This window comes from uncultured Azohydromonas sp., from assembly GCF_937926365.1.
Taxonomy (GTDB): Bacteria; Pseudomonadota; Gammaproteobacteria; order Burkholderiales; family Burkholderiaceae_C; genus Azohydromonas.
Map to the genome: position 1 here is coordinate 1 of NZ_CALAOH010000138.1, position 54,833 is coordinate 54,833.

Annotated in this window: 46 protein-coding genes and 1 pseudogene; 25 read left to right on the top strand and 22 right to left on the bottom strand. The window is 71.5% G+C overall.

Annotation, left to right across the window (positions count from 1 at the left end):
* The 3 genes from Q0741_RS14760 to Q0741_RS14770 form a co-directional block, all read left to right on the top strand.
* A partial coding sequence (locus tag Q0741_RS14760) for a helix-turn-helix domain-containing protein (RefSeq protein ID WP_298233971.1) occupies window positions 1-446 on the top strand: 446 nt, incomplete at its 5' end.
* Window positions 447-643: 197 nt separating this feature from the next.
* On the top strand, window positions 644-2,086 hold the full coding sequence (locus Q0741_RS14765) for a lyase family protein (RefSeq protein WP_298233972.1): 1,443 nt from the start codon (window positions 644-646) through the stop codon (window positions 2,084-2,086).
* The gene (locus tag Q0741_RS14770; protein ID WP_298233973.1) at window positions 2,083-2,553 is read left to right on the top strand and encodes a GNAT family N-acetyltransferase; all 471 of its coding nucleotides are present in this window, start codon (window positions 2,083-2,085) and stop codon (window positions 2,551-2,553) included. The genes Q0741_RS14765 and Q0741_RS14770 overlap by 4 nt, the downstream gene beginning before the upstream one ends.
* Window positions 2,554-2,679: 126 nt before the next feature.
* Here the strand turns inward: Q0741_RS14770 and Q0741_RS14775 are convergent, their stop codons facing one another.
* The 3 genes from Q0741_RS14775 to Q0741_RS14785 form a co-directional block, all read right to left on the bottom strand.
* Entirely contained in the window at window positions 2,680-3,429 is a 750-nt protein-coding gene (locus Q0741_RS14775) for an SDR family oxidoreductase (protein WP_298233974.1), read from the bottom strand.
* Between the two features lie 87 nt (window positions 3,430-3,516).
* Window positions 3,517-4,023 carry a hypothetical protein gene (locus Q0741_RS14780; RefSeq protein ID WP_298233975.1) on the bottom strand — a complete coding sequence of 169 codons (507 nt, stop codon included), beginning with the start codon at window positions 4,021-4,023 and terminating at the stop codon, window positions 3,517-3,519.
* 37 nt (window positions 4,024-4,060) lie between these two features.
* Entirely contained in the window at window positions 4,061-6,889 is a 2,829-nt protein-coding gene (locus tag Q0741_RS14785; RefSeq protein WP_298233976.1) for an ATP-binding cassette domain-containing protein, read from the bottom strand.
* A gap of 88 nt (window positions 6,890-6,977) precedes the next feature.
* On the opposite strand from Q0741_RS14785, the gene Q0741_RS14790 reads away from it, so the two are divergent.
* On the top strand, window positions 6,978-7,139 hold the full coding sequence (locus tag Q0741_RS14790; protein WP_298233977.1) for a hypothetical protein: 162 nt from the start codon (window positions 6,978-6,980) through the stop codon (window positions 7,137-7,139).
* 131 nt (window positions 7,140-7,270) lie between these two features.
* On the opposite strand, the gene Q0741_RS14795 is transcribed toward Q0741_RS14790, so the two are convergent.
* Complete coding sequence (locus Q0741_RS14795; RefSeq protein WP_298233978.1) at window positions 7,271-7,756, bottom strand: hemerythrin domain-containing protein; 486 nt, start codon at window positions 7,754-7,756, stop codon at window positions 7,271-7,273.
* 162 nt (window positions 7,757-7,918) lie between these two features.
* Between Q0741_RS14795 and Q0741_RS14800 the strand changes: the two genes are divergently transcribed.
* From Q0741_RS14800 to Q0741_RS14815, 4 genes are all read left to right on the top strand, one after another.
* Entirely contained in the window at window positions 7,919-8,353 is a 435-nt protein-coding gene (locus Q0741_RS14800) for a DoxX family protein (protein ID WP_298233979.1), read from the top strand.
* 92 nt (window positions 8,354-8,445) lie between these two features.
* Window positions 8,446-8,853, top strand: coding sequence for a SirB2 family protein (locus Q0741_RS14805; RefSeq protein WP_298233980.1), 408 nt, complete (start codon window positions 8,446-8,448; stop codon window positions 8,851-8,853).
* 93 nt (window positions 8,854-8,946) lie between these two features.
* Window positions 8,947-9,537 (top strand): hemerythrin domain-containing protein, encoded by a 591-nt coding sequence (locus tag Q0741_RS14810; RefSeq protein ID WP_298233981.1) that lies wholly within the window; start codon window positions 8,947-8,949, stop codon window positions 9,535-9,537.
* A 281-nt stretch (window positions 9,538-9,818) separates the two neighbouring features.
* Window positions 9,819-10,139, top strand: coding sequence for a hypothetical protein (locus Q0741_RS14815; protein ID WP_298233982.1), 321 nt, complete (start codon window positions 9,819-9,821; stop codon window positions 10,137-10,139).
* 24 nt (window positions 10,140-10,163) lie between these two features.
* Here the strand turns inward: Q0741_RS14815 and Q0741_RS14820 are convergent, their stop codons facing one another.
* The gene (locus tag Q0741_RS14820) at window positions 10,164-10,655 is read right to left on the bottom strand and encodes a DUF1854 domain-containing protein (RefSeq protein ID WP_298233983.1); all 492 of its coding nucleotides are present in this window, start codon (window positions 10,653-10,655) and stop codon (window positions 10,164-10,166) included.
* 3 nt (window positions 10,656-10,658) lie between these two features.
* Window positions 10,659-12,923, bottom strand: coding sequence for an ABC transporter ATP-binding protein (locus tag Q0741_RS14825; protein ID WP_298233984.1), 2,265 nt, complete (start codon window positions 12,921-12,923; stop codon window positions 10,659-10,661).
* Between the two features lie 145 nt (window positions 12,924-13,068).
* Between Q0741_RS14825 and cphA (Q0741_RS14830) the strand changes: the two genes are divergently transcribed.
* From cphA (Q0741_RS14830) to Q0741_RS14840, 3 genes are read left to right on the top strand one after another with little or no spacing between them, the layout of a single operon-like run.
* Window positions 13,069-15,243 carry a cyanophycin synthetase gene (cphA, locus tag Q0741_RS14830; protein WP_298233985.1) on the top strand — a complete coding sequence of 725 codons (2,175 nt, stop codon included), beginning with the start codon at window positions 13,069-13,071 and terminating at the stop codon, window positions 15,241-15,243.
* Window positions 15,243-17,798, top strand: a complete 2,556-nt coding sequence (gene cphA / locus Q0741_RS14835; RefSeq protein WP_298233986.1) for a cyanophycin synthetase — start codon at window positions 15,243-15,245, stop codon at window positions 17,796-17,798. Before cphA (Q0741_RS14830) ends, cphA (Q0741_RS14835) begins: the two co-directional genes overlap by 1 nt.
* 43 nt (window positions 17,799-17,841) lie before the next feature.
* The gene (locus Q0741_RS14840; protein WP_298233987.1) at window positions 17,842-18,459 is read left to right on the top strand and encodes a DUF4126 domain-containing protein; all 618 of its coding nucleotides are present in this window, start codon (window positions 17,842-17,844) and stop codon (window positions 18,457-18,459) included.
* 43 nt (window positions 18,460-18,502) lie between these two features.
* Here the strand turns inward: Q0741_RS14840 and Q0741_RS14845 are convergent, their stop codons facing one another.
* From Q0741_RS14845 to Q0741_RS14855, 3 genes are read right to left on the bottom strand one after another with little or no spacing between them, the layout of a single operon-like run.
* Window positions 18,503-19,219, bottom strand: coding sequence for an LrgB family protein (locus tag Q0741_RS14845; protein WP_298233988.1), 717 nt, complete (start codon window positions 19,217-19,219; stop codon window positions 18,503-18,505).
* Window positions 19,212-19,601: a CidA/LrgA family protein gene (locus Q0741_RS14850; RefSeq protein ID WP_298233989.1), complete on the bottom strand. Its 390-nt coding sequence runs from the start codon at window positions 19,599-19,601 to the stop codon at window positions 19,212-19,214. Before Q0741_RS14850 ends, Q0741_RS14845 begins: the two co-directional genes overlap by 8 nt.
* A gap of 3 nt (window positions 19,602-19,604) precedes the next feature.
* Window positions 19,605-20,642 carry a glycerophosphodiester phosphodiesterase gene (locus Q0741_RS14855; protein WP_298233990.1) on the bottom strand — a complete coding sequence of 346 codons (1,038 nt, stop codon included), beginning with the start codon at window positions 20,640-20,642 and terminating at the stop codon, window positions 19,605-19,607.
* A gap of 256 nt (window positions 20,643-20,898) precedes the next feature.
* Here Q0741_RS14855 and Q0741_RS14860 point away from each other — a divergent pair, with 256 nt between their 5' ends.
* Window positions 20,899-24,018 (top strand): transglycosylase domain-containing protein, encoded by a 3,120-nt coding sequence (locus Q0741_RS14860; protein WP_298233991.1) that lies wholly within the window; start codon window positions 20,899-20,901, stop codon window positions 24,016-24,018.
* On the opposite strand, the gene Q0741_RS14865 is transcribed toward Q0741_RS14860, so the two are convergent.
* A complete protein-coding gene (locus Q0741_RS14865) occupies window positions 23,997-25,109 on the bottom strand; it encodes a PEPxxWA-CTERM sorting domain-containing protein (RefSeq protein ID WP_298233992.1) in 1,113 nt (370 codons plus the stop codon). The genes Q0741_RS14860 and Q0741_RS14865 overlap by 22 nt on opposite strands.
* 302 nt (window positions 25,110-25,411) lie before the next feature.
* Window positions 25,412-26,683: a bifunctional O-acetylhomoserine aminocarboxypropyltransferase/cysteine synthase gene (locus Q0741_RS14870; RefSeq protein WP_298233993.1), complete on the bottom strand. Its 1,272-nt coding sequence runs from the start codon at window positions 26,681-26,683 to the stop codon at window positions 25,412-25,414.
* 174 nt (window positions 26,684-26,857) lie between these two features.
* Between Q0741_RS14870 and Q0741_RS14875 the strand changes: the two genes are divergently transcribed.
* From Q0741_RS14875 to Q0741_RS14885, 3 genes and pseudogenes are all read left to right on the top strand, one after another.
* On the top strand, window positions 26,858-27,007 hold the full coding sequence (locus Q0741_RS14875; protein WP_298233994.1) for a DUF3149 domain-containing protein: 150 nt from the start codon (window positions 26,858-26,860) through the stop codon (window positions 27,005-27,007).
* Window positions 27,008-27,398: 391 nt separating this feature from the next.
* A pseudogene (locus Q0741_RS14880) lies at window positions 27,399-27,503 on the top strand (LysR family transcriptional regulator); the annotation flags it as partial.
* 207 nt (window positions 27,504-27,710) lie between these two features.
* Window positions 27,711-28,154 (top strand): hypothetical protein, encoded by a 444-nt coding sequence (locus tag Q0741_RS14885; RefSeq protein WP_298234016.1) that lies wholly within the window; start codon window positions 27,711-27,713, stop codon window positions 28,152-28,154.
* A 214-nt stretch (window positions 28,155-28,368) separates the two neighbouring features.
* Here the strand turns inward: Q0741_RS14885 and Q0741_RS14890 are convergent, their stop codons facing one another.
* Window positions 28,369-29,607, bottom strand: coding sequence for an acyltransferase (locus tag Q0741_RS14890; protein ID WP_298233995.1), 1,239 nt, complete (start codon window positions 29,605-29,607; stop codon window positions 28,369-28,371).
* A gap of 104 nt (window positions 29,608-29,711) precedes the next feature.
* Window positions 29,712-31,541 carry a glutamine--fructose-6-phosphate transaminase (isomerizing) gene (gene glmS, locus Q0741_RS14895; RefSeq protein ID WP_298233996.1) on the bottom strand — a complete coding sequence of 610 codons (1,830 nt, stop codon included), beginning with the start codon at window positions 31,539-31,541 and terminating at the stop codon, window positions 29,712-29,714.
* A gap of 156 nt (window positions 31,542-31,697) precedes the next feature.
* Between glmS and Q0741_RS14900 the strand changes: the two genes are divergently transcribed.
* The gene (locus Q0741_RS14900; RefSeq protein ID WP_298233997.1) at window positions 31,698-32,183 is read left to right on the top strand and encodes an Lrp/AsnC family transcriptional regulator; all 486 of its coding nucleotides are present in this window, start codon (window positions 31,698-31,700) and stop codon (window positions 32,181-32,183) included.
* Here Q0741_RS14900 and Q0741_RS14905 read toward each other — a convergent pair.
* The 7 genes from Q0741_RS14905 to Q0741_RS14935 all read right to left on the bottom strand — a co-directional run bounded on the left by Q0741_RS14905 (window position 32,155) and on the right by Q0741_RS14935 (window position 38,233).
* Window positions 32,155-33,336, bottom strand: a complete 1,182-nt coding sequence (locus tag Q0741_RS14905) for a class I SAM-dependent methyltransferase (RefSeq protein ID WP_298233998.1) — start codon at window positions 33,334-33,336, stop codon at window positions 32,155-32,157. The two genes, Q0741_RS14900 and Q0741_RS14905, sit on opposite strands and share 29 nt — an antisense overlap.
* Window positions 33,337-33,441: 105 nt before the next feature.
* Entirely contained in the window at window positions 33,442-34,425 is a 984-nt protein-coding gene (locus tag Q0741_RS14910) for a tyrosine recombinase XerC (protein WP_298233999.1), read from the bottom strand.
* A gap of 3 nt (window positions 34,426-34,428) precedes the next feature.
* Window positions 34,429-35,112, bottom strand: coding sequence for a DUF484 family protein (locus Q0741_RS14915; RefSeq protein WP_298234000.1), 684 nt, complete (start codon window positions 35,110-35,112; stop codon window positions 34,429-34,431).
* The gene (gene dapF / locus Q0741_RS14920; RefSeq protein WP_298234001.1) at window positions 35,109-35,966 is read right to left on the bottom strand and encodes a diaminopimelate epimerase; all 858 of its coding nucleotides are present in this window, start codon (window positions 35,964-35,966) and stop codon (window positions 35,109-35,111) included. The genes Q0741_RS14915 and dapF overlap by 4 nt, the downstream gene beginning before the upstream one ends.
* A gap of 95 nt (window positions 35,967-36,061) precedes the next feature.
* The gene (locus tag Q0741_RS14925) at window positions 36,062-36,373 is read right to left on the bottom strand and encodes a hypothetical protein (RefSeq protein ID WP_298234002.1); all 312 of its coding nucleotides are present in this window, start codon (window positions 36,371-36,373) and stop codon (window positions 36,062-36,064) included.
* A gap of 85 nt (window positions 36,374-36,458) precedes the next feature.
* The gene (locus Q0741_RS14930) at window positions 36,459-37,343 is read right to left on the bottom strand and encodes a lipid A biosynthesis acyltransferase (RefSeq protein ID WP_298234003.1); all 885 of its coding nucleotides are present in this window, start codon (window positions 37,341-37,343) and stop codon (window positions 36,459-36,461) included.
* The gene (locus Q0741_RS14935; RefSeq protein ID WP_298234004.1) at window positions 37,340-38,233 is read right to left on the bottom strand and encodes a lysophospholipid acyltransferase family protein; all 894 of its coding nucleotides are present in this window, start codon (window positions 38,231-38,233) and stop codon (window positions 37,340-37,342) included. Before Q0741_RS14935 ends, Q0741_RS14930 begins: the two co-directional genes overlap by 4 nt.
* A 162-nt stretch (window positions 38,234-38,395) precedes the next feature.
* Here Q0741_RS14935 and metK point away from each other — a divergent pair, with 162 nt between their 5' ends.
* The 8 genes from metK (at window position 38,396) to Q0741_RS14975 (ending at window position 51,885) form a co-directional block, all read left to right on the top strand.
* Window positions 38,396-39,574: a methionine adenosyltransferase gene (gene metK / locus Q0741_RS14940; RefSeq protein WP_298234005.1), complete on the top strand. Its 1,179-nt coding sequence runs from the start codon at window positions 38,396-38,398 to the stop codon at window positions 39,572-39,574.
* 442 nt (window positions 39,575-40,016) lie between these two features.
* Window positions 40,017-40,628 (top strand): DUF2760 domain-containing protein, encoded by a 612-nt coding sequence (locus tag Q0741_RS14945; protein ID WP_298234006.1) that lies wholly within the window; start codon window positions 40,017-40,019, stop codon window positions 40,626-40,628.
* A 71-nt stretch (window positions 40,629-40,699) separates the two neighbouring features.
* Entirely contained in the window at window positions 40,700-42,538 is a 1,839-nt protein-coding gene (locus Q0741_RS14950; RefSeq protein WP_298234015.1) for an Hsp70 family protein, read from the top strand.
* Complete coding sequence (locus tag Q0741_RS14955; RefSeq protein WP_298234007.1) at window positions 42,535-45,303, top strand: Hsp70 family protein; 2,769 nt, start codon at window positions 42,535-42,537, stop codon at window positions 45,301-45,303. The genes Q0741_RS14950 and Q0741_RS14955 overlap by 4 nt, the downstream gene beginning before the upstream one ends.
* Window positions 45,304-45,497: 194 nt before the next feature.
* Window positions 45,498-46,835 carry a dicarboxylate/amino acid:cation symporter gene (locus Q0741_RS14960; protein ID WP_298234008.1) on the top strand — a complete coding sequence of 446 codons (1,338 nt, stop codon included), beginning with the start codon at window positions 45,498-45,500 and terminating at the stop codon, window positions 46,833-46,835.
* Window positions 46,836-46,915: 80 nt separating this feature from the next.
* The gene (locus Q0741_RS14965; protein WP_298234009.1) at window positions 46,916-48,769 is read left to right on the top strand and encodes an ATP-binding protein; all 1,854 of its coding nucleotides are present in this window, start codon (window positions 46,916-46,918) and stop codon (window positions 48,767-48,769) included.
* Entirely contained in the window at window positions 48,766-50,205 is a 1,440-nt protein-coding gene (locus Q0741_RS14970) for a sigma-54 dependent transcriptional regulator (protein ID WP_298234010.1), read from the top strand. The genes Q0741_RS14965 and Q0741_RS14970 overlap by 4 nt, the downstream gene beginning before the upstream one ends.
* 705 nt (window positions 50,206-50,910) lie before the next feature.
* Window positions 50,911-51,885 carry a transglycosylase SLT domain-containing protein gene (locus Q0741_RS14975; protein ID WP_298234011.1) on the top strand — a complete coding sequence of 325 codons (975 nt, stop codon included), beginning with the start codon at window positions 50,911-50,913 and terminating at the stop codon, window positions 51,883-51,885.
* A 56-nt stretch (window positions 51,886-51,941) separates the two neighbouring features.
* Here the strand turns inward: Q0741_RS14975 and Q0741_RS14980 are convergent, their stop codons facing one another.
* Complete coding sequence (locus Q0741_RS14980; protein ID WP_298234012.1) at window positions 51,942-53,021, bottom strand: metallophosphoesterase family protein; 1,080 nt, start codon at window positions 53,019-53,021, stop codon at window positions 51,942-51,944.
* A gap of 178 nt (window positions 53,022-53,199) precedes the next feature.
* Between Q0741_RS14980 and Q0741_RS14985 the strand changes: the two genes are divergently transcribed.
* Window positions 53,200-54,213 carry a Tat pathway signal protein gene (locus Q0741_RS14985; RefSeq protein ID WP_298234013.1) on the top strand — a complete coding sequence of 338 codons (1,014 nt, stop codon included), beginning with the start codon at window positions 53,200-53,202 and terminating at the stop codon, window positions 54,211-54,213.
* Between the two features lie 17 nt (window positions 54,214-54,230).
* Here Q0741_RS14985 and Q0741_RS14990 read toward each other — a convergent pair.
* A partial coding sequence (locus Q0741_RS14990) for a YbfB/YjiJ family MFS transporter (protein WP_298234014.1) occupies window positions 54,231-54,833 on the bottom strand: 603 nt, incomplete at its 5' end.

Sequence of the window (54,833 nt, forward strand, 5' to 3'; positions counted from 1 at the left end):
TGTGCGAGCGCGAGAACGTGCGCAAGCGCTTCACGCCCGCGGCGCTGGAGAAGCTTGCCGCCTACCGTTGGCCGGGCAACGTGCGCGAACTGCGCAACGTGGTGCAGCGCGCCTTCGTGATGGCCGAGGGCGAGCAAATCACCGACGAGTGGCTGCCCAGCGACCCACCTTCGGCCGAGGCCGCCGCCGGCACGGGTACTGCCGCTGCCACACCCGCCGGGCGCGGCGAGGCCAGCATCTCCATCCGGCTGGGCACCTCGATGGCCGAGGCCGAACGCCAGCTCATCCTGGCCACGCTGCGCCACTTCAACCAGCATAAGGAACGCACCGCCGCCGTGCTGGGCGTGAGCCTCAAGACGCTCTACAACCGGCTCAAGGAGTACGCCGCCGAGGACAAGGGTGACGGTGAGCCCGGCGAGCCCGGTGGCGATGGCGGCACCGCCTGACCCAGACCCTGCCCTGACTCTCCGGCCACGGCCGCCCACGGGCGGCCGTGGCCTTTTTGCGTGCACTCTTTCCACGCCTTCCGGGCCTCGCCGCGGGCCGGCGCCGTCACCTCGGGGGGCTGGTCACCGCGGCCCGGCGCACGTCGCTTGCTGCGCCAGCGCCGAGGGTGCCCTTTACCGGTACCCAGGGAGAAGCCATGAGCACGGAATCGTCCGCCAGCGGCGCCAGCACGTCACTATCCGCCGCAAGCGTGGCGCCCGAAGGAGACTGGCGCCTGGAGAAGGACAGCATGGGGGAGGTGCGCGTGCCCGCGCATGCGCTGTGGGGCGCGCAGACGCAGCGCGCGGTGGAGAACTTCAATTTCGGCAGCGGCCCCATGCCGGCCGCCTTCGTCGAGGCCCTGCTGCACCTCAAGGCCGCGGCGGCGCGGGCCAACGAGCAGCTCGGCCTGCTGGAGCCGGCGCTGGCACAGGCCATCGCCGACAGTGCCGACGCGCTGCTGGCCGACCCGCGGCACCCGGCGCATTTCCCGGTCGAGGTGTTCCAGACCGGCTCGGGCACCAGCTCGAACATGAACGCCAACGAGGTGCTGGCGACGCTGGCCGCCCAGCGCCTCGGCAAGCCGGTCAGCCCCAACGACCACGTCAACTTCGGCCAGAGCAGCAACGACACCGTCCCTTCGGCCATCCACGTCGCCGCGGCGCTGCAGTTGGAGCGCGCGCTGCTGCCGGCGCTGGCACACCTGGCCTTGGCGCTGGAGAACAAGGCGCCCACGCTGCGCCAGTACGTCAAGACCGGCCGCACGCACCTGATGGACGCCATGCCGGTGCGCTTCGACCAGGTGCTCGGCGGCTGGCGCGCGCAGGTGCAGCAGGCCATCAACGGGCTGTGCGCGCTGCAGCCGGCCGTCGCCACGCTGGCGCAGGGCGGCACCGCCGTGGGCACGGGCGTCAACACCCATCCCGAGTTCGCCGCCACCCTGTGCGCGCTGCTGCAGAAACGCACCGGCATCCACTTCCAGCCCGCGGCGGAGCGTTTTTCGCTCATGGGCGCGCAGGACACGGCCGTGCAGCTCTCCGGGCAACTCAAGGCCACGGCGGTGTGCCTGATCAAGATCGCCAACGACCTGCGCTGGATGAACTCCGGCCCGCTGGCCGGGCTGGCGGAAATCGAGCTGCCGGCGCTGCAGCCGGGCAGCTCGATCATGCCGGGCAAGGTCAACCCGGTGATCCCGGAAGCCGTGGCGATGGCCGGCGCGCAGGTCATCGGCAACGACGCCGCGATCACCCTGGCCGGCCAGTCCGGCAACTTCGAGCTCAACGTGATGCTCCCGCTGGTGGCGCGCAACCTGCTGGAGAGCCAGCAGCTGCTGGCGGCCGCGGCCCGCGCGCTGGCCGACCGCGCCATCGCAGGATTTACCGTCAACGAGGCCAGCCTGCGCGCGGCGCTGTCGCGCAACCCGGTGCTGGTGACGGCGCTCAATCCGCTGGTGGGCTACCTGAAGGCCGCCGAGATCGCCAAGGCGGCCTACAAGCAGGGCCGGCCCATCATCGACGTGGCCGAAGAGATGACGGACCTGGGCCGGGAAAAACTGCAGGAACTGCTGGACCCGGCCCGACTGACGGAGGGAGGACTTTGATCGCCATTCGCCCCTATGCGCCCGCGGACCTCAAGACGCTGGTGGCGCTGTTCACCGCCGCCGTCCACACCCTGGGCGCGCCGCACTACGGCCGGCAGCAGCTCGACGCCTGGGCGCCGCGCCCGCCCGACCTGGACACCTGGCGCCAGCGCTTCGAGGCGCAGCACACGCTCGTGGCCGAGGACGCGCTGGGCCCCTGCGGCTTCGTCTCCTGGCGCGACGACGGCTACATCGACACGCTCTATACCGCCCCGCGCTGCGCTCGCCGCGGCGTGGCCACGCGGCTGGTGCAAGCCGCCGAGGACGCGCTGAGCGCCGCCGGCGTGACCGAGCTCAGCACCGAGGCCAGTCTCGCCGCCTGGCCCTTCTTCGAGACCCGCGGCTTCGAAGTGGTGGAGCCGCAGACCGTCACGCGCCGCGGCGCCAGCTTCACGCGCTTCCTGATGCGCAAGGAAAACGCCGCCTGAGCGGCGGCGTTTCGAACAACCCGTCACACCCGCACAGGCGGGTGTCCACGCGCTCCAGGCTGCGTCCTGCCTGGCGTGGATGCCCGCCTGCGCGGACATGACGGGACGCTTTGGCCGGCAGCCCGCTCAGGGCCAGCTGCTCTCGCGCATCGGAATCACCGTCACTTCCGGGATCACGGTTTCCTCGTCCTGCAGCAGGCAGAAGCGCACCGCCTTGGCCACCTGCACCGGGTCCTGCAGCACGCCGGGGTCGATGTCGGGGAAGCGGTCGAGCAGGAAGGGCGTGCGCATGCCGCCGGCCACCACCGCCGTGACCTTGATGCCCTTGGGCCGCAGCTCCGCGTGCAGCGCGTGCGACAGGCCCAGCAGCCCCCACTTGGTGGCGTGGTAGGCGGCGGCGTTGGGCCAGGCGCGCTTGGAGGCCGTGGAGGCGATGTTGACGATGTGCCCGCCGCCGCAGGACGAGTCACGCCCCATCAGCGCCGCGGCATGCTTGGCGACGTAGAACGGGCCGCTGAGGTTGGTGCTGACGATGCGCTCCCAGTCGAAGCCGTGCAGTTCGGCCACGGGCACGGTGATGTCGATGGCGGCGTTGTTGACCACCGCGTCCAGCCGCCCGAAGCGGTCGTGCACGCGCTGCAGCAGCTCCAGCACCTGCGACTCCTCGCCCACGTCCAGCGCCTCGGCAATGGCCTCCACACCCTCCTTGGCCAGCTCGGCCGCCTTGGCCTTGGCGCGGTCCAGGTCGAGGTCGGCCAGCACGACGGTGGCGCCCTCGGCGCCCAGCACCTGCGCGATGGCAGCGCCAAGCCCGCGCGAGCCACCGGTGATGACGATGCTGCGGCCCTTCAGGGCGGTGCCCGGGGTAGAGGTCATGAATGCTTCTCCTGGCTTTGCAAATGTCGACACATCGACGGAACGGAAACGAATGCGGCGCCCCCCGGGCGCCGCGGCAGAGTCGGCTCAGCCGCCGGCATGGAGCTGGCGCTTCTCCAGCGCCGCGGCGTGGCGCTGCTTGGCAATGGCGCGCAGGTTGGCGGCCAGCGCGGTGGCGAAGGCCTCGTCGAACCACGGATAGGCGCCGCTGGCGGCCACCACGATGCCGTCCAGCACCGCGCTGCCCCACAGCAGGCTGTCGCCCTCGCGCAGCCGGTGCGGTTGCAACGACTGCAGCGCGTGCGTGTCGCCCCGGCTCCAGGCCAGCCGCGCCTTGGCGCGGGCGAAGCCGGCGTAGTCCGCATCCCAGCGGCTGCGGTCGCCCACGGCGTGCTCCAGCAACACGGCTTCTTCGAACGAACAGTCGGCGGGCGTGAGCGCCGGGTCCATGACCACGAGATAGAAGAAGCCGCAACCGCTGACCATCGGATCGGCCATGGCCGCCTCGACCATGGGCAGCGTCAAGGCCAGCGCCTGCTCGGCGGCATGGCGGTCGGCGAAATGGCTTCCACGCCTGGAGGGTTGTTTGTCCATACCGGTGACATGGCAACCGGCGCGCCCGCGCCGGCCCTTACACCTCGATCGGGGGTGATGGCGGTCCCGCCCCTTCCGCAGCAGCCCGCGTGCCACCCGGCGCGGGACCACGCAGCGCGGCCAGCTCGGTGAGCAGCCGCCGCGGGTTGGCGGGCTTGGCCAGGTGCGCGTTGAAACCGGCCGCCAGCACCTGCTGCTGCGCCTCCGGGGCGGTGAAGCCGGAGAGCGCCATCGCCGGCAGCCGCTGCGGGACGGGCACGCCGCGGCGCGACTCCAGCTGGCGCAGCACGCGGATGAACTGCAGACCGTCCTCCTTGCCCAGCGCCACCTCGCTGAGCAGCCGCTGCGGCCACATCGACATCGGCTGGCGCTCCAGCCACTGCAACGTGGCGTTGGCGCCGTCGAACAGCAGCACCTCGGCGCCCGCGCCTTCGAGCAGTTGCTGCAGCGCCGTGCGCGCTTCGGGGCGCGGCTCCACGCACAGCACGCGCAGTCCGTCCAGGCGCGGCAGCGCCTCGTCCTCGACCGGGTCGTCGCTCGCTAGGCCGGGCGGCGGCAGCTGCGCTTCCGGCTCGGGGATGGATACCGGGCGCAGCGGCAGCTCCACCACGTAGCGCAGCCCGTGCGAGGCGCTGGGCGGCTCGATGCTCAGGCGCCCGCCCTGGCGCTCGACGGTGGAGCGCAGCGCCAGCGGATCCAGCGGCGTGTCCAGGCCGAAAGGCGGCAGGTGAGCCACCGGCTCGGGTGCCTGCAACGCGCCCGGCGGCGCCAGCGCCGGCACGGCGTGGCGGCCGTCGGCGATGGTCAGCCGCGCCAGCTCGCCCTGGCGCTCCAGCCGCACCTCGATGCGCCGCCCGCGTGGCGTGGCCTGGATCGCGGCCACGCACAGCTCGCGCGCGAGCTGCGCCAGCGTGCTCGGGTCACCGGTGACGCTGGCATTGCCCAGGTCGATGTGCGCCGACAGCCGCACCTGGCGCGCATCGAGCTCGGCCGCCAGCCCGTCCACCGCCTGCGCGATCACCACCGCCAGGTTCACCGGCTGGCGCGCCAGGCGCCGCTCCAGCTTGTCGAACTGCTCCTGCTGCAGCTGCAGGTTCCACAGCTGCGCGTAGAGCCCATTTCGGGCCAGCAGCTCCTCGTGGCGGCCACGCTCGACGATGCGTCCACGGTCCATGACCACGATCTGGTCGGCGCCGACGATGGTGGAGAGGCGGTGGGCAATGATCAGCGTGGTGCGCCCCTGCGCGATGCGGTCGAGTTCGTGCTGGATCGCCCGCTCGGCGCGCGTGTCCAGCGCCGAGGTGGCCTCGTCGAAGATCATCAGCGGCGGGTTCTTGAGGAAGGCGCGCGCGATGGCGATGCGCTGCTTCTCGCCCCCGGAAAGCTTCATCCCGCGCTCGCCCACCACCGTCTCGTACTGATCGGGCAGCGACAGGATGAACTCGTGCACCTGCGCCGCCTGCGCCGCGGCGATCACCTCCGCCATGCCCGCGCCCTGGCGCCCGTAGCCGATGTTGTAGGCGATGGTGTCGTTGAACAGCACCGTGTCCTGCGGCACCACGCCGACGGCGCGGCGCAGCGAGTCCAGCTGCACGTGCTTGAGGTCCTGCCCATCCACGGTGACGCGGCCCTGCTGCGGGTCGTAGAGGCGCAGCAGCAGCCGCGCCAGCGTGCTCTTGCCCGAGCCGCTGCTGCCCACCACCGCCACGGTCTGGCCGGGGCCGATCTCCAGGCTGAGGTCGTGCAGGATGGGCCGGCCCGGCTCGTAGGCGAAATGCACGTGCTCGAAGGCGACGGCGCCGCCGGCGAGCTTCAGGGGCGGCGCGTCCGGGGCGTCCTGGATGTCCACCGGCTGGCGCAGCAGCGCGAAGAGCTTTTCGGTGTTCACCAGCGCGTCGCGCGCCTGGCGGAAGACGTAGCCCAGGGCGTTGAGCGGCAGGCAGATCTGGATGATGTAGCTGTTGACCAGCACCAGGTCGCCCACCGTCATCTGCCCGCGCACGGTCTGCTCGCCGGCCAGCAGCATCACCGCCGCGACGCCGGCGGCGATGATGGCGCTCTGGCCGATGTGCAGGCCCGACAGGGCGCGCTGGTTGCGCACGCCCTCCTCCACCCAGCCGCCGAGCACGCTGCCGTAGCGCTGGCGCTCGAAGCCCTCGCGCGCATGGGTCTTGACGGTCTCGTAGTTGAGCAGCGTGTCCACCATGCGGCCGTTGGCGCGCGAGTCCAGGTCGTTGACGCGGCGCTGGCGCAGCGCGCGCTTGGCCGTCTTGGCGGTGGTGAAGCTGCCGTAGACGACGAAGGTCACCATGATCACCAGCGTGAACCACAGGCTGTAGCCCGCGGCCATCACCGCCAGCACGGCGATGAACTCCACCAGCGTGGGCACCACGGTGAACAGGCCCGAGCCCAGCAGGAAGCCCACGCCGGCGGTGCCGCGCTCCACGTCGCGGATGAGCGCGCCGGTGTTGCGCTGCACGTGGAAGCGCGGGCTCAGCGAGAGCAGGTGCGCGAAGCAGCGCTCGGCGAAGTCGGTGACGGTGGACAGTGTCACGCGCGCGAACACCAGGTCGCGCAGCTCGGTGAACAGCGTGCCGGCGAAGCGCAGCAGCGCGTAGCCCAGCAGCAGGAACACCGGCAGCACCAGCACCGTGTCGCCGTGGGGGCTGCTCTCGGCCAGGGTGCCGGGCTCGCTGAAGCGGTCGATGACGGCCTTGAGCAGCAGCGGCACCGCCACGGCCGCGAGCTTGGCCACCACCAGCAGCGCCATTGCCAGGATCGTGCGGTTGCGATGCCGCCAGGCCGCCTCTGCCAGCCCGACGAACACGTTGGTCTTGCCGTTGCTGCCTGGGGGGGTGTCTGCCATCGCCGCGCGGCGGCAAGCCGAATGCCTGCCAGCGCCAGGGCACGGGCCTTGCCAATGCCGCGTCCGGACGTTTTTTCAGGAGTCCCGCATGGGTAGCCAGATCAAGACCGAAGCCGACGCTCGCGCCACCATCCCGCTGCGCCCCGCGCAGGAACAGAAGGCCACCGGCCAGAAGCGCAGCAAAGCGCGCGGCGTGGCCACGCGCACCAAGAAGAACCCGGGGAAGCGCTCACACCAGGGCGGGAGTTGATCAAGCGGCGTCCTGACGCATCCCGCCAGGCGAGCCGCTGCGCCCCCTGGGCCGTCATGCCCGCTTTCGCGGGCATGACGAAATGAGGTGCGCGGCGCTTCAGCTCTCGGCTGCCGCGGAATCCACCGCTCTCACTCCAGCGGCGCCGCCTTGTCCGTCTGCTCCGTCACGATCTCGCGCGGGTCGCCCTCGCGCTTGAGCTGCTGCTGCAGCGCCTGCATCTGCTGGCCCAGCGTGTTGAGCGCCATGGGCTCCAGCAGCTTGCGCACCTTCGGGAACAGGTGCTCCTCCTCTTCCTTGTGGTGGTGCTCGGCCTGCTCCTTGAGTACGTGGAATTTCGGCTCGAAGGCCGGGTCGTCCGGCGCGAGTTCCACCAGGTCCGCCAGCACGCGCTTGAGCGACAGGTGCTCCTCCAGCGACTCCAGCAGGATGTCCTCGGTGCGCTTCTCCTTCACGGCGGGATAGAAGATCTGCTCCTCCGACGTGAGGTGCACGGTGAGCTCGTCGCCCACGCGCTTGAACAGCGACTCGCGCTGCGACTGCGGCCCGTCCATCCAGGCTTTCATCAGCGCCTCCAGGCTGCGGTGCTGGCTGGTGAGCAGTTCGATGGCATCCATGGCGTTCCTCATTCTTGAAAAGTCAATGCGCGGCCTGGAGGCATTCGCCATGCCTGGGGCGCGCTTCGGAGATGGCCCGGGCCCAGGCGGGCGCGCGGCTTGCCGGCCGCGCGGCGGGCCGATTTCGCCGTGCCTGCACACCTCAATCTCCAGGAGGACGCCATGAGCACCACCAAGCCGCCGCTCGCCGGTTCCACACCCACCGAGGACGCGGGCAAGCTCGTGCTGCGCGTGGTGCTGGGGGTGCTGATCCTGCTGCACGGCATCGCCAAGCTCGTCGGCGGACCCGGCTTCATCATGGGCCTGCTGGCCAAGTACGGGCTGCCACCGGCGCTGGGCTATGGCGTCTACGTCGGCGAGGTGGTGGCGCCGCTGCTGCTGATCCTGGGTCTGTACAGCCGCGCGGCGGCGCTGATCGTGGTGATCAACATGCTGGTGGCCATCGGCCTGGTGCACATGGGCCAGATCGGCCAGCTCAACAAGACCGGCGGCTGGGAGCTGGAACTGCAGGGCATGTACCTCTTCGGCGCGCTGGCCGTGGCGCTGTTGGGCGCAGGCCGCTACAGCGTGGGCGGGCTGCACGGGCGCTGGAACTGAGCCGGCACCGGTTCGTGCCGGCGAGGCCGCCGCGCGGCATTAGGCTGGCGGCTCCTTCCCACACCACGCCGCCGCGTGCGGCCCGCTTCCGCATGGCCCTGACCGAGCACTACTTCACCCTGAAACAGGCCCACATGGGTTTCGTCTACCTCAGCGGCAGCCTGTTCGCGCTGCGCGGGCTGGCGCTGATCGGCGGCTCGCGCTGGGCCATGGCGACGCCGCTGCGCATCACGGCCGTGGCCATCGACACCGCGCTGGTCGTGGCCGCGCTGCTGGTGCTCGCCTCGCTGCAGTTCCAGCCGCTGGCCTCGGCCTGGCTGTGGGTGAAGCTGGCGCTGCTGCCGGTGTACGTGGCGCTGGGCACCTTCGTGCTCAAGCGCGCTCGCACTGGCGCGCAGCGCACGCTGGGGTGGCTGCTGGCGCTGGCGGTGTTCGGGTTCATGATCTCGGTGGCGCGCGCGCACCACCCGCTGGGCCTGTTCCACGCCCTGGCGGGCTGAAGGCAGCGCCGGCGCCGGGCCCTCGCGCCATGAGGGCCCCCCACAGGAATGCGGCTTGCCTGCCCCAAGGCTCACCCTCCGGAGACGACCGTCATGAACCAATTCCTGAGCAAGCTCTCGCCGAGCATCACCAACATGATCCGCATGGATCACACCCATGTGCTGGCGACCTTCCACCAGTACGAGGTCGATACCCCGCCCAAGACCAAGCAGGCGCTGGCCAAGACGGTGTGCCTGGCGCTGGAGATCCACGCGCAGCTGGAAGAGGAGATCTTCTATCCCGCCATGCGCGAGGCGCAGAGCGACAACGCGGTGCTGGACAAGAGCGTGCCGGAGCATGACGAGATGCGCACGCTGATCGCGCGGCTGCGCACGCTGGACCCGACCGACCCGGAGCACGACCGCGTCTTCATGTCGCTCATGCGCGCGGTGATGCACCACGTGGCCGACGAGGAGACGACGCTGCTGCCGCAGGCCGAGCTGGGCCTGGCCGACCGCCTGGGCGAACTGGGCGCGCGCATGACCAAGCGCCGCCTGGAGCTGACCGCGCCGCACGCCGGCGAGATCGCCTCCAACACCGTGCGCACCATGCCGGCGAGCTCCATGGCGCTGGCCGCCGGCGCGCTGCTGATGGGCGGCTACATGCTCAAGCAGACCTTCCGCCACCGCCGCCACATGGGCTGAGGCCAGCCCCCGGCATCCACGAGACCGGGCCCTCGCGGGCCCGATTTTTTTGCGGCTCGGCGCGACGCAAGGACATCCGTCACGCCCGGGGTCGCGTCGTTGTCAGTGGACGGGCACGGCTGTTACGAGGGGTACGGGAAGGCTGGAACTCCGGGACGAATCGGCGGCTGGTCCGCCGATCGGTGCCGGGCTCGATGGGGCTCAATGACGGCATGCAATTCCGCCCTGCCCGCGGCCCGGAACCAGACGGCCGAGTGGCGAGGCACCGTCGAAGGCCCGCCGTGAACGAACTTGCCCACAACCGCCATCTCTTCATCGAAGACCTCGCGCGTCGGCTAAACGCGCTCGAAACCGGCCAGCGGCGCATGAACGCGCTGGACTACCGCGTGCACGCGCGCATGCTGCGCCACGCGCTGGCGGGCGTGCCGGTGAAGCATCTGCAGGTGCTGACGGCCTATGAGGTCGTGTGCGAGGTGCTGGACAACCGCGGCTTCGACGAGTGCGGCCTGCTGCACAGCGCCGGCGCCCAGGCGCGCGCGCTGCGCGATACCACCGATACGCTGCTGCGCCGGCTGCAGCGGGGGAGCCGCGAGGCGGCTTGAGGCAGCGCGGGCTGCCGCCCCCCGCTACAGAAACCGCTCCAGCAGCTTCCGCGACGCCTTGTCCAGCGCGAAGCGCTCGGCGCGGAACTGCACGCCGTCGGCGCTGGTGATCAGCAGCAGCCCATTGGCCAGGCGGCGGATGTCCTCCTCCGCCTTGAGCACGAACTGCGTGGGGCCGCGGTCGGTGTGCACGGTCCAGGTGCTGGGCGTGGCGAAGCCCGATACCGACACCAGTTGCTCGATGCGCGGCATGAACTCGCGCGCCGCCAGCTCCTCCTCCACCAGCAGCCGCGCCGCGGGCGTGAGCGCGTCCATGCGCTCCACCCAGGCCAGCTCGTGGCCGTCCGGACCCACCAGTGACAGCCCTTCCAGCGGCGCCGCGATCGGGAAGGCGCGCACCGGCGTCACGCCCACGTGCTCGCGCCCGTGCGCGTCGGTCAGCACCAGGCGGCCGAAGGGGTTGCGCGAGAGCCGGATGTCCGCGCCGTCGGCGTTCGAGGCATCAAGGTTGCTCATGGATCACACCTCCCCCGTCTGCCGCGCCACGTGCGCCTCGGGCGCGCGCGGCATCTGCGGCTCGGTATCGACGTTGCGCGCCTGCGCCTCGTACAGGCGCCAGTAAGCGCCCTGCTTTTCCATCAGCTCGTCATGCGGACCCACCTCCACCACGCGGCCGCGGTCCATCACCACCAGGCGGTCGGCCTTGCGCAGCGTGGAGAGGCGGTGCGCGATGGCGATGGTGGTGCGGCCCTGCACCAGGTTGTCCAGCGCCTTCTGGATCTCGCCCTCGGTTTCCGTGTCCACGCTGGAGGTGGCCTCGTCGAGGATGAGGATGCGCGGGTCGATCAGCAGAGCGCGCGCGATGGAGATGCGCTGGCGCTCGCCGCCGGAGAGGCCCTGGCCGCGCTCGCCCACCATCGAGTCGTAGCCGTGAGGCAGGCGCAGGATGAACTCGTGCGCGTGCGCCGCGCGCGCCGCGGCCACGATCTGCTCGCGCGTGGCGTCGGGGCGGCCGTAGGCGATGTTCTCGGCGATGGTGCCGAAGAACAGGAACGGCTCCTGCAGCACCAGCCCGATGTGGCGCCGGTAGTCGGCCACGGCGAAGCGGCGGATGTCGGTGCCGTCCACGCGGATGGAACCGTCGCTGATGTCGTAGAAGCGGCAGAGCAGGTTCACCAGCGTGCTCTTGCCCGAGCCGCTGTGGCCCACCAGGCCGATCATCTCGCCGGGGTGGATGTCGAGGTCCAGCCCGCGGATGACGCTGCGGTTGCCGTAGCGGAAGGTCAGCCCGCGCATCTCGATGCGGCCCTGCACCGAGGGCAGCGGCACCGGCTGGGCCGGATCGGGCACGTTGGAGACGTGGTCCAGGATGTCGAAGATGCGCTTGGCGCCGGCGGCGGCCTTCTGCGTCACCGACACGATGCGGCTCATCGAGTCCAGCCGCGAGTAGAAGCGGCCGATGTAGGCAATGAAGGCGGTGAGCACGCCCACCGTGATCTCGTTGCGGCTGATCTGCCAGATGCCGAAGGCCCACACCACCAGCAGCCCGATCTCGGTGAGCAGCGTCACCGTGGGCGTGAACAGGCTCCAGGTGCGGTTGAGCCGGTCGTTGACCTCCAGGTTGTGGCGGTTGGCCTCCTTGAAGCGCTGCGCCTCGCGCGCCTCCTGCGCGAAGGCCTTGACCACGCGGATGCCGGGAATGGTGTCGGCCAGCACGTTGGTGACCTCGGACCAGACGCGGTCGATCTTCTCGAAGCCGGTGCGCAGCCGCTCGCGCACGATGTGGATGAGCCAGCCGATGACGGGCAGCGGCAGCAGCGTCACCAGCGCCAGCCAGGGGTTGATGGAGAACAGGATGGCCGCCGTCATGGCGATCATCAGCACGTCGGTGGCGAAGTCCAGCGCGTGCAGCGACAGGAAGACGTTGATGCGGTCCGTCTCCGAGCCGATGCGCGCCAGCAGATCGCCGGTGCGCTTGTTGCCGAAGTAGTCCAGCGACAGCGTGAGCAGGTGCTCGTAAGTCGTGGTGCGCAAATCCGCGCCGATGCGCTCGCTCACCAGCGCCAGCAGGTACGTGCGGGCCCAGCTCAGGCCCCAGGCCAGCAGCGCCGACCCCAGCAGCCCCGACAGCAGCAGCAGCACCAGCGTGGTGTCGATGGCCTGCCCGTTCTGGAACGGGATCAGCACCCGGTCCATCAGCGGGATGGTCAGATAAGGCGGCACCAGCGTGGCGGCGGTGGAGGCCAGCGTCAGCAGGAAGCCCAGGAACAGCCGGCCCTGGTACGGGCGGGCGAAGCGCCACAGCCGCAGCAGCACCCAGGTCGAGGTCGGCTTGGACGTCCTGGCGGCGCCGTCCTCGGCCTCGGCGGCGTCGGCGGACGCGGCGTCCTCGTCGGCGGCCAGCTGCCCGGCGCGGCGCGCCTGCTGGCGTTCGAAGGCGGCGATGAACTGCTGCGCCGCCGGCCCCTGCGCCAGCGTGAAGCGCCACAGCGCCAGGCGCCGGTGCGCGTCCACCAGCTCCAGCGTGCCCACGCCGGCGTGGTCGTTCAGGCGCAGCGCCAGGTCCCGGGTCAGCGGCCAGTCCTGCCAGCGCCCGTCCGGGGAAGCGGCCTGCAGCGTGCGTTCGGTGAGCACCAGGCCGCCGTCGGCAAAGCGCAATTGCGCGTCGAGGTCAACCTGCAGCGTGGCCAGCACGTTGTCGCCAGCTTCGAGGCGGGAGGGCAAGGCACCGCGCCAAGCGGCGCCGACCTCACCGGACAAGGGAGCGGAGATTGGATGTGACATGGGCTTCAGCAGCCCTCGGCGCGCGCCGGGGGCCCGGGATTCTCGCGCAAGCAGGCAACCGGCACGCCTTGCGGCCGGTCCCCCGCCTGCCCCACCTGCCGCGAACGGCACAATCCCTCATTCGACCGGGACAGCATTACTGACCATGAGCCCCAAGAACGACATCCGGCTGCTGCGCATCAACCACCTGCGCGGGCCCAACATCTGGACCTACCGCCCTGCGCTGGAGGTCTGGCTGGATCTCGGTGAGCTGGAGGACTACCCCTCCAACCTGCTGCCCGGCTTCACCGACCGGCTCCTGGGCATGCTGCCCAACCTGATGGAGCACCACTGCGGCGTGGGCGAGCGCGGCGGCTTCGTGGAGCGGCTGCGCGAGGGCACCTGGGCCGGCCACATCCTGGAGCACGTGGTCATCGAGCTGCTCAACCTCGCGGGCATGCCCACCGGTTTCGGCCAGACCCGCAGCACCTCGCAGCACGGCGTCTACCGCATGGTGTTCCGCGCCCGCGACGAGCAGGTGGCGCGCGCGGCGCTGGCGCAGGGCCACGCGCTGCTGATGGCCGCCATCAACGAACAGCCCTTCGACGTGGACGCCGCGGTGAACGTGGTGCGTGAGGAGCTGGACGACTGCTACCTCGGCCCCAGCACCGCCGCCATCGTGGAGGCGGCCACCGAGCGCCGCATCCCTCACATCCGTCTCAACAGCGGCAACCTGGTGCAGCTGGGCTATGGCGCCCGCTCGCGCCGCATCTGGACCGCCGAGACCGACCGCACCAGCGCCATCGGCGAGGGCATCGCCGGCGACAAGGATCTGACGAAGACGCTGCTGGCCGCCTGCGGCGTGCCGGTGCCCGAGGGCCGGGTGGTCGAGTCGCCCGCGGAGGCCTGGGAGGCGGCGGAAGACATCGGCGTGCCGGTGGTGGTGAAACCCTCCGACGCCAACCATGGCCGCGGCGTGTCGCTGGAGCTGACCGAGCAGGCCGACATCGAGGCCGCCTTCGGCATCGCCGACGCGGAAGGCTCGGAGGTGATCGTCGAGCGCTACGTGCGCGGCAACGAGCACCGGCTGCTGGTGGTGGGCGGCAAGCTCGTGGCCGCCGCGCGCGGCGAGAGCCTGTGGATCACCGGCGACGGCCAGAGCACCGTGGTGCAGCTCATCGACAGCCAGCTCAACACCGACCCGCGCCGCGGCGAGACCGAGGACCTGCCGCTGGAGACCATCCGCCTGGAGCGCGAGCCCGTGATGCGCCAGCTGCTGCAGCGCCAGGGCCTGGACGGCGACTCCGTGCCCGCCGCCGGGCGCCGCGTGCTGGTGCAGCGCAACGGCAACATGGCCTTCGACTGCACGCACGAGGTCCACCCGGAAGTCGCCGCCATGGCGGTGCTGGCGGCCAAGGTCGTGGGGCTGGACATCGCCGGCATCGACCTGGTGGCCGAGGACATCTCCAAGCCGCTGGAGACGCAGGGCGGCGCGATCGTCGAGGTCAACGCCGGCCCGGGGCTGCTGATGCACCTGAAGCCGGCCGTGGGCACGCCGCAGCCGGTGGGCCGCGCCATCGTGGACCACCTCTTCGCCGAGGGCGAGAGCGGGCGCGTTCCCATCGTCGGCGTGGCCGGCACGCGCAGCACGCACGTCACGGCGCGGCTGGTGGCGTGGCTGCTGCACCTGCGCGGCACGCCCGTGGGCCTGGCCTGCCGCGACGGCCTGTTCCTGGAGAACCGCCCGGTGCAGGGTGGCGACTGCGCCAACTGGGAAGCCGGCCACCGGCTGCTGATGAACCGCCGCATCGAGGCGGCGGTGATCGAGAACGGCCCGCTGTCCATCCTGCGCGACGGCCTGTCCTACGACCGCTGCGACATCGGCATCGTCACCGACTTCGAAGGCGCCGAAACGCTGGGCCACTACGACATCCGCGACGCGGATCAACTGCCCAAGGTGCTGCGCACCCAGGTGGACGTGGTGCTGGACGGGGGCGTGGCCGTGCTCAACGCGGACGACGCGCGCATCGCCGCACTGGCCCCGCTGTGCGACGGCGAATCCATCCTCTACGCCCTGGCGGCGGACAACGCCGCGCTGCAGGAGCACGTGGCCGCGGGCGGCCGCGCCGTGCGGCTGCAGGGCCGCGCCGCCGAGCTGCTGGCGCCGGACGCGGCGCCGCAGCGCATCGAGCTCGGCGCCTGGGGCGAGGCCGAGCGCGCCCAGGGCGTGCTGCCGGCCGTGGCCGCCGCCTGGGCCCTGGGCATCGCGCCCGCCCTGATCCGTGCCGGCATCGAAACCTTCGATGCCGAGCTCGCGCGCAACCCGAATCCGAATCGCTGATGAACGTCTCCCGCATCCGTGCCCTGCGCGGCCCCAACCTCTGGAGCCGCCACACCGCCATCGAAGCCGTGGTGGCCTGCGAAGGCGCCGAGAACGCCATCGCCGGCATGCCGGGCTTCGAGAACCGGCTGCGCCAGCGCTTCCCGGGCCTGGCGCCGCTGCACGCCGGCACGTCCCTGGCGCACGTGCTCGAAGCCGCCACGCTGGGCCTGCAGGCCCAGGCCGGCTGCCCCGTCACCTTCAGCCGCACCCAGCCCACGCTGGAAGCCGGCGTGTACCAGGTGGTGGTGGAGTACACCGAGGAACCCGTGGGCCGCATGGCTTTCGACACCGCACGCGCCCTGGTGGCCGCGGCGCTGGCCGACGAGGCCTTCGACCTCGACGCCGCGCTGGCCGCGCTGCGCGAGAAGGACGAGGACGTGCGCCTGGGCCCCAGCACCGGCTCGATCGTGGCCGCGGCCGTGGCGCGCGGCATTCCATACCGGCGCCTGACCGAGGGCAGCCTGGTGCAGCTCGGCTGGGGCTCCAGGCAGCGCCGCATTTGGGCCGCCGAGGTGGACACCACCAGCGCCGTCTCCGAGTCCATCGCCCAGGACAAGGACCTCACCAAGAAGCTGCTGGCCGCCGCCGGCGTGCCGGTGCCCATCGGGCGGCCGGTGTCCAGCCTGGAGGAAGCCTGGGCCGTGGCGCAGGAGATCGGCCTGCCCGTGGTGCTCAAGCCCCAGGACGGCAATCAGGGCAAGGGCGTGACGGTGAACGTCGCCACGCGCGAGCACATGGAGATCGCCTACCGAGCCGCCGCCGAGATCGGCGAGGTGCTGGTCGAGAAGTACCTGCCCGGCTGCGACTACCGGCTGCTGGTGGTGGGCAACCGCCTGGTGGCCGCGGCGCGGCGCGACCCGCCGCAGGTGGTGGGTGACGGGCGTCGCACCGTGCGCGAGCTGGTGGAGCAGGTCAACGCCGACCCGCGCCGCGGCGACGGCCACGCCACCTCGCTGACCAAGATCCGGCTGGACGAGATCGCGCTGGCGCGGCTGGACCTGCAGGGGCTCACGCCCGAGTCCGTGCCCGAGAAGGGGCGCCGCGTGACGCTGCGCAACAACGCCAACCTCTCCACCGGCGGCACCGCCACCGACGTGACCGACGACGTGCACCCGGACGTGGCGGCGCGCGCCGTGGCGGCGGCGCAAATGATCGGGCTGCACATCTGCGGCGTGGACGTGGTGGCCGAGAGCGTGCTGCGCCCGCTGGAGGAGCAAAGCGGCGGTGTGGTCGAAGTCAACGCCGCGCCGGGCCTGCGCATGCACCTGTCGCCCTCCTACGGCAAGGGCCGCAACGTGGGCGAGGCGATGGTCAGCCACCTCTATGCCCCGGGCGAGGACGGGCGCATCCCGGTGGTCGCCGTCACCGGCACCAACGGCAAGACCACCGTCACGCGGCTGATCGCGCACCTGTTCGCCAGCGCCGGGCTGCGCGTGGGCATGACCAACACCGACGGCGTCTACGTCAACGGCCGCCAGACCGACAGCGGCGACTGCAGCGGCCCCAGGAGCGCGCGCAACGTGCTGCTGCACCCGGAGGTGGACGCGGCGGTGTTCGAAACCGCGCGCGGCGGCGTGCTGCGCGAGGGCCTGGGCTTCGACCGCTGCAGCGTGGCGGTGGTGACCAACATCGGCGCCGGCGACCACCTGGGGCTGAACTACATCACCACGGTGGAGGACCTGGCGGTGCTCAAGCGCGTGATCGTGCACAACGTGGCCGAGAGCGGCTACGCGGTGCTGAACGCCGCCGACCCGACCGTGGCCGCCATGGCCGGCGTGTGCCCGGGCAAGGTGATCTTCTTCGCCGCCGACCGGCACCACCCGCTGATGGCCATGCACCGCGCGCAGGGCCAGCGCACCGTGTTCGTGGACGGCGACGCGGTGGTGGCCGCCGAGGGCACCTGGCGCGAGAGCCTGTCGCTGCGCGACATCCCGCTCACGCGCGGCGGCAGCATCGGCTTCCAGGTGGAGAACGTGATGGCGGCCGTGGCCGCGGCCTGGGCCTCGGGGCTGAGCTGGGACGCGGTGCGCCGCGGGCTGGCGAGCTTCGTCAACGACGCGCACAACGCGCCGGGGCGCTTCAACGTCATGGACTACCGCGGCGCCACGCTGATCGCCGACTACGGCCACAACCCCGACGCGATGCGCGCGCTGGTGGCGGCCATCGCCACCATGCCGGCCAAGAAGCGCTCGGTGGTGATCAGCGGCGCGGGCGACCGGCGCGACGAGGACATCACCGAGCAGACGCAGATCCTGGGCGCGGCCTTCGACGAGGTGGTGCTGTACCAGGACGCGGCGCAGCGCGGGCGCGCCGACGGCGAGGTGATCGGGCTGCTGCGCCAGGGCCTGCAGGGGGCCTCGCGCACGCGCCACGTGGAGGAGATCCGCGGCGAGTTCGTCGCCATCGACGCCGCGCTGTCGCGCCTGGAGCCGGGCGACCTGTGCCTGATCCTCATCGACCAGGTGGAAGAGGCGCTGGCGCACCTGGCCCAGCGCATCGCCGAGGTCCGCTGAGGCGCCGGACCGCAGGCGCGGCGCAGGACGACGCGAGGCTGCGATGGACCCTGCCGCCGCCACGCCGCAGGACCTGACGCAACTGGCCGCGCTGGCCGCGGCGCTGGGCTGGGCCAGCGGGATGCGGCTCTACGCCGCGGTGTTCCTCACCGGGCTGGCGGGCTGGCTGCAGTGGGTGACGCTGCCGCCGGGGCTGCAGGTGCTGCAGAACCCGCTGGTGCTGGGCGCGGCCGGCGTGATGCTGGTGGTGGAGTTCATCGCCGACAAGGTGCCGGCGGTGGATTCGCTGTGGGACGCGGTGCACACCGCGATCCGCATTCCCGCCGGTGCGGCATTGGCCGTGGCGGCGCTCTCGGGCGCCTTCGGCGGCGACGCGCTGGCCTGGGGCACCGTCACCGCGCTGCTGGGCGGCACGCTGGCGGCGACGGCGCACGCGGGCAAGGCCAGCACGCGCGCGGCGGTCAACACCTCGCCGGAGCCCTTCACCAACCTGGCCCTGTCCCTGGTGGGCGACGCCGCCGTGCCGGGGCTGCTGTGGCTGTCGTGGGCGCACCCGATCGCCTTCTTCGTGGTGCTGATCGTGGCCGTCGCGCTGGCGCTGGCGCTGGCCTTCACGCTGTGGCGCTTCGTGCGGCGGCGGCTGGCCCGCCTGGGGCGCTGAACGGGGCGCGGCGCCCTTCCATGGCCGCCGGGTCTGCCGCTGTTCAGCCGATGAAGCGCGCCGCCAGCGGCATCAGCAGCGCCGCCAGCAGCACCTGCAGGCCCAGCGCCATGCCGGCGTAGGCGCCGGCGTCCGGGTGCACCTGCAGCGCGCGCGCCGCGCCGATGCCGTGCGCGGCGGTGCCCAGCGCGAAGCCGCGCACGGCCCAGTCGCGCACGCCCAGGGCGTCGAACAGGTACTTGGCCGACAGCGCGCCCACCATGCCGGTGAGCACGGCGAACAGCGCCGCCAGCGCCGGGATGCCGTTCAGCCGCTCGGCGATACCCATGGCCACCGGCGCGGTCACGGACTTGGGCGCCAGCGAGCGCAGCACGTCCGCCGGCAGCCCCAGCACCCAGCCCAGCGCCAGCGCGCTCAGGGCCGCTGCCGCGCCGCCGGCCAGCGCCGCCACCACCAGAGCCACGCCGCGGCGGCGCAGCGCCTCGCGCCGCTGCCACAGCGGCCAGCCCAGCGCCACCACCGCCGGCCCCAGCAGCGCATGCACGAACTGCGCGCCGGCGAAATAGGCCGGATAGGGCGTGCGCGTGAGCAGCAGCAGCACGCCGAGCATCAGCACCGACCACAGCACCGGGTTGGCCCAGGGCGCATGGTCCAGCCGCGCGTACATCGCCTGCGCGCTCACATAGGTCACCAGCGTGGCCGTGAGCCCGAACAGGGGCGTGGAGGCCATGTAGACCCAGAGTTGGACGAAATCAGCCATGCGTGTCCCCTTCCCCGGCGTCGTCGCCGGCCGGCGTTTCGGGCGAGCGCGCCAGCAGCGCGCGCAGCACCAGCGCCGTCACCGCCATGCCGATCCAGGTGGACAGCACGATGGCCAGCAGCAGCTTGAGCCCGTATTGCGACAGCACCGCCAAGTGCGTGATGACCCCCACGCCCACCGGCACGAATAGCAGCGACAGGTGCGTCAGCAGCGCATCGGCCGCCGCGGCCACCGGCGCGCGCAACGCCGGCACGCGCAGCGCCGCCAGCAGCAGCACCAGCCCCAGCACCGGGCCTGGCAGGGGCAAGCTGAAACCGCGCGCCAGGGCTTCGCCCAGCGCCTGCAGCAGCAGCAGGAAGGCCAGTCCGCGCAGGGCCTGCATGGCTCAGCTCCGCCGCGCGGCGCGCGCCGCGACGGCCTGCCGGCCCTGCGCCGGGTGGTCGGTGAAGAAGCCGTCCAGGCCGGCGTCCAGGAATGCCTGCAGGCAGCCGGCGAGGTCGCCATGCGCGGCGGGGTCCGTGCCACGGCGGAAGTCGGCCGGCAGGAAGCGGTTCTCGGCCCTGAAGGTCCAGGCGTGCACCGCCAGCCCCGCGTCATGCGCCCGCGCCACCAGCGGCGTGGGCGTGCCGAGCCGGCCGTCCGGGCGGCGCGGGATCACCAGGTCGGCATCCACGCCCAGCACCTGGACGTGGCCGGCCAGCGCCTTCAGGCCGGCGGGCGCGAGCAGGTCGGCGTAGCGGCGGGGGTCGCCGGCGGCGCTGAAATCCCAGGGCCGGCCCTCGGCCTCGATCAGCTGCACCAGCGGCAGCGCCGTGAGCTCGCGCAGCAGGCGCAGGTTGCCCACCTCGAAGGACTGGATGAAGACCGGTGGCCGCGGCCCCCGCCCGCCGTGGCGGTGCAGCGCCTGCACCAGCGGCGGCTCCAGCGGCAGGCCGAGCTTGCGGAAGTGGCTCGGGTGCTTGGTCTCCGGATAGACGCCCACCGGCCGCCCGCCCCGCCGCGCGTTGGCCTCGTCGAGCAGCGCCAGGATCTCGTCGAACGTCGGCACGGTGAAGCGGTCATCGAAGGCCGTGCCGCGCAGCGCGGGCAGCCGCTCGCGTGCGCGCAGCGTGCGCAGCTCGGCCAGGGTGAAATCCTCGGTGAACCAGCCGATGCGCGCGTGGCCGTCGATGGACTTCTTGCAGCAGCGCGAAGCGAACTCGGCACGTTCGGCCACGTCGGTGGTGGCCTCGCGCAGCGAGCCATCGGCATTGAGCAGCGCCAGGGCGTTCTCGTGCCGCGCCACCAGCACGCCGTCGCGGGTGCTGACCAGGTCGGGCTCTATGAAGTCGGCACCCTGCTCGATGGCCAGCGCATAGCTCTCCAGGGTGTGCTCGGGCCGGCAACCGCTGGCCCCGCGATGGGCGATGACGAGGGGGTTCATGGCCGCAGCATCGCACGCCGGGCCCCCTGTTCGCATGGCCGTTGCCGGCAGTCCCGGACGGGCGAAAAACCCAGCGCCCAAGCGCTCAAATCGCGAAGTCCCCCTTCGGCAAAACCTATTCCCGGAACTGCGTCACAGCCTCAGGCAAACCCTCGTTGGTACGTTCCCACACCAAAGACGGGACAACCCGAATAGGCGTGGAATTGGTTACGGTTAGCAGTATCGTGAGTCCCAACCTCATTGAAGTTGAGCTGCCTTGAAGCCCTTCCTCTCCTGGCGAAAGCTCGGCCGCCTCGTGGTGCCGGGCGTGGGGATCGCGGCCGTTGCGGCGGCCGCGTACACGGTTGTCGAGGAAGTTCGCAGCTCCCGATGGCAGGCACGGCAGCTCAGCCAGATCAGCAGCGAGTTGGGCTTCGAGCTGCAGCCCGGCGCCACCGACCAGGTGCGCTATCCCGGTGACGGCCCTTACGACCTGCGCCTGGGCTACACGCAGCTGCCATTGTTCATCGACCGGCTGCAGCGGCAGGGCTACACGGTGCAGGCCCAGGCGCGCATGTCGCCACGCATGGTGGAGCTGGCCGACCACGGGCTGTTTCCCACCTACCACGAGAAGAATCAGGGCGGGCTGGAGCTGCTGGACTGCCGCGCACAACCCATGTTCGCCACACGCTACCCGCAGCGCGTGTACGACGGCTTCGACGCGGTGCCGCCGCTGCTGGTGCAGGCGCTGTTGTTCATCGAGAACCGCGAGTTGCTCGATGCCGCGGCCCCGCAGCGCAATCCGGCCGTGGAGTGGGACCGGCTGGGCAAGGCGGCGCTGAGCCTGGGGCTGCGCCTGGTGGGCGATTCGGGCCGCTCACCCGGCGGCAGCACGCTGGCCACGCAGATCGAGAAGTACCGCCATTCGCCCGAAGGCCGCACCGACGGCGTCAAGGACAAGCTGCGCCAGATGGCCTCGGCCTCGCTGCGCGCCTACATCGACGGGCCCGACACGCTGGCGCGGCGCAAGCAGATCGTGGCCGACTACATCAACACCGTGCCGCTGGCGGCCCGGCCCGGCTTCGGCGAGGTCAACGGCCTGGGCGATGGGTTGTGGGTCTGGTACGGGCGTGATTTCGACGAGGTCAACCGCCTGCTCACCGACACCGGCGAAGACCCGCGCCCGGAGCTGCTGGCACAGCAGGCCCTGGCCTTCAAGCAGGCGCTGTCGCTGATGATTTCGCAGCGCCGCCCCTCGCACTACCTCATCGAGGCCGACTCGGGCCTGGAGGATCTGACCAACAGCTACCTGCGTCTGCTGGGCGATGCCGGCCTCATCAGCCCTGCGCTGCGCGACGCGGCGCTGCCGCTGACGCTCACGCTGCAGTCGCAGGCGGCGCCCAGGGCGCCACAGCAAAGCTTCGTGGACCGCAAGGCCGCCACGACCTTGCGCACGCGGCTGTCGGCGATGCTGGACGTGCCCCGCGCCTACGACCTCGACCGCATCGACCTGCGCGCCCGCGCCACGCTGGACACGCCGGTGCAGCGCACGGCCACCGAGCTGCTGCGCGGCCTGGGCACGCCCGAAGGCGCACAGGCCGCGGGGCTGTACGGCTTCAGGCTGCTGAGCCCGGGCGACGACCCGAGCAAGCTGGTGTTCAGCTTCACGCTCTTCGAGCGCGGCGAGGGCGTGAACCGCCTGCGCGTGCAGACCGACAACTGGGACCAGCCCTTCGACATCAACGAAGGCGCGCGGCTGGACCTGGGCTCCACCGCCAAGCTGCGCACGCTGGTGACGTACCTGGAACTCGTGGCCGAGCTGCACGAGCGCTGGAACAGTCTTGACGGCATCGCGCTGGCCGCGCTGGAGCTGCACGAGCGCGACCACATCGGCCGCTGGGCGCGCGACTACCTCCTGCGCGCGAGCGACCGCGGCCTGCAGCCCATGCTCGACGCGGCCATGCAGCGCAAATACTCCGCCAGCCCGGGCGAAGGCTTCTTCACCGGCGGCGGGCTGCACTTCTTCGCCAACTTCGAGCCCGGTGACAACGGCAAGATCATGCCCGTGGCCGAGGCGCTGCGGCACTCGGTGAACCTGCCCTTCATCCGGCTCATGCGCGACGTGGTCTGGCACGTCATGTACAACCTGCCCAGCGCGGACCCGGCGCTGTTCAAGGACCCGGACAATCCGCAGCGGCGCGAGTACCTCATGCGCTTCGCGGACAAGGAAGGCCAGGCGTACCTGCTGCGCTTCTGGCGCAAGTACCAGGGCAAGGACTGGACGCAAGTGCGCGAGACGCTGCTGCAGGGTGTGCGCGAGACGGCGCCCAAGCTCACCGCAGTCTTCCGCACCATCGAGCCCCGGGCCGGCATGCAGGACTTGAGCGACTTCCTGCTGCAGCAGTTGCAAGAGGAGATGCCCAACTACACCGACAAGGAGTTGCGCAAGCTCTACGACACCTACGACCCGCAGCGCATGTCGCTGGCCGACCGGGGCTACGTGGCCAGCGTGCACCCTCTGGAGCTGTGGCTGGCGGGATGGTTGCGCGATCATCCCGATGGCACCTTCGCCGAAGCCGTGCAGGCCAGCACCCAGGAGCGCCAGGACGTCTACGCCTGGCTGTTCAAGACCAAGCACAAGGGCGCACAGGACGTTCGCATCCGCAACCTGCTGGAGATCGAGGCCTTCATCGAGATCCATCGGCGCTGGAAGCGCCTGGGCTACCCCTTCGAATCGCTCACGCCCTCCTACGCCTCGGCGCTGGGCGCCTCGGGCGACCGGCCCGCGGCGCTGGCGGAGTTCATGGGCATCCTGGCCAACGACGGCTTGCGCCAGAGCACCGCGCGCATCGACGAGCTGCACTTCGCCGAGAACACGCCCTACGAGACGCGCCTGACGCTGCGCGGCAATCCGCCCGAGCGCGTGCTGCCGCCGGAAGTCGCCGCCACGGCGCGGCGCGCCGCCTTCGACGTGGTGGCCAACGGCACCGCAAGGCGCCTGAAGGACGTGCTCAAGCTGCACGACGGCACCATCGTCCCCATCGGCGGCAAGACCGGCACCGGCGACCACCGCAAGGACAGCTTCGGCCGCCACGGGCAGGTGCTGTCCTCGCGCGTGATCAGCCGCTCGGCCACCTTCATGTTCGTCATCGGCGACCGCTACTTCGGCACCATGATGGCCTACGTGCAGGAACCCTACGCCGCCAACTACAAGTTCACCAGTGCGTTGCCCTCGCAACTGATGAAGTCCCTCGTGCCGGCGCTGGTGCCGCTGCTGGAGAAGGGCTCGTGCCCGGCGCCCAGGGCCGAAGCGGCGCCCACGCCCGTGCCCGCCAGCAGCGACGTGCTGCAAAGCGTGCAGGTGCGCGCCGACGTTCAGCAGCAGGCCACGCGCTGAGCCTTGCGGCCGCGGCGCCGAGCCGCCGCGGCCACCATCCCCAGGCCCGCCAACATCAGGGCCCAGCTGCCCGGCTCGGGCACCGGCGTGGCGACGAAGCCGCGCAGGTAGCCGTGGAACAGCCCGTAGCCCACGACCTGCCCGCTCTCGTTGATGCCCTGCGCCGACAGCAGCGTCCAGCGCCCGGCCTGGTCCGGCGCGACGAGCGCGTTGAGATCGTGGCGCACGCCGTCGCGCCACAGGAAGGCGTCGAAGTTGTACATGCCCACCACCCAGCCCTGCTCGTTGATGTCGAAGGCCTCGCCGAAGCCTTCGCTGGCCAGCGCGGTCATCGTGCCGCCGCTGTAGAGAAAGGGCAGCAGTTCGCCCTGCGCGGTGTAGCTGTAGCCCACCACCTGGCCGGCGTTGTTGACGGCATGCGCCTGGCCGAAGGTGCCGCCCAGCGAGGGCAGCAGCGTGGTCACGCCGTTCTCATGCATGAAGGGCCGGCGCACCACGTCGCCCGGCATCACCGCGCCGCCCACCACCACGCCGCGATCGTTGATGCCCAACCCTTCGCTGGTGTTGCCCACGCGCAGCTCGCGGCTGAGCGTGCCGTCGTAGATGAAGGCGTGGCCGCTGATCTGCCCCGTGGCCTGGCCCGAGGCGTTGACGGCGTTGGCCACGCCGCTCTCGAAGCTGGCGAAGGGCGCGGCCAGGTCCAGCCAGCGGCCGCCGCTGTAGAGCGCCGGGCGCTGCACACCGTCGGCGTTGACCGACCAGCCCGCCACGTCGCCGCGGTTGTTGAGCCCCAGCGCGATGCTCAGCGGGCCGCCCAGCGTGCCCAGCAGCCGCAGGTCGCCCTGGCCGGCGCCCAGGAACACCTCGCGCGTGCGATCGACACCGTTGGACATCGTGCCCGTCACCAGGCCCGAGTCGTTGATCGCCGCCGCGGTGCTGTTGCTCAGCGGCGCCAGCGTGCCCAGGTTGTGCACCCGGTAGCGCGGCACCTCCGTCGGCGCAGGCGCCGCAGCCTGCACCGCCTGGACCCCGCCCAGCGCGGCGGCCGCAGCGACGATGAGCCCGTGCGGAAACAGGTTCGCTTGCTTCATGCTGCACCTCCTTGTGCGCCGGCTTGGGCACTGCGGGTGCCCGGCCAGCGCTTTGGTGGCGCCGGAAGCGTTTCTTACCGTCTGCAATACAGTCTTGCAAACCGGGCCGGGGCGCGGCGGCGCCCCGGCGGCGAAGGCTCATTCCGAGTCTTCGTCAGCAATGAAATAAAAAAACGTTCGGGCTGAGCCCTTCGACAAGCTCGGGAGAGCCTTGTCGAAGCCCTGCGGCGACATCCGAGCGCCTGCCCTTCGACAGGCTCAGGGCGAACGGGGTTTATTTCACTCTCGAAGCAGAACCGGAATCAGACCGCGGCCAGCGCCTGGTCGATGTCGGCCTTGAGGTCGTCGATGTGCTCGATGCCGATGGACAGGCGCACCGTGTCCACCGTCACCCCGGCCTTGGCCAATTCCTCGGGCGAGAGCTGGCGGTGCGTGGTGGAGGCCGGATGGCAGGCCAGCGACTTGGCGTCGCCGATGTTCACCAGCCGCGTGACCAGCTTGAGCGCGTCCTGGAAGCGCGCACCACCCTCCAGCCCACCTTCGACGCCGAAGGTCAGGATGCCCGAGGCGCGCCCGGTCATGTAGCGCTGCACCAGCTCGTGGTCGGCATGGTCGGGCAGGCCCGCATAGTTCACCCACTTGACCTTCGGATGCGTGCGCAGGTACTGCGCCAGCGCCAGGGTGTTGTCGCAGATGCGCTCCATACGCAGCGCCACGGTCTCGATGCCCTGCAGGATCAGGAAGGCGTTGAAGGGGCTGATGGCCGCGCCGGTGTTGCGCAGCGGCACCACGCGCGCGCGGCCGATGTAGGCCGCCTCGCCCAGTGCCTGCGTGTAGACCACGCCGTGGTAGCTGACGTCGGGCTCGTTGAGGCGCTTGAAGCGCTGCGCGTGCTGCGCCCAGGGGAACTTGCCGGAGTCCACGATCACGCCGCCGATGGAGTTGCCGTGGCCGCCGAGGTACTTGGTCAGCGAGTGCACGACGATGTCGGCGCCGTGCTCGAAGGGCCGGCACAGGAAGGGCGTGGGCACGGTGTTGTCCACGATCAGCGGCACGCCGTGGCGGTGCGCGATCTCGGCCAGCGCATGGAAGTCGGTGACGTTGCCCAGCGGGTTGCCGATGGACTCGCAGAAGATGGCCTTGGTGCGCTCGTCGATCAGCGGCTCGAAGGAGGCGGGGTCGCGCGCGTCGGCGAAGCGCGTCTGAATGCCCGACAGCGGCAGCGTGTGCGCAAACAGGTTGTAGGTGCCGCCGTAGAGCGTGGAGGATGAGACGATGTTGTCGCCGGCCTCGGCGATGGTCTGGATGGCGTAGGTGATGGCCGCCATGCCCGAGGCCACCGCCAGCGCGCCGATGCCGCCTTCCAGCGCCGTGATGCGCTGCTCCAGCACCGCGGTGGTCGGGTTCATGATGCGCGTGTAGATGTTGCCGGCCACCTTCAGGTCGAACAGGTCGGCGCCATGCTGCGTGTCGTCGAAGGCGTAAGCGGTGGTCTGGTAGATGGGTACCGCCACGGCCTTGGTGGTGGGATCGGGGCTGTAGCCGCCGTGCACGGCCAGGGTTTCGAATTTCATGGGTTGCTCCTCCAGATTCAAGGGGGGACCGCAGTGTAGGCAGCCCTGCGGCGGGTGCACGCGCACCGGAAGTTGCGATGGCTCAAATTCCACCTGCAGTCCGTTTTGAGGCTGCGCAAAGGGCGTTTTCACATGCGGTAGTCAGATAAGCGCATCCACGACGAGGAGGACACCATGCATGCGCTGAAGGATCTGCTGACCACCGACTACGGCCTGATGAGCGTTGCCGTGATTGCCGTTACCCTGGGCATGGGCGGCTTCTACCTGCGCTACTTCCTGCGCCATATCCAGGAAGACATCGCCCGCCACGCCGGCAAGCGCTGATCCCTCTCCCACGGCCGCGGCGCCGGTCCGCGTGTCTTCCACAGCGATACCAGCGCGCGGCCCACCATCAGCGCGGCCTTGCCGTCGATGGACACCAGCGCCAGCGCGTACTCCACCCTGCACGGCGCCAGGAACAGCGGTTGCGTGAGCACGGGAAGGCGGAGGAATCCCATGGGAGCCGCCGAGAGCAGAAGTTGAGGAAGGCGGTGCGCAGGCCCGGCCCGCCGCCTGGCACACCAATGCGGCCAGCGGGCACGTCCCCAAGGACGGCCGCACGAAACCTCCAAGAAGCAGCGAATCACAGCGCCTTCCCTCGCTCAAAACTGAGGAGCCCCTGGGCCCGGACCTCAGTTGCCGCCACCTGCACTACTTCTGGGTCGTGGCGCAGGAAGGCATCCCTCCGCGCGTGGCCGGCGAGTTCGAGGACAGCGCGCTGCTCAAGACCTTCGGCGTCGGCGGCCTGGGCGTATTCCCGGCCGTGGAACCTGCGCGCGCGGGCGCTGGGCGGAGGCTGGAGCGGCGAGGCGGCGCAACCGGTTTCCGCATCGCGCAAGGACGCGGTGGCGAGGAAGTGACCTTTTGCGCAGGAATCCGGTTCTTGTGCGCGGGGCGTGAAACCGTACCGCGGCGGGGCTGTCCCCATCTCCTAGAGTGTGGGTCCCTGCGGCGGAGGGGCTCTCTCCCCGTCTGCCGCTCCGAGCTCATGACGCAACAAGACACCTCTCCTGCCGCCCCCTCCCTTGGCCTCCTGGCGCGGATGCCCTGGTGGGTGGGCGTGGCCCTGGCACTGGCGGCCTTCGTCGCGCTGCACGAGGCCGGCGAGCCGCCGGCCAGCCACGGGACGCAACTGCTGGCCAGCGTGGGGCAGGTGCTGGTACCGCTGCTGTGCCTGCTGCTGGCGGCGTTGTCGGCTTGGCGGCAGCGCCGGCTGGCCGCATCGAGCCCGCTGCAGGCGACGGCGCTGGACTCCACGGCGCCACTGCACACGCCGGCGCAGCCGCCCGATTTCGAGGACACCGTGCCGCCCTGCCCGCTGTGCCACGGCGCCATGGTGCGCCGCGTGCACCGCCTGGGCCCGCAGGCCGGCCAGGTGTTCTGGCGCTGCCTGAACCATCCGGTGTGCACGGGGCAGCGCGAAGCGGAGTGAGGCACCGCGCGGCCTGAGCTTCATCCAGCTCGACAAGCAAAGATGCGTCCTGCAGCGGTGCGCCAGTTAAGGCGCTCTGCCCCCTTGGGCCGTCCTCCCAGCGCAGTTCGGGATGACATTCAGAAGATGCAGCGCCTTTGCTCACACTGGCTCCCCCGAACAAGACTGCGCGCAGACCACCCAAACTCCCGGGACGTTGGCGCCAGCCCTTGTTTCACTCCACCCGCGTCGCTCCTCGCGCCGCTGCGCCCTCGGCGGCGCCGTCCCTCGCCGGCCGGCGGACCGTGCACGTCGATGCCAAGGCCGCGGTTTCGCGCAGCGCCGCAGCAGCCACCTCAGCGGACGTAGGGCAGCGCGGGGCCGGCTGGGCCGGCGCCAGCGAGAACGGGCGCTCCACCGCCAGGAACAGCAGCGCCGACACCGGCAGCGTCACGGCGAACATCGGCAGCATCAGGCCGGCATACACCCACGCCTCCTGCCCCGTGGGCGGCAGCAGCTTGGCCAGCACCAGGAAGCCCAGCTTGAGCGCCAGCCCGTGCACCAGGTAGTAGGAGTAGCTCATGTTTCCCAGCCAGCGCAGCGGCGTCCAACACAACAGCCGCGGCAGCGGCGCGGCGGCATCGCGGAAACACGCCAAGCACAGCACGAAGAAGCCGGCGTACACGGTCAGGACCTTCAGGGCGTAGGTCACGGAGTTGGGACTGGGCAGCAGCGGCGCCGTCATGCCCACCAGCAAGCCCAGCACGCCCAGCACGCTGCCCGGCGTGGGAATGCGGGACTGCGGCAGGGCCTCGTGCAGCAGGATGCCCGCCATGAACATCGTCAGCCGTATCGGCCCACCGCCCAACAGGTTGCAGGCCACCGGCACCGCCGCCGTCAGCAGCAGGAAGAAGACGCAGCGCCAGCGCGGGTCGCGGTGGCGCAAGCCCAGCACGCCGATCACGGCGGGCAGCGCCAGGTAATAGAACATCTCGTAGCTCAGCGACCACGCCACGGTGATCATGGGCTCGATGGGGAACAGCCCGGGCAGCAGCAGCAGGTTCTGCCCCAGGTACAGCAGCGCCTGCGGCAGCGCCTGAGGGATGCGGCTGTTCGCCGGTGACAGCAGCGAGGCCCCCAGGTACACCGCGAACACGGCCAGGAAGGCCGGGTAGATGCGCTGCACGCGCCGCCACATGAACTTCCCGAAGCGCTGGCGCCGCCCCAGCAGCGAGCCGTAGATCAGGTAGCCGCTGAGCACGAAGAACAGGTCCACCCCGGTGTTGCCGATGGTGTGCAGCGCAGCGCTCCACTGCGCCAGGGCCGCGTGCCCTTCCACCCAGGGATGCGCCAGCGTCGAGTAGTGAACCAGGAAGACCAGGAACACGGCCCAGCCGCGCAGCCCTTCCATCGGCCGCAGGTTCTGCCCATCGCCATGGCGCGAAAGCTCAAAACGCCGAGCCAGCCAGTTCATGTTGATCCCCCCTCACCGGAATGGCGCCGTGCCCGCACGCTCCCAGGCGCGGCGCGCGCGGCACGATCCCCGGCCAGAGCCCCGCGCCGCGCCCCTCTTGCGCCTTACTCCACGGTCACGCTCTTGGCCAGGTTGCGTGGCTTGTCCACGTCCGTGCCGCGCGCGCAGGCCGTGTGGTAGGCCAGCAGTTGCAGCGGCACCACGTGCAGGATCGGGCTGAGCACGCCGTAGTGCTCGGGCATGCGGATCACGTGCATGCCCTGAGCGCTCTCGATGCGGGTGTCGGCATCGGCAAACACGAACAGCTCACCGCCGCGCGCGCGCACCTCCTGCATGTTGCTCTTGAGCTTCTCCAGCAGCTGATCGTTGGGCGCGACCGTGACCACCGGCATCGCGGCCGTCACCAGCGCCAGCGGGCCGTGCTTGAGCTCACCCGCCGGATAGGCCTCGGCGTGGATGTAGCTGATCTCCTTGAGCTTGAGCGCCCCCTCCAGCGCCACGGGGTAGTGCAGCCCGCGACCCAGGAACAGCGCGTTTTCCTTGCTGGCGAACTCCTCGCTCCAGGCGATGACCTGCGGCTCCAGCGCCAGCACCGCCTGCACCGCGGCGGGCAGGTGGCGCAGCGCGCGCACGTGCGCGGCCTCCTGCTCGTCCGTGAGGCGACCCCGCACCTGCGCCAGCGCCAGCGCCAGCAGGAACAGGCCCACCAGCTGCGTCGTGAAGGCCTTGGTCGAGGCCACGCCGATCTCCACGCCGGCGCGCGTGAGGAAGCTGAAGCGGCACTCGCGCACCATGGCGCTGGTGCCCACGTTGCAGATGGTCAGCGTGTGCTCCATGCCCAGCTCGCGCGCATGCTTGAGCGCGGCGATGGTGTCGGCTGTTTCGCCGCTCTGGCTGATGGTGACCACCAGCGTCTTCGGATCGGGCACGCTGTCGCGGTAGCGGTACTCGCTGGCGATCTCCACGCTGGTGGGGATGCCGGCGATGGACTCCAGCCAGTACTTGGCGGTGCTGCCGGCGTAGTAGCTGGTGCCGCAGGCCAGGATCAGCACCTGCCGCACGTCCTTGAACACCGCCGTGGCGCCCGCGCCGAACAGCTCGGGGTTGACGCGCTCCAGGCCTTCGAGCGTGTCGGCGATGGCGCGCGGCTGCTCGAAGATCTCCTTCTGCATGTAGTGGCGGTAGGGGCCCAGCTCGGCGGCGCCGCTGTGGGCGTGCACGGTGCGCACCTCGCGCTGCACCGGGCGGTAGCCACCGTCGGCCTGGCGCGCGCTGATCCAGCTCTTGCCCGGCTGCAAGTCCACCACGTCGCCCTCTTCCAGATAGACGATCTGGTCGGTCACGCCGGCCAGCGCCATGGCGTCGGAGGCCAGGAAGTTCTCGCCCTGCCCCACACCCAGCACCAGCGGCGAGCCCTGGCGGGCCCCCACCACGCGCTGCGGCTCATCGCGGCAGAACACCGCGATGGCGTAGGCGCCGCGCAGCCGCTGCGTGGCGCGCTGCACGGCCTCGAACAGGTCGCCTTCGTAGAGGTGGCTCACGAGGTGGGCGATGACCTCGGTGTCGGTCTGGCTCGCAAACGCGTAGCCGCGGCCCTGCAGCTCGGCGCGCAACTCCTCATGGTTCTCGATGATGCCGTTGTGCACCAGCGCGACGCGGTCGCCCGAGAAGTGCGGATGCGCGTTGTGCTCGGCCGGTGCGCCGTGCGTGGCCCAGCGCGTGTGCGCGATGCCGGTGCCGCCGGCCACCCCGTCATGCGCCACCTGTGCCACCAGTTCGGCCACGCGCGCCGTGCTGCGCGTGCGCCGCAGCGCGCCGTGCTGATGCACCGCCACGCCGCAAGAGTCGTATCCGCGGTATTCCAGCCGCTTCAGGCCTTCCAAAAGCACCGGGACGATGTCACGCCCCGCCACGCCTGCCACGATGCCACACATGTCGAACCCTCCTCGGCAGAAACAGTGGACGGCATCGTAGGCAGTTCAAGATGCAATGTGCTTGCAAATTAATGAATTAATTGGCGTTTTCTTGCAAGTTAGCATATGTACGATTTTTTATTTCATGAGCGATATGTTCATGAAATAATTTTGCGCATGACTTCCTTGGATGAAGTGGACCGGCGCCTGTTGGCGCTGCTGCAGGACGATGCCAGCCGCTCCAACCAGGCGCTGGCCGAGGCCGCCGGCATCTCCCCCGCCACGGCGCTGCGCCGGGTGCGGCGGCTGGTGGACGAGGGCGTGATCGAGCGCCAGATGGCACTGGTGTCGCCCGCCGTGCTGCCTGACAGCCTCACCGCCATCGTCGAGATCACGCTGGACCGCCAGGGCGCGGAGCACCAGGCGGCCTTCGAGGCGCGCGTGCGCGCGGAAGGCGCCGTGCAGCAGTGCTACCGCGTGGCCTCCGGGCCGGACTTCGTGCTGGTGCTGTGGGTGCCGGGCATGACGGCCTACCAGGCGCTGGTGCAGCGCCTGTTCACGCAGGACGCCAACGTGCGCAACGTGCGCTCCTTCTTCAGCCTGCAGCGCACGAAGTTCGAGCCGCGCATCGACCTCACTTCTTCATCACCACCAGCCCCTTGAGGTACTCGCCTTCCGGGTAGGCCAGCGTGGTGGGGTGGTCGCAGGCGGCTTCCAGGCGCGCCAGCAGGTAGCCGTCCACGCCGGCGTCGCTGCCCGCGCCGGCCACGATCTTGTGGAACAGGTCCGGACCCACGCCGCCGGAGCAGGAGAAGGTCAGCAGCAGGCCGCCGGGCTCCAGCAGCTTCAGCGCCAGGCGGTTGATGTCCTTGTAGGCGCGCGCGGCACGCTCGGCATGCGCGGCCGAGGGGGCGAACTTGGGTGGGTCCAGCACGATGGCGTCGAAGCGCTCCTCGCGCTGCAGGCAGCCGCGCAGGTACTGGTTGACGTCGGCATCGGCGAACTCCGCGCGCGCCAAGTCGAAGCCGTTGAGTTCCACGTGCGCCTTGGCGCGCGCCAGCGCGGGACCGGAGGAGTCCACGCTCACCACGCGCTGGGCGCCGCCGGCCAGCGCCGCGACGCTGAAGCCGCCGGTGTAGCTGTAGCAGTTGAGCACGCGCTGTGCGCCCAGGCGCTTGACCCACTCCATGAAGCGCAGCCGGTTGTCGCGCTGGTCGAGGTAGTAGCCGGTCTTGTGCCCCTCGGCCACGTCCAGCGTCAGGCGCCAGCCGTGCTCGCGGATCGTGACCGCGGTCTCGCCGCCGCCGCGCAGCCAGCCGCTGATCGGCTCCAGGCCTTCGAGGCCGCGCACGCCGGAGTCGGAGCGCTCGTAGAGCCGCGCCAGGCCCGTGGCGGCCAGCAGCGCATCGGCGATGGTGTCCTTCCAGCGCTCCACGCCGGCGGAGAGGAACTGCGCGCTGAGCACGTCGGCGTAGCGGTCCACGATCAGCCCGGGCAGCCCGTCGGCCTCGCCGTGGATCAGCCGCACGCCGTCGCTGTCGATGGGCAGCCGGCTGCGCAGCTGCACGGCCTGTTCGATGCGGCGCTGGAAGAAGGCGGCGTCGATGCGCTCGCCCTCGTCGAAGCTCCAGGCGCGCACGCGGATGGAAGAGGTGGGGCTGAAGGCACCCCAGGCCAGGAAGCGCCCTTCGGCGCTTTCCACGCGCACGGTCTCGCCGGGATCGGCCTTGCCCTTGGCGATGGAGCCCTCGAACACCCAGGGATGCTTGCGCAGCAGCGAGCGCTCTTTGCCCTCGCGGATTCGGATCGATTTCATGGGGGCGAATTGTCCATGCCCCCACTCGCCCGCCCGGCGGGACGGGGCTTGGCGATCAGCGCAGCCCGTCACGGCAGGCGCGGGCGCGTGCGCCGCCGCGGGCCTTCAGCCGTCCTTCTTCTTCGCCCGCGGATGCGCCGCGTCGTACACCTTGGCCAGGTGCTGGAAGTCCAGCCGGGTGTAGATCTGGGTGGTGGTGATGCTGGCGTGGCCCAGCAGCTCCTGCACCGCGCGCAGGTCGCCGCTGGACTGCAGCAGGTGCGAGGCGTAGCTGTGGCGCAGCATGTGCGGATGCACCGAGGTCGGCAGCCCGGCCTGCAGCGCCTGGCGCCGCAGCCGCGAGCGCACCTGCGAGGCGGTCAGCCGCGTGCCGCGCCGGCTCACGAACAGCGCCCGCTCGCCCGAGGCGGCCATCGAGGCCCGCTGCGCCAGCCAGCGCTGCAGCGCCGCCAGCGCCGCGCTGCCCACCGGGCCGCTGCGGCGCTTGGAGCCCTTGCCCATCACGTGCACGGTGGCGTCGGGCAGGTCCACCCAGCCCGCGGCGCCCTCGCCGGCGCCCACGTCCAGGCCGACCAGCTCGCCCACGCGCAGCCCGCAGCCGTAGAGCAGCTCGACGATGCAGTGGTCGCGCGCGGCCAGCGCCGGGTCGTCCCCCTCGCCCTCGTGCTCGGCCAGCGCCACCGCCTGCTCCACCGACAGCGCCTTGGGCAGCGGCTTGCCGGCCTTGGGCGCGCGCAGCCCCATCACGGGGTTGAGCGGGACTTCACCGTTCTGGCCCCACCAGCGGTAGAGCCCGCGCCAGGCCGAGAGGATCAGCGCGATGCTGCGCGGCGCCAGGCCGCCGGCGTGCAGCGCCGCCATCCAGCCGCGCACGTGGTGCGGCTGCGCCTGGTGCAGCGCCACGCCCTCCTCGCCCGACAACGCCACCAGGCGCTGCAGCGCGTCGCGGTACAGCGCCAGGCTGCGCGCCGCCAGGCGCCGTTCCACCTGCAGGTGTTGCAGCCATCGCTCCAGCTCCTCGGGCAGCGCAGTGGGGACGGAGCCTTCGGCCACGACGGGCGCCGCGGCGGCCTTGGAAGTGCGCGCCATGGCTCAGCGCGGCAGCAACTGCGACAGCGCCGCAGCGGCGATGTCGCCGATGCGCACCAGGAAGTCCACGCCCATGTCGCTCTCGAAGCGGGTGGCGTCGGGCGAGCCCAGCATCAGCAGCCCGAAGCTGCCCCCCGCCTGCTCGCTGCGCAGCGGGATGCAGGCGATGGACAGCGCCGGCGTGCCGTCATGCAGCCACTGCGCCGCCTCCACCTCGCCGGTGTTCAGGCCGCACAGCGGCAGCGCCAGGGCGTCGGCGAATTCGCGCACCGCGCCGGGCTCGGCCAGCACGAAAGGCTCGTGCGCAAGGGCGGCGTCCACGCCCCACAGGCGCAGCGCGGCCTGGGGCACGAGGAACTGGCTTTTGAGCTCCTCCACCAGCAGCGCGGGCAGCGTGCGGGGATCGCGCGCGAGCATCACGGCGCGGGTCCAGCGGTGCAGGCGGTCGGCGATGGCGGTGTTCTCCTGCCCGTGGCGGATCATCTCCATCAGCCGCCCTTCCAGCCCCTTGATGCGCTCGCGCAGCAGCAGCGCCTGGCGCTCCTGCAGCGAGATGGCGCGCGTGCCGTGCGGGCTGGCCAGCCGCACCTCGGCCAGCAGTTCGGCGTGGCGCTCGAAGAAAGCCGGGTTGAGCGACAAGTACTGCGCGATGTCGTCTTCGGTGATGCCGTCGATGCCTCTGCTCACAGCGTGATCTCTCCCTCGAACACTGTTTCCGCCGGGCCGGTCATGAACACGTGCGCGTCGCCGCCGGCCCACTCGATGGTCAGCCGCCCGCCGGGGGCGTCCACGTCCACGCGGTGATCGAGCCAGCCCAGCCGGATGCCGGCCACCACCGCCGCGCAGGCGCCGGTGCCGCAGGCCAGGGTCTCGCCGGCGCCGCGCTCGTACACGCGCAGCCGGATGTGGCCGCGGCTGACGACTTCCATGAAGCCGGCGTTGACCCGGCGCGGGAAGCGGTCATGGCCTTCGATCTGCGGCCCCTCGATCGCCACCGGCGCGCGCTGCACGTCGTCCACGCGCCGCACCGCATGCGGGTTGCCCATGGAGACCACGGCCACCTCGATGTCGTCGCCGTCGCCCAGCGCCAGCGGCCAGAGCTGGAAGTCGTTGAGTTCGCGCGGCGTCAGCCCGGAGGCGTCGAAGGGGATGCGCTCGTGCTCGAACACGGGCGCGTTCATGTCCACGGTGACGCGGCCGTCGTCCTGCAGGCGCAACTCCAGCAGCGTGTTCATGGTTTCCACGCGCACGCTGCGCTGCGCGGTGAGGTGCTTGTCGTGCACGAAGCGCACGAAGCAGCGCGCGCCGTTGCCGCACTGCTCCACCTCCTCGCCGCTGCCGCCGTTGAAGATGCGGTAGCGGAAATCGACGCCGGGGGTGTTGCTCTTTTCCACCACCAGGATCTGGTCGGCGCCGACGCCGAAGCGCCGGTCGCCCAGGCGGCGGTAGTGCTCGGGGGTCAGCGCCAGGGGCTGCTGCGTGGCGTCAATGACCACGAAGTCGTTGCCCGCGCCCTGCATCTTGGTGAAGCGGAGTTTCATGCGCGGGATTATCGGCCGGCGCTCGCAGGCGGCCGGCGCCAGGCATGGGCCGGCGGCTGGGGTTTCAGTCTCGGGGCGCGATGTGCTGCTTGCGCTCAGGCGTGGTCTTTACGGGTGCTGCCGCCCTCGGGGCCCATCTGGCCGCCGCGGCTCTGTTCCTGGCTGGTGGCGCGCTGCGGGCTGCCCAGGCCGCCCTGCGAATCCACGCGCCCATCGGTGGAGCCCATGCCGCCCCGCTCGGCACGGCTCTCGTCGGCGCTGCTGGCGCCGAGCTGCGTGCCGCTGGTCTGGCCGGCGTGCGTGCCACCCTGCATCTGCTTGTTCGGGGCGGTCTTGTCCCCCTGGGCGTTGGAGCTGCCCTGCTGGGACTGTTGAGAGGACTTGTCCTGCTTGCCTTGCTGTGTCATGCCGATCTCCTGTCCGGTCTGCGCCGGTGGTGGGTGAGGTGACGGCAAGGCGGCAACCCGGGTTCCCGCAGCGTGCGCGACAGGCTCAGCCGTACAGCGACGGCTCCCCCGCCGGCCGCGTCTTGAACCGCTTGTGCACCCACAGGTACTGCGCCGGGCAGTGCCGGATCTGCTCCTCGATCCAGCGGTTCATGCGCGCGGCGTCGGCTTGCGGGTCCTCGGTGGGCCAGTCGTCCCAGGGCGGCAGGAACTTCACTTTGTAGCCCTGGCCGCCGGGCAGCATCTCCGCCACCACCGGCTGCACCACCATGTTCAGCGAGCGCGCCATCTTCGACGGCGCCAGCAGCGTGGCCGCAGGCACGTCGAAGAAGGGCACGAAGGCCGCGTCCTGGATGCCGAAGTCCATGTCGGGCAGGTTGAAGAAGGCCCAGCCGCGCCGGATGGCGCGCACCAGCGGCAGCGCGCGCTCGCTGCGCGCGAACACCTCGCCCTGGTTGAAGCGCAGCCGGCCCTTGCGGATCTCGGCATCCCATACCGGGTTGCTCTGCGCCTGGTAGATCGAGCCCACCTTCTGCTTCTGGAACAACTGCGTCGCCACGCCGGCCACGTCCAGCCCCACGAAGTGCGGCACCAGCCACATCACCGGGCGCTCGCTGCGCTCGGCCAGCGTCACGTCCCCTTCGACGTGGATCAGCTTCTTCAGCCGCTCCACCGGCGCGTACCACAGCAGCCCGCGCTCCAGCAGGCTGCGGCCGAGCCAGCCGAAGTGCTCGCGCACCAGCCGCGCGCGCTCGGCCGCGTCCAGGTGCGGGAAGCACAGCGCCAGGTTGCGCAGCGCGATGCGGCGGCGGCTGCCGGCCAGCGCGTGCAGCAGCCTTCCCAAGCCCTGCCCCAGCGCGGCCTGCGCCCCCAGCGGAAGACGGTAGATGGCACGCAGCAGCCCGATGCCCAGCTTGGCACCGAGGCTCACGTCGCCGACCTCGCCGCGGCGTCGGTGGGCGCCGCGGCCGGGCGCGGCGTCTTGTAGCGGTGGTAGCCCCAGAGGTACTGGGCGGGGTTGCACATGATCAGGCGTTCCATTTCTTCATTGATGCGGCGCGCGCAGGCCTGCTGCAGCGCCTCGCTGTCGGGTTCATCGGCACCGGGCAGGGGCTGCTGAGGGGCGCTCACGTGAACGACGAAACCACGGCCGCGCGGCAAGCGCTCGGCCCACATCAGCAGCCAGTCCGCGCCGGTCTGGCGCACTAGCTTGGCCGCCAGCGTCATGGTGTAGGCCTCACGCCCGAAGAACGGTGCCCAAACGCCCATGCCCTGTGGCGGCACTTGGTCGGGCAGCAGGCCCACGTTCTCGCCGCGCTTGAGCGCGCGCAGCATCTGGCGCACGCCCGCCAGCGTCGCCGGCGCGGTGGCCATGCCCGGGCGAGCGCGCGCCGTCTCCTCCAGCTCGCGCAGCGCGGCCTTGTCGGAAGGGCGGTAGAGCACCGTCAGCGGGTGTGTGTCGCCCCAGCGCTCGGCGAAGGCGCGCGCCGTGATCTCGAAGCAGCCCAGGTGCGGCGTGAGGATCACCAGCCCCTTGCCGCGCGCCAGCGCCTGCTCGATGAGCTCCGCGCCCTCCCAGCGGCACGCGGGCGACACCAGGCCGTTGCGCAACCACAGCCATGGCGCCTCGGCGGCCATGCAGCCGGCTTGCGCCACCGACGCACGGCGCTGTGCCGGGGTCAACCCCGCCAGCTCGGCATTGGCCTGCAAGCGCTTGCGGTAGGTCGGCGACAGCCCGTACGTGAGCCACCCCAGGATGGCCCCCAAAGCGTGCAGTCTTCGCAACGGCCAAGTCGCCATCCAGCGCAGTAGAGAGTTCATCGTTGAATAGAATCGAAACGTCGCCGGTTTAAAGGACAACTTGCGGGGCGACGTGGGTGTGAATCCCACCGGGCCGTCTGGCTCGACAAATGCCGCTAAAGCGTTCGCCGATACCTCCGAAAGGGCGGCAACGCAGGCCAGCCAACCCAGGAGTGTAAAAAAGTGGCGAACGACTTCCTCTTCACCTCGGAATCCGTCTCCGAAGGCCATCCCGACAAGGTCGCGGACCAGATCTCGGACGCGATCCTCGACGCGATCTTCACGCAGGACCCGCGCAGCCGCGTGGCGGCCGAGACGCTGTGCAACACCGGCCTCGTGGTGCTCGCCGGCGAGATCACGACCAACGCGCACGTGGACTACATCCAGGTCGCGCGCGACACCATCAAGCGCATCGGCTACGACAACACCGAGTACGGCATCGACTACAAGGGCTGCGCCGTGCTCGTGGCCTACGACAAGCAGAGCAACGACATCGCCCAGGGCGTGGACCACGCCAGCGACGACTACCTGAACATCGGCGCCGGCGACCAGGGCCTGATGTTCGGCTACGCCTGCGACGAGACGCCCGAGCTCATGCCCGCGCCGATCTACTACGCGCACCGCCTCGTGGAGCGCCAGGCCCAGCTGCGCAAGGACGGCCGGCTGCCCTTCCTGCGCCCGGATGCCAAGAGCCAGGTCACGATGCGCTACGTGGACGGCAAGCCCCACAGCATCGACACCGTGGTGCTCTCCAGCCAGCACTCGCCCGAGATGAGCGACGGCAAGCACATGAAGCCCGAGTTCATCGAGGCCGTGGTCGAGGAGATCATCAAGCCGGTGCTTCCGAAGGAGTGGCTCAAGGAGACCAAGTACCTGGTCAACCCGACCGGCCGCTTCGTCATCGGCGGCCCGCAGGGTGACTGCGGCCTGACCGGCCGCAAGATCATCGTGGACACCTACGGCGGCGCCTGCCCCCACGGCGGTGGTGCCTTCTCGGGCAAGGACCCGACGAAGGTGGACCGCTCGGCCGCCTACGCCGCGCGCTACGTGGCCAAGAACGTCGTCGCCGCCGGCCTGGCGCGCCAGTGCCAGATCCAGGTCGCCTACGCCATCGGCGTGGCCCAGCCGATGAACGTGACGGTCTACACCGAGGGCACCGGCCGCATCCCCGACGAGCGCATCGCCGAGATCGTGCGCGAGGTCTTCGACCTGCGCCCCAAGGGCATCATCCAGATGCTCGACCTGCTGCGCCCGATCTACGGCAAGACCGCCGCCTACGGCCACTTCGGCCGCGACGAGCCGGAGTTCTCCTGGGAGAAGACCGACAAGGTCGCCGTGCTGCGCGACCTGGCGGGCAAGTAAGCCCAGGTCTCCTCAAGTTTCCGAATCCGCATTCCGTTCGTCCTGAGGTATCGAAGGATGAACGGCCCCTCTGCCGGGATGCGGCCATCGCAGCCTGACGGATTCGCACTTCGATGCGCCGAAGGCGCACCTTGCCCTGAGGTATCGAAGGGTCAGTGCGAACGGGTCTTGGAGTTACGGATTTCTTGAGGTCCACATAAGCCGTCTAAGCAACGCCCGACCCGAGCTGCCACAGCGCAGCGCGGGCCGGGCGTTTCGCTTGGGGCGGACGCTCCCGATCGGCACCGCGACTGCTCCGGCCGCGCCCGCCGCCGGACGGACTCCGGGACTTCCCTAGAATCGCCCGCATTTCCCGTCGCCGCGCCCCGGCCTGAACCGCCCGCGCGCCGCGCGACCCGCCGTCCTCCGGCCCCGTTGCCGGACCACCACGGAGAACCCGCTGATGCCCACCCCCAGCCAGGACCCCAAACCGTCGTTCCTGCGCCGCATTCCCATGGCCTTCGGGGCCTTCTTCAGCCTGCTGGGCAACGCCGACAAGGCCGCGCGCTATGAGCGCCTGGACGAGCCGCCCGCGCCACCGCCCCCAGCGGCCCAGCCGCCCGCCCCCGTCGCCACGCCCAAGCCGGCGCCCGTCCCGGCCCCCGCGCCCGTGGCGCCCGTCGTGCTGCGCGAGTCCGGCCCCGAGGCCGCGCTGCAGCTGCTGGCGCTGCTGCAGCGCGAGGCCCGCTTCATCGACTTCATGCAGGAAGACCTGGCCGGCCACGCCGACGCCGACATCGGCGCGGCCGTGCGCGTGGTGCACGCGGGCTGCCGCAAGGTGCTGCAGGAGCATTTCCGCATCGAGCCGGTGCGCACCGAGGCCGAAGGCAGCCGCGTCACGCTGCAGCCCGGCTTCGACGCCGCGAGCGTGAAGCTCACCGGCAACGTGGTAGGCCAGCCGCCCTTCACCGGCACGCTCAGCCACCGCGGCTGGCGCGCTGCGGAAGTGAAGCTGCCCAAGCTGGCCGAGAAACATGACGCGCGCGTGCTCGCGCAAGCGGAGGTGGAGCTGTGAGCGAAGAAACGAATTTCGAGACCGAGGGCCAGCCCGAGGACCAGGGCACGCCGGCCGGCCCGCGCTACGCCATCGGCATCGACCTGGGCACCACGCACTGCGCGCTGTCCTGGGTCGATCTCCAAGCCAGCGACGGCGAGAAGACGGTGCAGGGCTCGATGGCGATCCCGCAGCTCACCGCGCCCGGCGCGGTGGAGGAGCGCTCGCTGCTGCCCTCCTTCCTGTACCTGCCGCACGCCGAGGAGCTGGCGCCGGGCGACATGGCCCTGCCCTGGACCGGCGAACAGGATTTCATCGTTGGCGACTTGGCGCGCAGCCGCGGGGCCACCACGCCGATCCGCCAGGTCTCCAGCGCCAAGAGCTGGCTGGGCCACACCGGCGTGGACCGCCGCGCCGCGATCCTGCCGGCCGGAGCCCCGGCGGAAGTGCCCAAGGTGTCGCCGGTGGACGCCTCCATCCGCTACCTGGAACACCTGCGCGCCGCCTGGAACGACGCGCATCCCGAGGCGCCACTGGACCAGCAGAGCCTGACGGTGACCATCCCCGCCTCCTTCGACCCGGCCGCGCGCGAGCTCACGGCCGAGGCGGCCAACGCCACCTTCGGCACCCAGTTCACGCTGCTGGAGGAGCCGCAGGCCGCGCTCTACAGCTGGATCCAGGGCAGCGCCGGCACCTGGCGCAAGCAGGTCAAGCCGGGCGACGTGATCCTGGTGGTGGACGTGGGCGGCGGCACCAGCGACTTCAGCCTCATCGCCGTGGTCGAGCGCGAGGGCAACCTGGAGCTGCACCGCGTGGCCGTGGGCGACCACATCCTGCTCGGCGGCGACAACATGGACCTGGCGCTGGCGCACGTGGTGGCCCGCAAGCTGGCCGCCAACGGCACCACGCTGGACCCCTGGCAGATGCGCTCGCTCACCCAGGGCTGCCGCGTCGCCAAGGAAGTGCTGCTGGCCGACCCCGAGGCACCGGCACAGCCCATCGTCGTGCCCAGCCGCGGCTCGCGCCTGATCGGCGGGACCATCCGCACCGAGCTCACGCGCGAGGAAGTCACCGGCACGCTGGTCGAAGGTTTCTTCCCGCAGGTGGGCGCCGACGCCCGGCCCGTCACGCGCACCCGCGCCGGCCTGACGCAGGTGGGCCTGCCCTACGCGCAGGACGCGGCCGTCACACGCCACCTGGCCGCCTTCCTGGCGCGCCAGGCCGGCGCCACCGCCGAGCTGGAGGGTTTCAGCAACGCGGCGGCCGAAGGCGCCTCGTTCCTGCACCCCACGGCGCTGCTCTTCAACGGCGGCGTCTTCAAGTCGCCGGTGCTGGCGGAGCGGGTGCTGGCGGTGCTCAACGGCTGGCTGGAGGCCGAGGGCGCGCCGGCGGCGCGGCTGCTCGAAGGCGCGGACCTGGACCGCGCCGTGGCCCAGGGCGCGGCCTACTACGGCTACGTGCGGCGCGGGCGCGGCGTGCGCATCCGCGGCGGCACGGCGCAGGCCTACTACGTGGCCATCGAGTCCGCCATGCCGGCCGTGCCGGGCATGGAGCCGCCGATCTCGCTGCTGTGCCTGGCGCCCTTCGGCATGGAAGAAGGCACCGAAGCCGAAGTACCGGAGATGGAGTTCGGTCTGGTGGTGGGCGAGCCGGTGCACTTCCGCTTCTTCGGCTCCAGCGTGCGGCGCCAGGACCAAGTCGGCACGCTGCTGGACTTCTGGTCGGACGAGGAGATCCACGAGCTGGAGGAGATCCAGGCCACGCTGCCGGCCGAAGGCCGCAGCCCCGGCGAGGTGGTGCCCGTGAGCCTGCAGGCGCGCGTGACCGAGACCGGCACGCTGGAAGTGATCGCCCTGCCGCGTGACGGCAGCGCGCGCTGGAAGGTGGAGTTCGACGTGCGCGGCAGCGAAGGAGCCGCCGCGGCGGCATGAAGAAGCCCGGCGCCGCGGCGGCCTCGCCCTGCCTGGTCGGCATCGACCTGGGCACCACGCACACCGTGGTGGCCTGGGCCGAGCCCGGCGCCACCGCGATCGAGCTGTTCGAGGTCGATCAGCTCATCGCCCCCGGCGAGGTCGGCCGCGCGCCGCTGCTGCCCTCGCTGCGCTACCACCCCGCCCCGGGCGAGCTGGCCTCCGAGGCGCTGCAGCTGCCCTGGCATTCCGACGAGAACGCCGTCATCGGCGAGCTGGCGCGGCGCCTGGGCGCGCAGGTGCCCGGGCGGCTGGTGGCCAGCGCCAAGAGCTGGCTCTCGCACGGCGCGGTGGACCGGCTCGCGCCCGTCCTCCCGTGGGGCGCCGAAGAGAACGTTCCCAAGGTGTCGCCGCTGCAGGCCAGCGCCAGCTACCTGGCGCATGTGCGCGCCTCGTGGAACACCCGTTTTCCGAACCGGCCGCTGGAGCGGCAGGACCTCGTCCTGACCGTCCCGGCCAGCTTCGACGACACCGCGCGCCAGCTCACGGTGGAGGCCGCGCGCGAGGCGGGCCTGCCCCATCTGCGCCTGCTGGAGGAGCCGCAGGCCGCCTTCCAGGACTGGGCCTTCAAGCACCGCGCCGACCTGGCGCAGGCGCTGGGCGGCGCGCGGCTGGTGCTGGTCTGCGACGTGGGCGGCGGCACCACGGACCTGAGCCTGGTGCGCGTGGCCGAGGACGGGAAGAAGCTCGACCGCATCGCCGTGGGCCAGCACCTGATGCTGGGCGGCGACAACGTGGACCTGGCGCTGGCGCACGTGGCGGAGCAGCGCCTGGGGGGCGAGCGCCTCTCGGCCGGCCGCCTGACGCAGCTGGTGGAACGCTGCCGCGTCGCCAAGGAGCAGTTGCTGGCGGCCGACGCGCCGGACAGCGCCAACGTCACGCTGCTGGGCGGCGGCAGCCGGCTCATCGGCGGCTCGCGCACGGTGGTCTTCAGCCGCGCGGAAGTCCAGGTCCTGGCACTCGATGGCTTCTTTCCGCACGTGGCGCCGGACGAGCCGGTGAAGCGCAGCCGCGCGGCGCTGGTGGAGTTCGGGCTGCCCTACGCGGCCGACAGCGCCGTCACGCGCCACGTCGCCGCCTTCCTGCGCCAGCACGCCGACGCGGCGCGGCAGGCGCTGGGCACGTCCGACGCCTTCCCGGTGCCGGACGCGCTGCTGCTCAACGGCGGCGTGTTCAAGGCGCATGCCATCGCGCAGCGGCTGCTGTCGGTGCTGTCGGCCTGGCGCGGCGCGCCGGTGCGGCTGCTGTCGAATGCCGACCCGGACCTGGCCGTGGCGCGCGGCGCGGTGGCGCACGGCCTGGCGCGCCGCAGCGCCGCCCCGAAGCTGGGCGGCGGATCGGCGCGCGACTACTGGCTGCAGCTCGACGAGCGCCGCGCCGTGTGCGTGCTGCCGCGCGGCACCGAGCCCGGCGTGGAGGTGCCGCTGCGGGAGCGCCGCTTCGCGCTGCGCGTGGGGCAGCCGGTGAATTTCACGCTGCTCTCCAGCGTGGGCGGCGCGCAGCCCGTGGCCGGCGCGCTGGTGGACCCGGCTGCGGGCGAGTTCACGAAGCTGCCGCCCGTCTCGACGGTGGTGCAGGCGGCGGACCAGCGGCGCGAGCTGCCGGTGACACTCTCGGCCTCGCTCACCGAGGTCGGCACGCTGGCGCTGCAAGCCACCGACGAGAGCGGGCAGCGGCATGCGCTGGAGTTCCGGCTGCGCGGCCTGGGGCCGTCCGGCAGCCCGGACGCCGGCGTGCATCCGCGCCTGGACGAGGCGCTGGAGCGCATCGCGCGGGTGTTCGGCCCGCGCGCCAGGGACGTGACACCGAAGGAAGTGCGGCAGCTGCGCACGGCGCTGGAGCAGTTGCTGGGCGCGCGCGAACGCTGGGGGCTGCCCCTGTTGCGCCGGCTGTTCGATGCGCTGCTGCAGCACGCGCGCGGCCGTCGCCGCTCGGCCGACCACGAGCGGCTGTGGCTGAACCTGGCGGGCTGGTGCCTGCGTCCCGGCTTCGGCTTCGCCGCCGACGACTGGCGCGTGCAGCAGCTCTTCTCGCAGTTCGAGGGCGGCGTGCAGCACCGCGGCGACGCGCAGGTGGCGGCCGAGTGGTGGACGCTGTGGCGGCGCGTGGCCGGCGGCCTGGACGAGGCGGCGCAGGGCCGGCTGCTACAGGACTTCGCGTTCAACCTGCAAGGTGAAGGCGAGCGCCCGGCCGGGCTGGTGAGCGGCAGCCGCGAGGACATGCTGCGCCTGGGCGCGGCGCTGGAGCGCATCCCGGCCGAGTACAAGGCCGAGATCGGCGACTGGCTGCTGGGGCAGGTTTCGGAAGCGGCGGCGCCCGCGTCCGGAAAACCGGCGGCCAAGGGCGCGAAGGCCAAGGGCGCCTCGCCCGCCGCGCTGGAGCTGTGGGTGCTGGGCCGTCTGGGCGCGCGCGCGCCGCTGTACGGCAGCGCGCACACGGTGGTGGCGCCGGTGGTGGCGGCGCGCTGGATCGAGGCGCTGCTGGCGCTGGACTGGCGGCTGGTGCCGGCCGCCGCGTTGGCCTGCGTGCACCTGGCGCGGCGCACGGGCGACCGCTCGCGCGACGCCGATGAGGCGCTGCGCGGGCGGCTGCTGCAGCGGCTGGCCGAGGCCGGTGTCGCCGGCCACTGGATCGACCTCGTGCGCGAGGTGCGCGCACTGGACGAGGCGGCGGAGCAGCAGGCCTATGGGGAAGCGCTACCGCCGGGGTTGAGGTTGCTGGCCTAGAAGCTGGTCCGGAATCCCGGACACCACACCGTCCGCCTGTCCGGCCCCTCGGTCTGCGCGAGCCGCCCCGGCACGCCGCTGTCCTTGTAAATCAGGGACTTAAAGCAGCCGCCGTTCCTGGCACCCGGCTTGCACAAGACGTCTTCGCTGGCCACCCCCCGTTTCCACCCCTGGCCGGTCGCGAGGAGACGTTCATGGACGCTGTCCAGAAAAAACCCATTTACCGCTCCCTGTACTTCCAGGTGCTGCTGGCCATTGCCATCGGCGTGCTGCTGGGCCACTTCTATCCGGAGACTGGCGCGGCCATGAAACCGCTGGGCGACGGCTTCATCAAGCTGATCAAGATGATCATCGCCCCGATCATCTTCTGCACCGTGGTGGTGGGCATCGCCGGCATGGAAGACATGAAGAAGGTCGGCAAGACCGGCGGCCTGGCGCTGCTGTACTTCGAGATCGTCTCCACCGTCGCGCTGGTGGTGGGCCTGGTCATCATCAACCTCGTGCGGCCCGGCGCGGGCATGAACGTGGACGTGAGCCAGCTCGACACCAAGAGCCTGGCCGCCTACACCAAGCCCGGCGCGATGCAGAGCACCACCGACTTCCTGCTCCACGTGATCCCGAGCACGGTGGTCGATGCCTTCGCCAAGGGCGAGATCCTGCAGGTGCTGCTGTTCGCCGTGATGTTCGGCTTCGCGCTGCACAAGTTCGGCGGGCGCGGCACGCTGGTGTTCGACTTCATCGAGAAGTTCTCGCACGTGCTCTTCAGCATCGTGGGCTACATCATGAAGGTCGCCCCGATCGGCGCCTTCGGCGCCATGGCCTTCACCATCGGCAAGTACGGCGTGGGCTCGCTGGTGCAGCTGGGCCAGCTGATGGCCACCTTCTACGCCACCTGCCTGCTGTTCATCTTCGTGGTGCTGGGCGGCATCGCGCGCGCGCACGGCTTCTCGATCACGAAGTTCATCAAGTACATCAAGGAAGAGCTGCTGATCGTGCTGGGCACCTCCTCCAGCGAGTCGGTGCTGCCGCGCATGATGGCCAAGATGGAGAACCTGGGCGCGCGCAAGAGCGTGGTCGGCCTGGTGATCCCCACCGGCTACTCCTTCAACCTGGACGGCACCTCGATCTACCTGACCATGGCCGCGGTGTTCATCGCCCAGGCCACCAACACCGACATGACCATCACGCAGCAGCTCACGCTGCTGGCGGTGCTGCTGCTGACCTCCAAGGGCGCCGCCGGCGTCACGGGCAGCGGCTTCATCGTGCTGGCCGCCACGCTCTCCGCGGTGGGCCACGTGCCGGTGGCGGGCCTGGCGCTGATCCTGGGCATCGACCGCTTCATGTCCGAGGCGCGCGCGCTCACGAACCTGATCGGCAACGGCGTGGCCACGCTGGTGGTGGCCAAGTGGACGGGTGACCTCGACAGCGATCACATGAAGCGCGTGCTCGACGGCGAGACCGTCGCCGAGGCCGAGGAGCCGGAAGAAGTGCTCGACACGCAGGAAGCGCACATGCCCGCGACGGCACGCTGACCGCGGCTTGCCCCTATGCTGCGCGCCGCCGTGGCCGGCCCCTGGTGCCGGTCGCGCGGCGCGCAATGCTTTGGATTGACGTGAAACCCCGCACCCTGCTCGCCTGGAGCGCCGCCGGCCTGGCGCTGGTGGCGGCCTCGGCCTTCACCGGCCACCGCCTGGCCTGGCGCAGCGGCCTGGCCTCGCTGCAGCAGCAGGCCCAGCACCGGCTGGAGCTGGTGACCACCGGGCTCGACGCGCAGCTCGCGCGCTTCGACTACCTGCCCTCGCTGCTGGAAACCACGCCGCAGGTGCTGCAGCTGCTGCGCGCGCCGGGCGACGAGGGGCTGCGCCGCGACGTGAGCGCCACGCTGCGCGGCATCAACGCCACCGCCGGCGCCGACATGCTCTACGTGATCGGCCGCGACGGCGTGGTGCTGGCCGCCGGCGACGCCGGGCAGCCCGGCTCGCCGCTGGGCCTGGATCTCTCCTTCCGCCCCTACGTGCGCGACGCGCTGGCGCAGCGGCGCGGGCGCTTCTTCGGCGTGGGCGTCTCCAGCGGCAAGCCGGGCTACTACCTGTCCTTCGCGCTGGCGCCGAAGCCCGGCTTCGAGGCGCCGCCGCCGCAGCCGCTGGGGGTGGCGACGGTGAAGGTCAGCCTGGAAGCCACCGAGCAGGCCTGGCGCAAGCTGCCCGGGCAGGTGCTGGCGCTGGACGAGCACGGGGTGGTGATCCTGGGCACGCGCGAGGACTGGAAGTACCGCCCGCTGCAGCCCCTGCCCCCCGCCGTGCTGCAGGAGACTGCGCGCACGCGCTCCTACGGCGGCGCGCCGCTGCAGCCGCTGGACTGGCGGGTGCGCGAGACGCTGCCCGATACGGGCGGGCGGCTGCTGACGCTGCAAGGCCGGCGCTACCTGGCCACCGAGCGGCTGCTGCAGCGCACGCCCTGGCGGCTGGTGGTGCTGGACGACCTGGCGCCGCTGCAGGCCGAGGCGCGGCGCATGGCGCTCACCGGCGCGCTGGCCGGGCTGCTGCTGCCGCTGCTGGCCTTCGCCTGGCTGCAGCGGCGGCGCGTGCTGGTGCAGCAGCGCGCCAGCCGCGTGGCGCTGCAGATGGCCTACGACAGCCTGGAAGCGCGCGTGGTGGAGCGCACCGCCGAGTTGCGCGCGGCGCAGAACGAATTGGTCCACGCCGGGAAGATGGCGCTGCTGGGCCGCATGTCGGCCGGCATGGTGCACGAGCTGAACCAGCCGCTGGCGGCGATGCGCACGCTGGCCGACAACGCCTGCGTGCTGCTGCAGCACGGCCGCACCAAGGACGTGGAAGGCAACCTGCAGCGCATCGCCCGGCTGGTGGACCGGCTCGGCGCGCTGACGCAGCGTCTGAAAACCTTCGCCCACAAGTCGCAGTTGCCCGCCGCGCCGGTGGCGCTGCAGCCGGTGGTGGGCAACGCGCAGTTCCTGCTGTCGCGCCGGCTGCGCGAGGCGGGGGTGGAGTTCTCGGTGGACATCGATCCGCCCGGGCTGCAGGTGCTGGCCGACGAGGCGCGCATGGAGCAGGTGCTGGTGAACCTGATGGCCAATGCCGTGGACGCCATGGAAAGCCGCGCCGAGCCCCCCGACGTGGCACCGCCGCGGCAGCTCAACGTGCGAGCCCGGGCGGACGGGGCGAACGCACGCATCGAAGTGGAGGACAGCGGGCCGGGCATCCGCGAGGACATCCTGGCGCGCCTGTTTGAACCCTTCGTCACCAGCAAGCCCGCCGGCCAGGGCCTGGGGCTGGGGCTGATGATCTCGGCCCACATCGCGCGCGAATCGGGCGGGACGCTGCAGGCCGAGAACCGGCCCGAAGGCGGCGCGCGCTTCATCTTCACCTTGCCGCTGGCGCGGGCCGAGGGTGCCGCTGCGGCATCCTCCTCGCCTGACCTCCCCGTTTCCGACCACCACGCCTCATGACCGCTGCCCACGCCCTGAGCCCTTCCGCCGAGACCCCCATTCGCGTCCTGCTGGTCGAGGACGACGAGGACGTGCGGCTGGGCAGCGCGCAGGCACTGATGCTGGCGGGCATCGACGTGATCGAGTGCGGCAGCGTCGAGGAGGCGCGGCCTCACGTGACCGCCGGCGCGCCGCTGGTGGTGCTGTGCGACGTGCGGCTGCCGGGCATGAGCGGGCTGCAGTGGCTGCCGGAGCTGCAGGCGGCGGACGCGCAGCTGCCGGTGATCCTGGTCACGGGCCACGGCGACATCGCCATGGCTGTGGACGCCATGCGCCAGGGCGCGTGGGACTTCATCGCCAAGCCCTGCAGCGCCGACACCCTGGTGGCGGCCGTGCGCCGCGCCGCCGACAAGCGCCGGCTGAGCCTGCAGGTGGAGCAGTTGCGCGCGCAGCTCGAAGGCCGCCGCGGCGTGGAGGCCACGCTGCTGGGCGGCTCGCTGCTGATGGAGCGCGTGCGCGCCAAGGTCGCGGCGCTGGCCGCCACCTCCGCCGACGTGGTGATCTACGGCGAAACCGGCACCGGCAAGGAGCTCATCGCCCGCTGCCTGCACGAGCAGGGGCCGCGCCGCAACGGCAATTTCGTCGCCTTGAACTGCGGCGGCCTGCCGGAAAACCTGGCGGAAACCGAGCTGTTCGGCCACGAAGCGGGGGCGTTCACGGGCGCGACCAAGGTCCGCGTGGGAAAACTGGAGCACGCCAAGGGCGGCACGCTGTTCCTGGACGAGATCGAGAGCATGCCCATGGGGCTGCAGGTGAAGCTGCTGCGGGCGCTGCAAGAGCGCAGCATCGAGCGGCTGGGCTCGAACGTGCCGCGGCCCATCGACTGCCGGGTGGTGGCCGCGGCCAAGGAGGACCTGCAGCGCGCCAGCGAGCGGGGCACGTTCCGGGCCGACCTGTACTACCGCATCGGCGTGGCCTTCATCGAGCTGCCGCCGCTGCGGGCGCGGCGCGAGGACATCCCGCTGCTGTTCGAGCATTTCACGCTGCAGGCCGCCAGCCGTTACCACCAGAGCGCGCCGATGGTGACGCCGGCGCAGCTGGCGGCGCTGATGGCGCATCCCTGGCCCGGCAACGTGCGCGAGCTGCGCAACGTGGCCGACCGCTTCGTGCTGGGCCTGCTGGACGACAGCCTGCTGCCCGGCGGCGTGGCCCCGTCCGCCGCGGCGATGGCGCCGCCCCCGGGCATACTCGCGGCGGCGGGGGCCGAGCCCGCCTCGACGCGCACGCTGCCGGAGCAGGTGGAGGACTTCGAGCGCGCCGTCATCACCCAGGCGCTGCGCCGGCACGGCGGCGAGATCAGCGCCGCCGCGCGCACGCTGGGCGTGCCCAAGCAGACGCTGCACGACAAGCTCAAGCGGCTGAACCTGTCGGCGGCGGCGTTCAAGGTGGAGGGCTGAGGCTCTTAGCTTGCAGCGTCGGCATCCGGCAAAGAGGCGGCGCTGTTTGAAGAAAGTGGTTGAACGTTGGCCGGGAGCTGAAGTGCCTCGCCAGCTATTCCGTCATTCCCGCGAAGGCGGGAATCCAGGCGGCCCCACGTCAGCGCGAAGCCTGAGTGCCGCGAACCATGACCCCAGCCCCGGCGTTCAACCGATCTGCTTGCGGCTGCTTGGGGGCCGCCTGGACTCCCGCCTGCGCGGGAGTGACGAATCGGGGAGCGAAGCGGCGCGGCTCACGAGATGCTGCGGGCTTGGAAATTTCCTCCGCACAGCAACAGCCCACAGCCTTTCCACCTCCCTTTGCCCCCGCCCATCCGCAGGCCCCCCGCGCCTCCGGGCACGGCCTCCTCCCGGCTTGATTTCCGCGCCTGCGCCGCCTAGTCCATCACCCTGGAGAGGGATGGCGCCCTCGTGCGGCGCCGGCCCAGGCCGCCCCGCCCCGCCCGCGCCTGCCGCGCACCGGTCGCCGCATCAACCGTTTGCTCCGGGGGTTGTCCGTGACTGCGGGGATGCCGAACCTGCCCCTCTCTGACGCTCGACGCCCCTGGCGCCGCCCATGAGCTCACCACGGCCACCTGTCAATCACCCCAAGGTTCGATTTCCCGCCCGCCCGACTGCCCGCCGTCCGCCGCTTCGACCGTTTCACCGCTTGAGGAGCCAGCGCCCATGAATCCTGCCGTGCTGAAACGCTGCGCCGCAGCCGCCCTGCTGATGCTGTCCGGCGCTGCCGCGCTGGCCGCCGCGCCGCGGGAGGACGCTGAATCGCGCATGCGCATGGCCCTGCTGCTGCGCGCCGATGCCGAGCGCTACGAGAAGGGCGACGGCGTGCAGCGCGACGATGCCTTCGCCGCGGCGATGTACTGCCGCGCCGCGCGCGCGGGAGACGCGGAGTCGCAGTTCCGCCTGGGCTGGATCTACGCCTACGGCCGCGGCGTGCCGCGCAACGACGCCTGGGCCGCGCACATGTTCCAGCTCGCCGCGGACAAGGGCATTCCGCAAGGCACGGAAGTGCTCAAGCGAATGTTCAGCGGCGTCGCGCCGGAGCAGCCCGACTGCATGCTGCCGCCGGCACCGCCGCCGGCCGTCATCACCATGATCAACGGCACGGCGCGCCCGGGCCTGGTGACGGACCCGGCGCAGCGCACGCGGCTGTTCAACACCGCGCCGAAGAAGATGGTGGAGCTGGTGAAGAAGCTCGCGCCGCAGTACCGCATCCAGCCCGAGCTGGCGCTGGCGATCATGCAAGCCGAGTCCAACTTCAACCCGGCCGCCGTCTCGCCCAAGAACGCGCAGGGGCTGATGCAACTCATCCCCGCCACGGCCGAGCGCTTCAACGTGCGCGACCCATTCGATCCGGTGCAAAACGTGCGCGGCGGCCTGGCCTACCTGCGCTGGCTGCTGGCGTACTTCGAGGGCGACCTGAAGCTGGTGGCCGCCGCCTACAACGCTGGCGAGGGCACGGTGGACCGCCACCTGGGCGTGCCGCCCTATGAGGAGACGCGCGGCTACGTCGCCAAGGTGCTCGACGCCGCAGGCATCACGGACCACCCCTACGACGCCAGCGTGACGCGCCCCTCGCCACGGCTGGAGCTCATCCGCAGGCCGCGGGTGGAGGCGGTGAGCCAGCGGCGGGGGCGGTAGGCCGCCTGCGGCACGCGCGCTGTTCCGCCCACTCCCCGGTACGCCGTCGGCACTCCTTACGGGTTGCCTCCCACCCGCTGTTCCTCGATCTGAAACACCTCCGGCGTGCCCGGCGCCACGCGCACCTTGATCCAGCGCATCCTGGGCGCGCCCCAGGTCTGCACGCGTGTGAGGTTGGGCAACGGCGGTTCGGTGGAGCCCTCGCGCATCCAGGGCCGGTCCACGAGGAACACATGGTCGTCGCCCTGCAGCAGCAGCACCGGGCGGCCAAAGGCCGCGGCGCGCTCGCGCAGCTTGTCCAGCACCGGCTGGAAGCCCTGCCGCTCCAGCGTGCCCGGCGCGGCCTCGAAGCGCGGGTTGGCGTGCCACGCCAGCACCACGCCCGCCGCGCGGATGCGCGCGGCCTCGTCGAACACGCGGTCCAGCCACGCCAGGTTGGCCGCCTGCCGCGCCTCGAACTCGGCGCCGCGCAACGGGTTGGTGCCGCGCACGCCGTCCTTCGGGTCCAGGGCCATCCACGACACCAGGCCGTTGCGGCTGCCCACCACGTGCAGCGTCGCCACCACCACGCCCTGGCGCTCGAACATCAAGTTCTCGACGAAGGCCGCGTGCGCCGGCTGCTCGCGCGCCTGCGAGCGCACGGCCATGGGCCGCTGGCCCAGGCTGCGCCCCGGCTCCGGATAGGCCAGGCGCCGCAGCAGCGCCAGCCGGTCGGTGGGCAGGTAGCTGCCGTTGCTGGGGCGGTGGCAGTCGGTCCACTCGTTGTCGCCGGGGGTGTAGAGCAGCGGCGGCCCCACCCGCCGCAGTTGCTGCAGCCGCCCGCGCAACAGGTCCTCGTCGCAGCGCTCGCCGCCGCCCTTGATGTCGCCCACGTGCAGCACGAAGGCCAGCTCCCGGTCGGCGTTGAGATCGTCGATGAGCGCGTCCACGGCCTTCACCTCGCGCGGGCTGTAGGGCATGTCGCCCATGAGCGCGAAGCTGAAGCCGCCCCGCTGCGGCGCGCGCTCGCGCAGCGTCGCGGCATCGGGCTGGGCGCAGCCGCCCAGCAGCACCGCCACCAGCGCCAGCCCGGCCAGCAGGCGCCGCGGCGCGGCACGCGGAACGGTAGTTGGAACTGAAGGATGGTGACGGTGCATGGGGGGCCCCCTGGAAATCGAGCCGCGTATGCTGCCAGCGCCGGCGACGGCGACCTTCCCAGGAGGAGCGCCTGAGCGCCTGGCCGAGCGCGTGGCGCGGCCGGCTTGATCCCCGTCAGGCCACGGCACGGCCTGCACCCTACGCTGGCGTCAAACCGACGGGAGCGCAGCCATGGGCATGAGCGACGCACAGGTCCGCAGCGCCGGCGAGGCCTGGCGCCGGCACGGGCTCGGCAGGCACCGGGCGGACCCGGTGGAGCTGGTGCGCCAGGCCACCCTCGCGGCCTCCAGCCACAACACCCAGCCCTGGCGCTTCGCGCTGGAGCCCGGGGGTATTTCCATCCTCCCCGACCTGTCGCGGCGCTGCCCGGCGGTCGATCCGGACGACCACCACCTCTACGCCAGCCTGGGCTGCGCCGCTGAGAACCTGCTCGTCGCCGCCCAGGCGGCCGGCCTGGACGGCGGTGCGGCGTATGACGCCGCCAAGGACCGGGTGCGGGTCGAGCTGGAGGACGCCACGCCGGTCCGAACCACGTTGTTCGAGGCCCTGGCTCGGCGCCAGAACAGCCGCTGCGAGTACGACGGCACGCCCCTGAACGAGGCCGAGCGGCGCCTGCTGCAACAGGCCGGACACGGACGAGGCGTCTCGGTGCTGCTGCTGAGCGGCGCGCAGCAGAAGGAGCAGGTGGCCGAGTACGTCGCGGCCGGCAACACGGCGCAGTTCGGCGATGCGGCCTGGGCCCGGGAGCTGCGGAGCTGGGTCCGCTTCAACGCCCGGGAGGCCGAGCGGCTGGGCGACGGGCTGTACGGCCCGGTGATGGGCAGCCCTGACGTGCCCCGCTGGCTGGGCGTCCTGTTCATGCGCCTGGCGTTCTCGGCCCGGGCGCAGAACCGCAAGGACATCCGCCACATCCGCGGCTCGGCCGCGATCGCGGTGCTGTTCTCCGAGGCGGACGACAAGGCGCACTGGGTGGAGGCGGGCCGCTGCTACGAGCGCCTGGCGCTGCAGGCGACCGCGCTGGATCTGCGCACCGCCTTCATCAACCAGCCGGTGGAAGTGCCCGCCCTGCGCCCGCAGTTCGCCGCGTTCCTGGGCATCGGGCCGCGGCGGCCAGACCTGGTGGTGCGCATCGGCCGTGGGCCGGAGATGCCGCGCTCCCGGCGCAGGGCGGTGGAGCAGGTGCTGGCCTGAACGCGCTGATCCGGGCCTCAAGCCTTCTGCTTCAACTCCCGCTGCCCCAGCGCCAGCACCGCTCCCAGCGCCAGCGCCGCGGCGGAGCAGACGAAGCCGCGCGGCAGTCCGCCGGGGCCGTCGGCGAGCCAGCCCACCAGCGTCGGGCCGGCGATCTGCCCGGCGGCGAAGACGATGGTGAAGGCCGCGATGCCCGAGGGCCACAGCGCCGGCGGCAGGTTGCGCCGCACCAGCGCCGTGGTCGAGGCCACCACCGACAGGAACACCGCCCCGAACACCGCGCCCGACACGAACACCGGCAGCGGATGGGCGCTGAGCACCGGCAGCAGCGTCGCCAGCGCCAGCAGCCCGTTGAGCAGCGCCAGCGCCCCGCCCGCGCGGGCGCGCTGCAGCAAGCCCGCCCATAGCCACGACGAGGCCACCACGCCTGCGCCCAACAGCACGTAGAAGCCGGTGCGCCAGCCCGATGACAGGCCCTGCTCGCGCAGCAGCGCGATGATGAAACTCATGTAGCCGATGTAGCCCAGGCCGAACATCAGGTAGCCGGCCAGCGCGAAGGCCAGCGGCGCCCAGCGCAGCCGCTCGCGCGCCCCGGCGGCCGCGGTAGCGCCGGGCGCGGC

What these genes read in the sequence shown, in the direction of transcription:
- Q0741_RS14765 (WP_298233972.1), top strand. Translation starts at nt 644, where the DNA reads ATGAGCACGGAATCGTCCGCCAGCGGCGCCAGCACGTCACTATCCGCC.
- Q0741_RS14945 (WP_298234006.1), top strand. Translation starts at nt 40,017, where the DNA reads ATGCCCACCCCCAGCCAGGACCCCAAACCGTCGTTCCTGCGCCGCATT.
- Q0741_RS14970 (WP_298234010.1), top strand. Translation starts at nt 48,766, where the DNA reads ATGACCGCTGCCCACGCCCTGAGCCCTTCCGCCGAGACCCCCATTCGC.
- Q0741_RS14885 (WP_298234016.1), top strand. Translation starts at nt 27,711, where the DNA reads ATGACGCAACAAGACACCTCTCCTGCCGCCCCCTCCCTTGGCCTCCTG.
- Q0741_RS14955 (WP_298234007.1), top strand. Translation starts at nt 42,535, where the DNA reads ATGAAGAAGCCCGGCGCCGCGGCGGCCTCGCCCTGCCTGGTCGGCATC.
- Q0741_RS14855 (WP_298233990.1), bottom strand. Translation starts at nt 20,642, where the DNA reads ATGAACCCCCTCGTCATCGCCCATCGCGGGGCCAGCGGTTGCCGGCCC.
- Q0741_RS14825 (WP_298233984.1), bottom strand. Translation starts at nt 12,923, where the DNA reads ATGTCACATCCAATCTCCGCTCCCTTGTCCGGTGAGGTCGGCGCCGCT.
- Q0741_RS14870 (WP_298233993.1), bottom strand. Translation starts at nt 26,683, where the DNA reads ATGAAATTCGAAACCCTGGCCGTGCACGGCGGCTACAGCCCCGATCCC.
- Q0741_RS14845 (WP_298233988.1), bottom strand. Translation starts at nt 19,219, where the DNA reads ATGGCTGATTTCGTCCAACTCTGGGTCTACATGGCCTCCACGCCCCTG.
- Q0741_RS14890 (WP_298233995.1), bottom strand. Translation starts at nt 29,607, where the DNA reads ATGAACTGGCTGGCTCGGCGTTTTGAGCTTTCGCGCCATGGCGATGGG.
- Q0741_RS14975 (WP_298234011.1), top strand. Translation starts at nt 50,911, where the DNA reads ATGAATCCTGCCGTGCTGAAACGCTGCGCCGCAGCCGCCCTGCTGATG.
- Q0741_RS14925 (WP_298234002.1), bottom strand. Translation starts at nt 36,373, where the DNA reads ATGACACAGCAAGGCAAGCAGGACAAGTCCTCTCAACAGTCCCAGCAG.
- Q0741_RS14865 (WP_298233992.1), bottom strand. Translation starts at nt 25,109, where the DNA reads ATGAAGCAAGCGAACCTGTTTCCGCACGGGCTCATCGTCGCTGCGGCC.
- Q0741_RS14840 (WP_298233987.1), top strand. Translation starts at nt 17,842, where the DNA reads ATGGACCCTGCCGCCGCCACGCCGCAGGACCTGACGCAACTGGCCGCG.
- Q0741_RS14960 (WP_298234008.1), top strand. Translation starts at nt 45,498, where the DNA reads ATGGACGCTGTCCAGAAAAAACCCATTTACCGCTCCCTGTACTTCCAG.
- Q0741_RS14805 (WP_298233980.1), top strand. Translation starts at nt 8,446, where the DNA reads ATGGCCCTGACCGAGCACTACTTCACCCTGAAACAGGCCCACATGGGT.
- Q0741_RS14785 (WP_298233976.1), bottom strand. Translation starts at nt 6,889, where the DNA reads ATGGCAGACACCCCCCCAGGCAGCAACGGCAAGACCAACGTGTTCGTC.
- cphA (WP_298233985.1), top strand. Translation starts at nt 13,069, where the DNA reads ATGAGCCCCAAGAACGACATCCGGCTGCTGCGCATCAACCACCTGCGC.
- Q0741_RS14910 (WP_298233999.1), bottom strand. Translation starts at nt 34,425, where the DNA reads ATGGCGCGCACTTCCAAGGCCGCCGCGGCGCCCGTCGTGGCCGAAGGC.
- Q0741_RS14905 (WP_298233998.1), bottom strand. Translation starts at nt 33,336, where the DNA reads ATGAAATCGATCCGAATCCGCGAGGGCAAAGAGCGCTCGCTGCTGCGC.
- Q0741_RS14800 (WP_298233979.1), top strand. Translation starts at nt 7,919, where the DNA reads ATGAGCACCACCAAGCCGCCGCTCGCCGGTTCCACACCCACCGAGGAC.
- Q0741_RS14985 (WP_298234013.1), top strand. Translation starts at nt 53,200, where the DNA reads ATGAGCGACGCACAGGTCCGCAGCGCCGGCGAGGCCTGGCGCCGGCAC.
- cphA (WP_298233986.1), top strand. Translation starts at nt 15,243, where the DNA reads ATGAACGTCTCCCGCATCCGTGCCCTGCGCGGCCCCAACCTCTGGAGC.
- Q0741_RS14780 (WP_298233975.1), bottom strand. Translation starts at nt 4,023, where the DNA reads ATGGACAAACAACCCTCCAGGCGTGGAAGCCATTTCGCCGACCGCCAT.
- Q0741_RS14850 (WP_298233989.1), bottom strand. Translation starts at nt 19,601, where the DNA reads ATGCAGGCCCTGCGCGGACTGGCCTTCCTGCTGCTGCTGCAGGCGCTG.
- Q0741_RS14775 (WP_298233974.1), bottom strand. Translation starts at nt 3,429, where the DNA reads ATGACCTCTACCCCGGGCACCGCCCTGAAGGGCCGCAGCATCGTCATC.
- Q0741_RS14900 (WP_298233997.1), top strand. Translation starts at nt 31,698, where the DNA reads ATGACTTCCTTGGATGAAGTGGACCGGCGCCTGTTGGCGCTGCTGCAG.
- Q0741_RS14810 (WP_298233981.1), top strand. Translation starts at nt 8,947, where the DNA reads ATGAACCAATTCCTGAGCAAGCTCTCGCCGAGCATCACCAACATGATC.
- dapF (WP_298234001.1), bottom strand. Translation starts at nt 35,966, where the DNA reads ATGAAACTCCGCTTCACCAAGATGCAGGGCGCGGGCAACGACTTCGTG.
- Q0741_RS14980 (WP_298234012.1), bottom strand. Translation starts at nt 53,021, where the DNA reads ATGCACCGTCACCATCCTTCAGTTCCAACTACCGTTCCGCGTGCCGCG.
- Q0741_RS14875 (WP_298233994.1), top strand. Translation starts at nt 26,858, where the DNA reads ATGCATGCGCTGAAGGATCTGCTGACCACCGACTACGGCCTGATGAGC.
- Q0741_RS14795 (WP_298233978.1), bottom strand. Translation starts at nt 7,756, where the DNA reads ATGGATGCCATCGAACTGCTCACCAGCCAGCACCGCAGCCTGGAGGCG.
- Q0741_RS14790 (WP_298233977.1), top strand. Translation starts at nt 6,978, where the DNA reads ATGGGTAGCCAGATCAAGACCGAAGCCGACGCTCGCGCCACCATCCCG.
- Q0741_RS14935 (WP_298234004.1), bottom strand. Translation starts at nt 38,233, where the DNA reads ATGAACTCTCTACTGCGCTGGATGGCGACTTGGCCGTTGCGAAGACTG.
- glmS (WP_298233996.1), bottom strand. Translation starts at nt 31,541, where the DNA reads ATGTGTGGCATCGTGGCAGGCGTGGCGGGGCGTGACATCGTCCCGGTG.
- Q0741_RS14820 (WP_298233983.1), bottom strand. Translation starts at nt 10,655, where the DNA reads ATGAGCAACCTTGATGCCTCGAACGCCGACGGCGCGGACATCCGGCTC.